Source organism: Paraburkholderia sp. Cpub6, from assembly GCF_014201065.1.
GTDB lineage: Bacteria > Pseudomonadota > Gammaproteobacteria > Burkholderiales > Burkholderiaceae > Paraburkholderia > Paraburkholderia tuberum.
Genome location: NZ_JACHDM010000021.1, coordinates 57,672 through 115,342, shown reverse-complemented (window position 1 = coordinate 115,342; position 57,671 = coordinate 57,672). Strand labels below are relative to the sequence as shown.

Annotated in this window: 51 protein-coding genes and 1 pseudogene (1 of these 52 only partly in view); 18 read left to right on the top strand and 34 right to left on the bottom strand. The window is 60.5% G+C overall.

Features of this window, described 5'->3' with window-relative positions; all coding sequences use genetic code 11:
- On the top strand, positions 1–284 hold the end of the coding sequence (nadE, locus tag HDG33_RS27770; RefSeq protein WP_184036687.1) for an ammonia-dependent NAD(+) synthetase. 577 nt of this gene lie to the left of the window's left edge; the window shows 284 of its 861 coding nt (coding positions 578–861); its start codon lies beyond the left edge, outside the window; it ends in the stop codon at positions 282–284.
- A gap of 111 nt (positions 285–395) precedes the next feature.
- Here nadE and HDG33_RS27765 read toward each other — a convergent pair whose 3' ends face one another.
- From HDG33_RS27765 to HDG33_RS27745, 5 genes are all read right to left on the bottom strand, one after another.
- Positions 396–662, bottom strand: coding sequence for an RNA-binding protein (locus HDG33_RS27765; protein ID WP_184036671.1), 267 nt, complete (start codon positions 660–662; stop codon positions 396–398).
- Positions 663–1,094: 432 nt separating this feature from the next.
- Positions 1,095–1,445, bottom strand: a complete 351-nt coding sequence (locus HDG33_RS27760; RefSeq protein WP_184036667.1) for a hypothetical protein — start codon at positions 1,443–1,445, stop codon at positions 1,095–1,097.
- Between the two features lie 79 nt (positions 1,446–1,524).
- Positions 1,525–2,199, bottom strand: coding sequence for a hypothetical protein (locus HDG33_RS27755; RefSeq protein ID WP_184036664.1), 675 nt, complete (start codon positions 2,197–2,199; stop codon positions 1,525–1,527).
- 183 nt (positions 2,200–2,382) lie between these two features.
- Positions 2,383–4,047 (bottom strand): S10 family peptidase, encoded by a 1,665-nt coding sequence (locus HDG33_RS27750; RefSeq protein WP_184036661.1) that lies wholly within the window; start codon positions 4,045–4,047, stop codon positions 2,383–2,385.
- Positions 4,048–4,127: 80 nt separating this feature from the next.
- On the bottom strand, positions 4,128–5,687 hold the full coding sequence (locus tag HDG33_RS27745) for a protease pro-enzyme activation domain-containing protein (RefSeq protein ID WP_184036658.1): 1,560 nt from the start codon (positions 5,685–5,687) through the stop codon (positions 4,128–4,130).
- Positions 5,688–5,995: 308 nt separating this feature from the next.
- Here HDG33_RS27745 and HDG33_RS27740 point away from each other — a divergent pair, with 308 nt between their 5' ends.
- A complete protein-coding gene (locus HDG33_RS27740; RefSeq protein ID WP_184036655.1) occupies positions 5,996–6,508 on the top strand; it encodes a DUF1993 family protein in 513 nt (170 codons plus the stop codon).
- 296 nt (positions 6,509–6,804) lie between these two features.
- Here HDG33_RS27740 and HDG33_RS27730 read toward each other — a convergent pair whose 3' ends face one another.
- The gene (locus tag HDG33_RS27730; protein WP_184036652.1) at positions 6,805–7,485 is read right to left on the bottom strand and encodes a LysE family translocator; all 681 of its coding nucleotides are present in this window, start codon (positions 7,483–7,485) and stop codon (positions 6,805–6,807) included.
- A gap of 154 nt (positions 7,486–7,639) precedes the next feature.
- Between HDG33_RS27730 and HDG33_RS27725 the strand changes: the two genes are divergently transcribed.
- Together HDG33_RS27725 and HDG33_RS27720 are read left to right on the top strand one after the other, a co-directional pair.
- Positions 7,640–8,110 carry an Lrp/AsnC family transcriptional regulator gene (locus tag HDG33_RS27725; protein WP_018425024.1) on the top strand — a complete coding sequence of 157 codons (471 nt, stop codon included), beginning with the start codon at positions 7,640–7,642 and terminating at the stop codon, positions 8,108–8,110.
- Between the two features lie 86 nt (positions 8,111–8,196).
- Positions 8,197–8,430 carry a hypothetical protein gene (locus tag HDG33_RS27720; RefSeq protein WP_013091435.1) on the top strand — a complete coding sequence of 78 codons (234 nt, stop codon included), beginning with the start codon at positions 8,197–8,199 and terminating at the stop codon, positions 8,428–8,430.
- A gap of 70 nt (positions 8,431–8,500) precedes the next feature.
- Here the strand turns inward: HDG33_RS27720 and HDG33_RS27715 are convergent, their stop codons facing one another.
- Both HDG33_RS27715 and HDG33_RS27710 read right to left on the bottom strand, forming a co-directional pair.
- A complete protein-coding gene (locus tag HDG33_RS27715; RefSeq protein WP_184036649.1) occupies positions 8,501–8,977 on the bottom strand; it encodes an OsmC family protein in 477 nt (158 codons plus the stop codon).
- A 47-nt stretch (positions 8,978–9,024) separates the two neighbouring features.
- Positions 9,025–9,396: a hypothetical protein gene (locus tag HDG33_RS27710; RefSeq protein WP_184036646.1), complete on the bottom strand. Its 372-nt coding sequence runs from the start codon at positions 9,394–9,396 to the stop codon at positions 9,025–9,027.
- 151 nt (positions 9,397–9,547) lie between these two features.
- Here HDG33_RS27710 and HDG33_RS27705 point away from each other — a divergent pair, with 151 nt between their 5' ends.
- The 4 genes from HDG33_RS27705 (at position 9,548) to HDG33_RS27690 (ending at position 17,717) form a co-directional block, all read left to right on the top strand.
- On the top strand, positions 9,548–11,551 hold the full coding sequence (locus tag HDG33_RS27705; protein ID WP_184036643.1) for a bifunctional DedA family/phosphatase PAP2 family protein: 2,004 nt from the start codon (positions 9,548–9,550) through the stop codon (positions 11,549–11,551).
- Positions 11,552–12,331: 780 nt separating this feature from the next.
- Positions 12,332–13,573, top strand: a complete 1,242-nt coding sequence (locus HDG33_RS27700) for a phospholipase A (RefSeq protein WP_184036641.1) — start codon at positions 12,332–12,334, stop codon at positions 13,571–13,573.
- A 297-nt stretch (positions 13,574–13,870) separates the two neighbouring features.
- Entirely contained in the window at positions 13,871–15,103 is a 1,233-nt protein-coding gene (locus HDG33_RS27695) for a hypothetical protein (RefSeq protein WP_184036638.1), read from the top strand.
- A gap of 16 nt (positions 15,104–15,119) precedes the next feature.
- A complete protein-coding gene (locus HDG33_RS27690) occupies positions 15,120–17,717 on the top strand; it encodes a hybrid sensor histidine kinase/response regulator (RefSeq protein WP_184036635.1) in 2,598 nt (865 codons plus the stop codon).
- A 36-nt stretch (positions 17,718–17,753) separates the two neighbouring features.
- Here the strand turns inward: HDG33_RS27690 and HDG33_RS27685 are convergent, their stop codons facing one another.
- The 5 genes from HDG33_RS27685 to HDG33_RS27665 form a co-directional block, all read right to left on the bottom strand.
- Positions 17,754–18,860, bottom strand: coding sequence for a porin (locus tag HDG33_RS27685; RefSeq protein ID WP_184036632.1), 1,107 nt, complete (start codon positions 18,858–18,860; stop codon positions 17,754–17,756).
- Positions 18,861–18,967: 107 nt separating this feature from the next.
- On the bottom strand, positions 18,968–20,227 hold the full coding sequence (locus HDG33_RS27680) for a nitrate/nitrite transporter (RefSeq protein WP_184036630.1): 1,260 nt from the start codon (positions 20,225–20,227) through the stop codon (positions 18,968–18,970).
- A gap of 92 nt (positions 20,228–20,319) precedes the next feature.
- The gene (locus HDG33_RS27675; protein ID WP_184036626.1) at positions 20,320–21,282 is read right to left on the bottom strand and encodes a PDR/VanB family oxidoreductase; all 963 of its coding nucleotides are present in this window, start codon (positions 21,280–21,282) and stop codon (positions 20,320–20,322) included.
- 14 nt (positions 21,283–21,296) lie between these two features.
- Positions 21,297–22,079 (bottom strand): SDR family NAD(P)-dependent oxidoreductase, encoded by a 783-nt coding sequence (locus tag HDG33_RS27670; RefSeq protein ID WP_184036623.1) that lies wholly within the window; start codon positions 22,077–22,079, stop codon positions 21,297–21,299.
- Between the two features lie 105 nt (positions 22,080–22,184).
- A complete protein-coding gene (locus HDG33_RS27665) occupies positions 22,185–23,459 on the bottom strand; it encodes an aromatic ring-hydroxylating dioxygenase subunit alpha (RefSeq protein WP_090810100.1) in 1,275 nt (424 codons plus the stop codon).
- Between the two features lie 141 nt (positions 23,460–23,600).
- Here HDG33_RS27665 and HDG33_RS27660 point away from each other — a divergent pair, with 141 nt between their 5' ends.
- A complete protein-coding gene (locus HDG33_RS27660) occupies positions 23,601–24,389 on the top strand; it encodes an IclR family transcriptional regulator (RefSeq protein WP_184036620.1) in 789 nt (262 codons plus the stop codon).
- Between the two features lie 452 nt (positions 24,390–24,841).
- On the opposite strand, the gene HDG33_RS27655 is transcribed toward HDG33_RS27660, so the two are convergent.
- Positions 24,842–26,326 carry a mannose-1-phosphate guanylyltransferase/mannose-6-phosphate isomerase gene (locus HDG33_RS27655; protein ID WP_184036729.1) on the bottom strand — a complete coding sequence of 495 codons (1,485 nt, stop codon included), beginning with the start codon at positions 26,324–26,326 and terminating at the stop codon, positions 24,842–24,844.
- Positions 26,327–26,419: 93 nt separating this feature from the next.
- Positions 26,420–26,608: a hypothetical protein gene (locus HDG33_RS27650; protein WP_260330602.1), complete on the bottom strand. Its 189-nt coding sequence runs from the start codon at positions 26,606–26,608 to the stop codon at positions 26,420–26,422.
- A gap of 428 nt (positions 26,609–27,036) precedes the next feature.
- Here HDG33_RS27650 and HDG33_RS27645 point away from each other — a divergent pair.
- Together HDG33_RS27645 and HDG33_RS27640 are read left to right on the top strand one after the other, a co-directional pair.
- A pseudogene (locus HDG33_RS27645) lies at positions 27,037–27,219 on the top strand (NAD-dependent epimerase/dehydratase family protein); the annotation flags it as partial.
- A gap of 384 nt (positions 27,220–27,603) precedes the next feature.
- On the top strand, positions 27,604–28,824 hold the full coding sequence (locus HDG33_RS27640; protein ID WP_184036617.1) for a glycosyltransferase: 1,221 nt from the start codon (positions 27,604–27,606) through the stop codon (positions 28,822–28,824).
- On the opposite strand, the gene HDG33_RS27635 is transcribed toward HDG33_RS27640, so the two are convergent.
- The 3 genes from HDG33_RS27635 to HDG33_RS27625 form a co-directional block, all read right to left on the bottom strand.
- A complete protein-coding gene (locus HDG33_RS27635; RefSeq protein ID WP_260330601.1) occupies positions 28,814–29,164 on the bottom strand; it encodes a hypothetical protein in 351 nt (116 codons plus the stop codon). The two genes, HDG33_RS27640 and HDG33_RS27635, sit on opposite strands and share 11 nt — an antisense overlap.
- A gap of 424 nt (positions 29,165–29,588) precedes the next feature.
- Positions 29,589–30,353 carry a glycosyltransferase family 1 protein gene (locus HDG33_RS27630; protein WP_260330600.1) on the bottom strand — a complete coding sequence of 255 codons (765 nt, stop codon included), beginning with the start codon at positions 30,351–30,353 and terminating at the stop codon, positions 29,589–29,591.
- A gap of 152 nt (positions 30,354–30,505) precedes the next feature.
- Positions 30,506–31,516: a GlxA family transcriptional regulator gene (locus HDG33_RS27625; RefSeq protein ID WP_184036615.1), complete on the bottom strand. Its 1,011-nt coding sequence runs from the start codon at positions 31,514–31,516 to the stop codon at positions 30,506–30,508.
- 473 nt (positions 31,517–31,989) lie between these two features.
- Here HDG33_RS27625 and HDG33_RS27620 point away from each other — a divergent pair, with 473 nt between their 5' ends.
- Positions 31,990–32,757, top strand: a complete 768-nt coding sequence (locus HDG33_RS27620) for a class I SAM-dependent methyltransferase (protein WP_184036612.1) — start codon at positions 31,990–31,992, stop codon at positions 32,755–32,757.
- Between the two features lie 223 nt (positions 32,758–32,980).
- Here the strand turns inward: HDG33_RS27620 and HDG33_RS27615 are convergent, their stop codons facing one another.
- Entirely contained in the window at positions 32,981–34,141 is a 1,161-nt protein-coding gene (locus HDG33_RS27615) for a DegT/DnrJ/EryC1/StrS aminotransferase family protein (RefSeq protein ID WP_184036609.1), read from the bottom strand.
- A complete protein-coding gene (locus HDG33_RS27610) occupies positions 34,138–34,659 on the bottom strand; it encodes a hypothetical protein (protein ID WP_184036606.1) in 522 nt (173 codons plus the stop codon). The genes HDG33_RS27615 and HDG33_RS27610 overlap by 4 nt, the downstream gene beginning before the upstream one ends.
- Positions 34,660–35,056: 397 nt before the next feature.
- Here HDG33_RS27610 and HDG33_RS27605 point away from each other — a divergent pair, with 397 nt between their 5' ends.
- Positions 35,057–36,007, top strand: a complete 951-nt coding sequence (locus HDG33_RS27605) for a GDP-L-fucose synthase (protein WP_184036603.1) — start codon at positions 35,057–35,059, stop codon at positions 36,005–36,007.
- Positions 36,008–36,177: 170 nt separating this feature from the next.
- Here HDG33_RS27605 and HDG33_RS27600 read toward each other — a convergent pair whose 3' ends face one another.
- From HDG33_RS27600 to HDG33_RS27540, 13 genes are all read right to left on the bottom strand, one after another.
- Positions 36,178–37,227, bottom strand: coding sequence for an IS630 family transposase (locus HDG33_RS27600; RefSeq protein ID WP_184036601.1), 1,050 nt, complete (start codon positions 37,225–37,227; stop codon positions 36,178–36,180).
- A 47-nt stretch (positions 37,228–37,274) separates the two neighbouring features.
- Entirely contained in the window at positions 37,275–38,441 is a 1,167-nt protein-coding gene (locus tag HDG33_RS27595) for a glycosyltransferase (protein WP_184036598.1), read from the bottom strand.
- Positions 38,426–39,808, bottom strand: a complete 1,383-nt coding sequence (locus tag HDG33_RS27590) for a hypothetical protein (protein WP_184036595.1) — start codon at positions 39,806–39,808, stop codon at positions 38,426–38,428. The genes HDG33_RS27595 and HDG33_RS27590 overlap by 16 nt, the downstream gene beginning before the upstream one ends.
- A gap of 45 nt (positions 39,809–39,853) precedes the next feature.
- Complete coding sequence (gene gmd, locus HDG33_RS27585) at positions 39,854–40,972, bottom strand: GDP-mannose 4,6-dehydratase (RefSeq protein WP_184036592.1); 1,119 nt, start codon at positions 40,970–40,972, stop codon at positions 39,854–39,856.
- A gap of 55 nt (positions 40,973–41,027) precedes the next feature.
- Positions 41,028–43,274, bottom strand: a complete 2,247-nt coding sequence (locus HDG33_RS27580; RefSeq protein WP_184036589.1) for a polysaccharide biosynthesis tyrosine autokinase — start codon at positions 43,272–43,274, stop codon at positions 41,028–41,030.
- Positions 43,275–43,585: 311 nt separating this feature from the next.
- Positions 43,586–43,828: a DUF6429 family protein gene (locus HDG33_RS27575; RefSeq protein ID WP_184036723.1), complete on the bottom strand. Its 243-nt coding sequence runs from the start codon at positions 43,826–43,828 to the stop codon at positions 43,586–43,588.
- 144 nt (positions 43,829–43,972) lie between these two features.
- Positions 43,973–45,970: a hypothetical protein gene (locus HDG33_RS27570; RefSeq protein WP_184036586.1), complete on the bottom strand. Its 1,998-nt coding sequence runs from the start codon at positions 45,968–45,970 to the stop codon at positions 43,973–43,975.
- 99 nt (positions 45,971–46,069) lie between these two features.
- Positions 46,070–47,497 carry a lipopolysaccharide biosynthesis protein gene (locus HDG33_RS27565; RefSeq protein ID WP_184036583.1) on the bottom strand — a complete coding sequence of 476 codons (1,428 nt, stop codon included), beginning with the start codon at positions 47,495–47,497 and terminating at the stop codon, positions 46,070–46,072.
- Positions 47,498–47,638: 141 nt separating this feature from the next.
- A complete protein-coding gene (locus HDG33_RS27560; protein WP_221311561.1) occupies positions 47,639–48,790 on the bottom strand; it encodes a glycosyltransferase in 1,152 nt (383 codons plus the stop codon).
- Between the two features lie 50 nt (positions 48,791–48,840).
- Entirely contained in the window at positions 48,841–49,710 is an 870-nt protein-coding gene (locus HDG33_RS27555; RefSeq protein ID WP_184036578.1) for a glycosyltransferase family 2 protein, read from the bottom strand.
- Entirely contained in the window at positions 49,673–50,311 is a 639-nt protein-coding gene (locus HDG33_RS27550) for a putative colanic acid biosynthesis acetyltransferase (RefSeq protein WP_221311560.1), read from the bottom strand. The genes HDG33_RS27555 and HDG33_RS27550 overlap by 38 nt, the downstream gene beginning before the upstream one ends.
- A gap of 66 nt (positions 50,312–50,377) precedes the next feature.
- The gene (locus HDG33_RS27545) at positions 50,378–51,928 is read right to left on the bottom strand and encodes a GMC oxidoreductase (protein WP_184036575.1); all 1,551 of its coding nucleotides are present in this window, start codon (positions 51,926–51,928) and stop codon (positions 50,378–50,380) included.
- Entirely contained in the window at positions 51,918–52,733 is an 816-nt protein-coding gene (locus HDG33_RS27540) for an aldo/keto reductase (RefSeq protein WP_184036572.1), read from the bottom strand. The genes HDG33_RS27545 and HDG33_RS27540 overlap by 11 nt, the downstream gene beginning before the upstream one ends.
- Positions 52,734–53,369: 636 nt before the next feature.
- Here HDG33_RS27540 and HDG33_RS27535 point away from each other — a divergent pair.
- The 5 genes from HDG33_RS27535 to HDG33_RS27515 all read left to right on the top strand — a co-directional run bounded on the left by HDG33_RS27535 (position 53,370) and on the right by HDG33_RS27515 (position 56,612).
- Positions 53,370–54,623 (top strand): glycosyltransferase WbuB, encoded by a 1,254-nt coding sequence (locus HDG33_RS27535; RefSeq protein WP_184036569.1) that lies wholly within the window; start codon positions 53,370–53,372, stop codon positions 54,621–54,623.
- 93 nt (positions 54,624–54,716) lie between these two features.
- Positions 54,717–54,923 (top strand): hypothetical protein, encoded by a 207-nt coding sequence (locus HDG33_RS27530; RefSeq protein ID WP_184036567.1) that lies wholly within the window; start codon positions 54,717–54,719, stop codon positions 54,921–54,923.
- 267 nt (positions 54,924–55,190) lie between these two features.
- On the top strand, positions 55,191–55,364 hold the full coding sequence (locus HDG33_RS27525; protein WP_184036564.1) for a hypothetical protein: 174 nt from the start codon (positions 55,191–55,193) through the stop codon (positions 55,362–55,364).
- Positions 55,365–55,374: 10 nt separating this feature from the next.
- The gene (locus HDG33_RS27520) at positions 55,375–55,563 is read left to right on the top strand and encodes a hypothetical protein (RefSeq protein WP_184036561.1); all 189 of its coding nucleotides are present in this window, start codon (positions 55,375–55,377) and stop codon (positions 55,561–55,563) included.
- 143 nt (positions 55,564–55,706) lie between these two features.
- On the top strand, positions 55,707–56,612 hold the full coding sequence (locus HDG33_RS27515) for a helix-turn-helix domain-containing protein (RefSeq protein ID WP_311548386.1): 906 nt from the start codon (positions 55,707–55,709) through the stop codon (positions 56,610–56,612).
- Positions 56,613–57,010: 398 nt separating this feature from the next.
- Here the strand turns inward: HDG33_RS27515 and HDG33_RS27510 are convergent, their stop codons facing one another.
- The gene (locus tag HDG33_RS27510; RefSeq protein WP_184036717.1) at positions 57,011–57,511 is read right to left on the bottom strand and encodes a transposase; all 501 of its coding nucleotides are present in this window, start codon (positions 57,509–57,511) and stop codon (positions 57,011–57,013) included.
- Positions 57,512–57,671: the final 160 nt, after the last annotated feature.

Genomic DNA, 57,671 nt, shown 5'->3' with positions numbered 1-57,671 from the left:
CCGGGCTCAGCAAACGCCGCGTGCGTGCGGTCGCGAATACGCTCGGCGCGCCCGACGCGTTGGCGCACAAGGTGCCGACCGCCGACCTCGAGATGCTGCGGCCGCTTCGTCCCGACGAAGACGCGTATGGCATCCCATACGACGCGATCGACGATTTTCTCGAAGGCAAGCCGGTCAGCGATACCGTGCGTGACGTGGTCCTGCAGTTTTACAACGCGACGCGTCACAAGCGGGCGCTGCCGTATACGCCGTTCGATTGGCCGGCGTCGCCGGATGGGCAATGATGCGCCCGCGAACGGCGCTCTCAAGCGAATAAAGGCGGTGGACACGCGCGCGTCGTCGCGCCTGTCCACCGCCTTCGAAAACAATAGAGCTTACTGCACCACCCGCGGCGCTTACTGCTCGGGCGGCGGTTCGTCGCTGAACAGATCGGCGCTCGCTTCGAGCGGCTGGCCACCCAGTTGCTTGCCGTGAATCTGCCGCGCGATCACGTCGCCGACATACGGCACGCTCGCGTCGAGTTCGACCGTCGCGTAGGCGCCGGGCTTGCCGGCGTCCACCACCTCGACGTGTTTCGCGTAACGGCCGAGTTCGCGCTTCAGAAATTCCCGCACGTCCTGCTCGCTGCACGATTCGGCGATATTGCGCACGGTCAGGTTCATGCGGCCTACCCTCGCCGCGCCTGGCGGTCGGTCCGTTGGTCAGCGCTTGCGATACGCACCGGTCGCAGCGCGGCACGCTGCTTCGTCTGAGTCGCGCCGAGTGCGCGAAGTGCGACGACGCCGGTCGCGCCGGCTAACCCCATAGCGAGCCATGACAAGTAGAAGGCCATCGTTCAAATCTCCTGTGCGAATTGCATCCTGTTGTCAGGATAGCCCGCTTCGACAGCGAACACACTGTGACGCAGTGTCGTAGGCAACGGCGAAACGTCCCCGTCGATGCACTCTACCTGAATCGGTCGCGCCAATCCTGGGAAGACATCGGCTGCCTCGGCACCTTGCATGCCTGGCCAGCCCCGGCCCGGCCCGGCACGCAGACCTATCGTCGAAAGCATCGTGCGGGGGACATGGGCAAAGGCGGACTGATCGCGCCGATCAGTCCGCCGCTTGCACGTTCGCCGCGCTCACCCACCACGCATTCTTACCATGCGGCAGACGGACCAGCACCGCGGAAGGATCCTCGACGCCGTCATCAGCGATCTGGCATACCGGCAGGCCGTCGGGCAGACGCTTCACTTCGCCAGCGGCCTCGAACAGCGCGATTCGCTGCGCATCCAGCGGGCGCAGTTGCCGATACACGTCGAAGCTGAGCGCCGCGGGCACGTCGCCGCGAATCTCGAGCTCATTGGCGCGCGCGCAATGCGCGGGCGCGACGGCAACCGCGGCGGCGCTGCCGCTCAGGCAGCCGATCGTCAGCGCGACGGCGGCGAGACGGGAATGGGTCATCGTGTTTCTCCGAAAAAAGTGAGGGGCAGCGAACCGTGGTTCCGCGAGGAATGCGCAAGCGTGCGGACGCGCGGCGCGCTCAACGCTGGCGGGCATGCGCGTCGCCGCGTCGGCTGTCTTCGCTGTCGACGCCATCGTCGTCGCGAGTCGCGAACTCGAGCCGGCTCACGTCGCAGGACGCCTGGCCAAAGCCCGCATACACCGCCGACCAGTTGCCGACGATCACCGCTTGCGCCTGCGCGAGACTCAGCTTGCCTTCGCAGACGCAACGCTTGAGCGTCGCCGCCGCGCGTGCCTTGCGGCGCTCGCCCTGCGGGCCGGACCACGGCAATAGATCGAGATTGGCCGGCGCATCAGGCGATCCGCCGAGCATGACCGGCACACGCCGGTCGAGCGCGAACGCGGCGACGTCATCCGCATCGATGCCGCGTGCGGCAAGCATGCGATCCTTGTGCGCCATCAGTTCGTCGAACGGTGGCGCGACGGTTTCCGCATAACCGGGGCGGCAAATCGTCTGGCCGATCGACTGCTGGGTCACTCGTTCGTCGAGCACGGCGCTCGCTTGCGCGGCGGCATCTCCGATGCGCAGCGCGAGCAGTGCGCCAACGGTGACGAGCAGCGCACGGTGCGTGATGCGCACGCGGGGGCGAAGGACGCGCGTGCGTCCGAGCCGCGGCGCGTTGGCCGCGTCATTGCTGCTGGTCGTGTCGCGGGAAAGACCGCGCCGATGGGTGTCTGCGATGCCTGCGTTCATTCGTCGGCGCGCCGGCGGCGGCACGCGGTAGTTCAATTCGCAAGGCAATTAAAACACATTCAATAGGGATGAGTACAAAAGCCGGACATGAGGGCGCGGCGTTTGCCGGCTCGCGGCAGCCGCCGCGAGCCGGCGCAGACCAACCCAGCGCGACGTCGCGATGAGTGGGGCGCCCCGCCGCCTCTACTTCGCCACCCGCGCCTGCAACGCGCGGATCCGCCCGAGCGCCTGCGCGTTCGACACCGTCTCTTCGTACATCTTTGCGAGGTCGGCTTTCAGCGCGGTGCGCGAACCGCCATCGAGATACACCATATGCCCCGATGGATAGAACCGTGCCGACAGGTTCTGCCGCACCTGCTGACTGACCAGCGGCATCTGCTGCAGATCGAGCACGGTCTGATAGAACGGCGTGACGAAATCGAAAAAGCCATTCGCCGACAGCACCTTGAGGTCGGGATTGAGCGCCATCACGGCGGCAAGGTCGCCGGCCGTGTACAGAATGATGTTGCCTGTCGAGTCGAGACCCTTCTGCGCGCCGGTTGGATCGATATGGCCGAAATCCCAGTACTTGAACGCCTGATCGTTGAGGTCGGTGAACGACGAGTTCGACGTGTACTTCAACTGCTCGTTCAGATAGACGTTCCACATCGTCGTGTAGACGCCGGTGACCGCGGTCATCGTCGGATCGTTGCCGCCGGAGTTCGGGTCGATCTTGCCGGCGATGCCGGTGTCGATCGCCGTTACGCGGCCGTCGTAGGCGCCGAGCGCGAGGCCTTGCGACTTCAGCAACGTGGTCAGGAACAGCGAATTGCCGCGGCTGTCGTAGCCCGCGATGTCGAGGCTCCACGCGAGCAGCGTCGTTTTGTCGATGCCGGTGTATTCGCTGAGTTTTTCGGTGGTCGCGGAATCTGTGGTCGGGAACTTGCGCAGCGCGGCCAGGTAGTCGGTGCGCGCGAACTGCGCGACCTCCTCGGCGAACGCGCCGAGATCGGTTGGCCGCGGCGCAACGCCGAGCTTCTTGTGATACCACGCGTCAGCGGCCGCCGTGGGTAGCGCGCCGACCGGATTGCCCGATTGCGTGTAATCGAGAATCGACGATTGCAGCGTAATGCCGTTGAGATCGACCCCATCCTCGTGCAGTCGGTACGCGAGCACGCAGCTACGCGCCGTGCCGTAGGACTCGCCGAATAGATACTTCGGCGAATTCCAGCGGTTGTTCTTCGTCAGGAAGCGCTTGATGAACTGCTTGATCGAATCCGCGTCCTGATCGACGCCCCAGAAGTCGCGATTCTTCTTCGGCGCGATCGCCGCCGAATAGCCGGTGCCGACCGGATTGATGAACACCAGGTCGCTCTTGTCGAGCAGACTGTCCGGATTGTCTTCGAGTGAATAAGGCGCAGGCGGCGTGAACCCCGGCATCGACGTCTTGATGCGGCGCGGCGCGAACGAGCCGAGCAGCACGAATACCGACGACGACCCCGGCCCGCCGTTATAGAAAAACGTGACCGGCCGCGTTTCTTCCTTCTGATTGTCCTGCGTGAACGCGACGTAGAACATCCTCGCCGACGGTTGCGAGCTGCTCGGATCGACGATCACCAGATGGCCCGCGGTCGCCGTGTAGTCGATCTTGTGGCCGCCAATCGTCACCGAATGATGCGTGATCGCGGCCGTCTCGACTGTATCGGTAACCGAATCGTCCGGGCCGTTGCCATAGGCGACCGGGTCGAAGAGCGGCTGGTCGCCGGCCTTGTGCGGCGCGCTCGTGGCGGTGGACGCGCCTGCCGAGGCCGTGGCATGCGTGTTGTGCGGCGAATGCCGGCTACCGGAAGCTGATTCTGTATTCGTCATGATCGCTCCAAGGGTTCGTTTTACTTGCCATGCGTCCTCGTTCTTACGTCTCGTTGTTGTGTTATGCGCTGTGTTGCAGACTATAGTGCGCCCGCCACCTTCCCGCCATTGGGGCTGCCCAGTCCCGTGCAGGCATCCCACCCCTTCGACGCCGCGAAGCTGCCGTTGTTGCCCTGCGTGATGTCGTTGCAGACGCCCCTCGCCTTGTACAGCTTAGCGTTGACGAAGCCGGCCGGCTGTCCCTTCGCCGCGTTGATGCGCGCGATCAGCGCCGCCCACAGCGGCGCGACCGCGCTGGTGCCCCCCACCACCGTTTGCATTCCGTCGACCAGCACGTCGTAGCCGGTCAACGGCGAGGCATCGCCCGCGACATCCGGCACGCCGCGCCCGCCGAGCGGCTGGCCGCCGCCGCCCGTCGCCGTGGCCGACAAACCCTGCTGCCACGCCGGCACCGGAAACGCGCTGCTCACGCCGCCGCCGCTGGCCCCGCCCTGCTCGCCGTCGTTCCACACGACCTCGCGCGTGATCGCCGAACCGGACGAGCTCAGGTGCGTGCCGCCGCAGGCGAGCACGTACGGGCTCGACGCCGGGAAGTCGACCGCGTCGCCGCCGGCCGAGCCGTCGCTCGACCCGCTGTCGCCCGAGGCCGCGCAGATGGTCACGCCGAGCGCCGCCGCCGATTGCAGTACGCTGTTGAGCGCCTGCATCGACTGGCTGGTCCACACTGATTCCGGCGCCCCCCAACTGATCGAGATCACCGACGGCTTGTTAGTTGTGTCGTGCACCGCGCGGCTCACCGCGTCGATGAAGCCGGCGTCGCTGTTCTTCGTGAAGTACACGGCGATGGCCGCGCCCGGCACGATTGCGCCGACGATCTCGATGTCGAGCGTGACCTCGCCGTCCGGCCCGTTCGGATCGCCGCTCGGCTCGTTGCCAGCCTGATCGACGCCGACCGGGGTCACGGTCGGCTCGCTTACACCGAGGCTCGAGAAATAGGTCTTGAGGTCCGACGTGTTGTAGCCGCCGCCGAGCTCGATGATGCCGACGCACTGACCGCCGCCGTCGCCTTGCGGAAACTGGTAGAGCGAGGCGAGCTGCGGCGGCGAGTACGACGTCTGCCCGGCGCGCGCCGGCACGAACGGCGGCCGGATGCGAAAGTGCGGACGCGCCTGCGGCCGGTTGTCGAGTCCGAGCACCGCCTCCACGACGCCATGCAGATCGTCCGGCACGCTGAGCGTGCCGGTGCGGCCACGGAACTGGCCGGCCGTGTGATGCTGGTAGAGCTCGAGCTTGACCTCGAACGCGCTCTGGAATTGCGCGATCGTGCCGCTCAGCAGCACCGAGCGCGCCGCCGGATCCTCGCGCGCGACGGTGAGCCCATGCGCGGCCGCGAACGCGCGGACCTTCGCGATGTCATCGGGCGCGGCGCCGTAGTCCTGGGCGAGCGCCTCGCGCGACAGCGGCTTCACGCTCGCGTCGCCGGCTTCGATGCGTTTCATCAAGGCGTCGAACTGCGCCTGCTGCTGGCGGCGCAGCATCACGAAGACCTCGATCCGCTCGGCGGGATCGCATTGCCCGATGACCGTCGTGCCCTGCGCGACCTTTCGCTCGCTGCCCGGCAATGGATGCTTGGTAACCATGGTATCGACTCTCCTGTTAGCGTGGCTTCGCACGCGGTCATGGACGACCGCGCGGCCCGGCGGCGGCCAGGCACGCCACGCGCCTGCATGAAGCGCATCGTGGCGATACGCGGCAGGGGTTGTTCAAGAACTTCGTCCCAGCGTCCGACCAAAGCATTCGAACACAGTTCCGGCCAGCGCGACAGTCGTCCGCATGGCCAGGTCTAATGCGCGGCGTGGATGCCACACGCTATGATGCTGAAGCGGCATTCCCGCCGTTTCATTGCCGCGCGCCGCCTGCGCGCACGATCGAGAAATCAGAGGAACCCATGTCAATTTCGATGTATCAAGCATCTCTGCCTGTGCTGATTCGCGGCCTCACGAACCTGCAGGCCATCCTGGGCAAGGCCGAAGCGCACGCGGCCGCAAAGCAGATCGAACCGTCTGTGTTCACGAATGCCCGGCTCGCGCCGGACATGCTGCCGTTCGTGCGCCAGGTGTATATCGCGAGCGATACCGCGAAGGGTTGCGCGGCGCGCCTCGCCGGCGTCGAGCCGCCGAAGTTCGACGACGTCGAGCAGACTTTCGATGAACTGCAGGCCCGTATCCAGAAAACGATCGATTACCTGAAGGAATTCAACGCGGCGCAGATCGACGGTTCGGAAAGCCGCACCATCACGATGAAACTGCGGACGGGTCCGATCGAGTTCACCGGAGCGTCATATCTGTTCGGTTTCGTGCTGCCGAACTTCTATTTCCACGTGACGACCGCGTATGACATCCTGCGTCATAACGGTGTCGAGCTCGGTAAGCTCGACTATCTGGGCGGGATGCAGCAGTAAACGGAGCAGGCGGGTCGTCGATCGCGCGGCCGCCCTCACGCGTGCAGGCGCGGCTGGAATGCGATCACCGCCATGCCGGCCAGCGCCACGGCAGGTAACAGCCGGGAATCTCGGCGACAGCGGTCACGACATACAGCAGGAAGGTTTGCATCGATGAGCGTGAGAAGGTGGTTGTGTCGCCGCGCGTGCGCGCGGCCGGCTGCGCTATCAGCTTTATTAACACAATCACCTGGCACCGCGGCCTTTGCATCGGCTGTATGCGCACGCGCGACGAATGCAAATGCCAGCTCCGAGTTTCAATCCAGCGAAAGCCGCAGCGCGAAGCCGATCAACGCAGCCGAGAAGGTCCACCGTTGTACGGTCTGCGCCAAAGGATGGACGCGCATCCAGTTGGCGATGCGCGCAGCGCCGATCGCATACAACGCGTCGAAGCATGCGCCGATCACGAGCAGCACGACACCAAGCTCGATCATCTGCCACGCTACCGGCCCCGCTTCCGGCCGCACGAATTGCGGCAACAGCACCGAGCAGAACAGTAGCGCCTTCGGGTTGAGCAGGTTCGTCAGCAGACCTTTGACGAACGCGGTCCGCAACGGCCGCACCGCATTGCCCGCATCGCTCGACGCAGTGGATTCCACTCGCGGGGCGCCGGCCGCTTGCCTGTCGCGCGACCCGGCCGGCAATGCGAACCCGGGCGAGCGGAAGATTTGAATCCCCACCCACGCGAGATAGACGGCGCCGGCATAGCGCACCGCGTCGTACAGCCACGGCGCGTTGCGCAGCAGCGCCGCCATGCCGCACGCCGACAGCGTCACGTGCGTCGCGCGCGATACGCCGAGCCCCGCCGCGGCCGCGAAGCCGCTGCGCACGCCGCGCGCGATGCTGGTTTGCAGGATCAGCGCCATGTCCGGCCCAGGCACCGCATAAACGACAATCAATGCCGCCACGTAGACGGCCAGCAGGTGAGCGGAAATCATCGGAGCCTCCTTGTTGTTCGAGGCTCCATGTTGCTATCGGATGCGGAGCGTTTGCTGGCGATTTTCATTCCTCTGCATTCAAAAAATAGCGGAATGCGCTAATATTTCGACATCTGGCGACGCCTTCCACCACCCTGCAGCCCCCCTCCCGACCATGTCCACGGACGATCTCGACAAAACCGATCGCGCGATTCTCGCCGCGCTGCAAAACGACGGCCGCATGTCGAATGCGCGTCTCGCCGAGATGGTCGGCCTCAGCGAGACGCCTTGCGCGCGGCGTCTGAAACGTCTGGAGAACGATGGTTACATCGACCGCTACCGCGCGGTGCTGTCGCGCGCCGGGCTCGGTCTGGGCGTGATCGCGTTCGTGCTCGTGCGCTTCGCGGTGCACGACCGCGTGGTGGCCACGCGCTTCGAGCGCGAGGTGCAGGCGATCCCGCGGATCCTGTCGTGCCACAACGTGTCGGGCAGCGCCGACTACATCCTGCAGATCGTCGCGCGCGACCTCGACGACTACGGCACGTTCATGCGCGACGAACTGCGCGGCCTGCCGGGCGTGACGTCGGTGGAATCGGCCTTATCGTTGCGCGAAGTGAAAGCGTTTGGCGGTCTGCCGCTGTCCTGAGCGCGAACGTGGCATAGTCCCCCCTTTGGTCCCCTTTTGAAGCGGCACGAGCCGTTCCGACGCAACCCGACGACCCCGGAGTTCTCATGGATCACGACAAGGCGCGAGCCGAAGAAACCGCCGCAATGGAACGCGTGTTGACCGCCACCAAGCGGGTGCAGACCGCGTTCGCGTCGCTGCAATCGCAATTCCCGCCGGCAGGCAGCGGCAAGCCCTCGCAATTTGCATTGCAGACTTTCGACGCCGCGCTGCAGGAACTCGAAGACGCGCAAGCCGCGTTCGACGAACTGCTCGGCGATCTGCTCGACGGCAATCGTTGAGCGCTAGCGAGCGTCTGGCCGGCGCCCCGCTCGCCAGCCGGCTCGCACGCTTCGCGCCGCCGCATACGCGCTAACGCGCGTCCGTCTCCACCACCGGCTCGCAGAGAATCGGAAAATTGACGGAGTTCGCGACGTAGCACTTCTGATGCGCGACGTGATGCAGACGCGTGGCCAGCTCGACATCGCCGCTCGCGCGGATCGTCACGCGCGGGCGCAGCACGATCTGCGAAAAGCGGCCTTCCTGCGCGGTATCGAGCATCGTGCCTTCGGCGTCGTCGCGATAGTCGAGCACGACGATGCCCGCCTCCGAGCACAGATGCAGATACCACAGCTTGTGACACGCGCTCGCCGACGCGACCAGCAGGTCCTCGGGATTCCAGCGCGTCGCGTCGCCGAGAAACGCCGGATCCGACGAGCCCGCAATGTCGGGCTTGCCGCCGGAAGAAATCACGTGATCGCGGTCGTAGTCGCGGTAGCCGGAGGTGCCGCTGCCGCGGTTGCCGGTCCATTTCACCGATACGTGGTACTTGTGCTCGCCGTGCGCCATTCGCTTCTCCTTTGGTCGGATCGGACCTGCATTCTATCCGCGCCACACTAGCGCGGCGGCGCCGCGCGGCCGGTCACGTTCGGCGCGCGTGGGTCGGGATTCATATAGAGCGCCGTGCCGTTCGCGCGCATGTTGTTGAGCGCGGCGCCCGAGCCGGTCGCGCCACCCGAGCCGAGCCCATACGAGCCGCCCGCCGACATGCCGGGCCCCGGTATGGCACTCGGACTGACGCCGGTACCGATGCCCATCGCGCCGCCGACAGCCGCATTGCCGCTGCCCCCGCTGGTGCCCGCATGAGTGCCGTTCTGGCTGCCGCCAGGATTGCCCGGTTGCTGGGCCTCTACCGTTGCAGCGGCCCCCACCGTCAACAGCGCCGCAAGCAACGCCGACCACGCGATCCCACCTGTTGCTGTCTTCATAGCTACCCTCCAACCGCATCGATCCGCCGAGCACGATATCTATTCTGAGCCGATCGCGCGACCGATGCAGCGGCGCCGCTCCCGCCCGCGCCCACGGCGTGTCCGTGCGCGTTATGATCGATCGTTACGCCCGAACGGCCGATCGCGCACGATGGAGCACGCCTACATCCACCTTTTGCATCTGCTCGCCGGCCACTCGACGTGGATGCTCGCGGTCGTTTTCCTCGCCGCTTTTTTCGAAGCGATCGCGGTCATCGGTACCTTCGTCCCCGGCAGCACCGCGATGTTCCTCGCCGGCGCGCTGACGGGCACCGGCTCGCTGAGCCTTGCCTGGGTCCTCGTGTGGGCGATCGTCGGCGCGGTCGCCGGCGACGGCGCCAGCTTCTGGCTCGGCGATCGCTACAAGGAGCGCATCGTCACGCTGTGGCCGTTCCGCGCACACCCCGGCGTACTCGACGCGGGCCAGCGCTTCTTTCTGAAGCATGGCGCGAAGAGCGTCGTGCTCGCCCGCTTCATCGGCCCACTGCGGGCGATCGTGCCGGTCGTCGCGGGCATGATGGGCATGCGGCCGCTGCGCTTCCTCTCGATCAACGTGCTCTCCGCGCTGCTGTGGGCGCCCGCGCACGTCCTGCCCGGCGCCGTGTTCGGCGCGTCGGTGCTGCTCGCGGGGGCGGTGTCGTTCCGGCTCGTCGTGATCATCGCGATGCTGGCGTGCATCGTGTGGCTCAGCTTTCGCGGCGCGGGGTTTCTGGTGTCGCACGCGAACGCGTGGTCGAGCGCGGCAGGCCGTCATCTCGGCAGCTGGGCATGCCGCCATCCGGGTCCGCTCGGCCGCATCGCGCGCCGCATGCTCGACCCCGACACGCCCGATGCGACCCACCTGCTCGCGACGTCGCTGATCGTGCTGGTGGCCGGCGCGCTTTTCTTCGGGGTCCTTGAAGACGTCGTCAGCGGCGATCCGCTGACGACCATCGACCTGTCCGTTTATCACTTTCTGCAATCGATACGCACGCCGTGGGGCGACACGGTGCTCGCGGCGCTCGCCACGCTCGGCAGCGGCATCACACTGTTCGCGCTGGTCGTCACGGTTGCCCTGTGGATGGTGTGGGAGCGGCGCTGGCGCACGATCGTCTACTGGCTCGCGGCGGTCGTGTTTTCGCAGTTGCTGATTCTCGGCCTGCAACTCGCGATGCGCCGCGCCCCGCCCAACGAACTCATGAGTGGCCACTTCGCGTTTCCGAGCAATCACGTCGCCGCGACGGTGATCATCTACGGCTTTCTCGCGTTTCTGCTCGCGCGCCGGATCGGCAAGCTCGGAGGCGTGCTGGTTGCCGCCGCCAGCATCATCGTCGTGATCGTGGTCGCGCTCGCGGGCGTCTACTTCGGCCGCTACTGGGTGTCCGACGCGATCGGCGGCGCGGCGCTCGCGTCTGTGTGGGTCGCGCTGATTGCGCTGACGGCGATCTGGCGGCATCCGCGGCCGCCGCCGCCGCGCCGTTTCATGCCGCTCGTGGTGCTCGCGGTCGTAGCGCTCAGTGTCGGCCTGCAGCTCGGCGTCGCAATGCCGACGCCGCCGGACGGCGCGCCGCAACCACCCCCCGTGCAGTTCACGCAGACGCAGTGGAAGCTCTCCGGGTGGAAGCGGCTGCCGTGCTTTCGCTCCGACATGGGCGGCGATCGCAAGGAGCCGCTGACGCTGCAATGGGTCGCCGAGCCCGCTTCGATACGCGAGCAGTTGCGCGCGCAGGGCTGGGTCGAGGGCACCGACGTGTCCGCGCACAGCCTGCTGTCGCTCGCTTCGCCCGACGTCGCGGCGGTGTCGCTGCCGGTGCTGCCGAAGCTGAACAATGGCGTGCCGTCGTCGCTGGTCTTCATGCGACCGGGCAATTCGCGCGAGGAACGCTACGTGCTTCGCTTCTGGCCGAGCGGCTACGCGGTCGACAACGGCACCTCCGCGGCGCCGCTTTGGGTCGGCGCGTTCGCGCACGAGCGGCTGACGCGGCCCTCCTGGCCGCTGAACATTCTGCACATCGATCACGACGCGAGCCCGTTCGACTCGCCCACCAGGTCGGGCGCCGAGTTCGGCGCGACGGTTCTCGCGGAGGTCGATTGTCACGGCGTGCCGGTGTCGCTGCTGGTCTCGCCGAGGCAATGAGCTGCACATCCAGGCAACTTCAGGTATCTCAGGCATCCCCAACTCGACGATTCGATAAAGGAGACAACCGTGGGCCGCTTCGGAAGTCCACATCGACGTACCCGGCGCCGTCTATCAGCAATTGGCGCCACGGGCGAAACGCCTGCTGCGCCATATGCCGCGCGTGAGCGAACTCGACAATGCAAGCGCGCCGGAGCAATACCGGAAATTCGCCTATTGAAGAAAGCATTCAGTCGCCGCATTGGCCGCGCAACGAATTGTCACGAAAGCGAATCGCCAATTGACGCGCAATTGCCATAATGGAAATGACTGAGGCGAACGCGCGGATACACCCGGTCGCGAATGACAATCGATTTGACATTTAAGCCTTCGTTGCGCAAATGCAACGACACAGCGGCATTATCCCCACTTCCCTCCGCTATTTGCACCGATAGCGCTCCTAATTCATTTTTCCACTCACGCAATCCGTAATCGCACTGGCAGAATGAGCAGAATGCCAGATAGCGGGAACCGGCACGCGTCGCCATTTCCGCAATGAAACACGGCGGCCGCGATTTTCTACCCAATTGCACGCATTAACGCTATCGTCTCTTTGCGACCTGAACTCTCGTAGACCACCAGGAGCTTCGTGTGCGGAATCGATCGATGTCTCGCGTGAAGAAAGACCGCCAGTCCGCCGTTCGCAGCCACCGCTCGCGTGTTTCCCGATTATCTTCAAGTCCGCTTTCCGGCTCGGTTTCCAGCTCGCTTTCCAGGCTTCTCCCCCGGTTATCGCTTTGCATGACTGCGCTGGTGCTCGGCAGTTACTCCGCGTATAGCGTCGCCGGCGTTTCCGTATTGCGTCCGCCGCGCGAAGCGCTATCGAGCAGTCCACTCGAAGTGACGATCGTCTATGCCGGCGATCAACCCGGTGGCACCGAAGTCGACGTGCCGGCGCAATTGAATATCGCGATCAGCAATACCGACGTGGTACCGCATCGGCTCGCGCTCACGCGCGAAAGCGGCGCACCCGAGCATCTGAAGCTCGCCGCCGGCGAACTGAAGGCAGTGCGCTATACCGGCACGTGGCCCGAATGGGCGCGCGGCGCGATGCAGATCGACGTGCCGGATCTCGACGTGTCGCCATCGTACGTGCTGCTGACGCGTCCGCCGCGCTCCGGCAAGGACGCGGCGCTCGCGTCGGCCGGGAGCGCCAATGGAGCAACGGAGGCGGGCACCGCGAGCGGCGCACCGTCGTCGACGAGCCTGATCGCGTCGTCGCCCGCGCCATCACGACCGGATGCGCCCGTGCCGCAAATCAACACTTTCCTGAGCCGCTTCTCCGCCTTCGAACCGATGTATTTCGCCGATGGCGGCGGTAGCGAGTCCCTCGCGAAATTCCAGCTCAGCTTCAAGTTCCGCCTCGTCGTTCCGGACGACCCGCGCTCGCGTGGTTTCGCGGACAACCTGTACTTCGCCTATACGCAAACCTCGCTGTGGGATCTCAAGAAGTACTCGGCGCCGTTCCGCGACACCAGCTATATGCCGGCACTCTTTTATTACCTCGAAGACACCGGCTGGAAGAGCACGTGGTGGAGCAGAATGGGCGTGATGGCCGGCTACGAACACGAATCGAATGGACGCGACGGTCCGGAATCGCGCGGCATCGACTATGTCTTCGTCAAGCCGATCTGGGATTTCGGCGACATCAACGGCTACCATCTGACCATCCAGCCGAAGATTTATTACTATACGCACATCGCCGGCGAGAACCACGACATCGCCGACTACCGCGGCTATGTGGATCTGCGGTTCATCTACGGCAGCCCCGACGGCGCGCAATTGGACACGACGCTGCGCAAAGGAACGCAAGGCGGCAAAGGCAGCGTCGATACGCAGTTCACCTATCCATTGGCGAAGCTGATCAGTAGCCGCTGGGGCGGTTACCTGTGGCTCGGCTTCTTCAGCGGTTATGGCGAGGACATTCTCGACTACAACCAGCATCGCTGGATCGCGCGAATCGGCTATAGCATCACACGCTAATCCGGAATTCGCCTGGCATGCAAGCAAAGGGCCGCCGAGCGGCCCTTTTCCATTCGATGACGGCCCACGACGCGCCGTAATACATCGAAACTTCTGCCGTAATCCTTTCAAAAGTTTGCCCAAAGCCGACCCCCACCCGGCGGGCAACCCGTCATGGACCGCTCGTGAATGCTGTGTGCACGAACAGACGGGCATATCGGTGTGGATTTCTCTAGAGTTGAAGGGTCGCCGGTCCAACCGGCTGGCCACGCCGCGCGCTGACTTTTCCAGCGTCTAATCAAAACCACGGAAAAACCAATGAAAACCGCTCTCCTTAAAGACGTGTCGCCTGTTTCAAACGAGCCAACCGGACTTCTTTTGCATCGGAATAGTGCGCCGCTTGCGCTCAAGCACGAAATTCACCCGGAACAGATCCGGGATAGCCTGCCGGCCCGTCAGGGGGGAGTCGGCTTTCTGTTCCACGCGACCGATTGGGAAACCCTTTCATTTTCTTTTCACAACGTTCGCGAACGAAGCGAATCGTTCGAAGAGGAGTTGTGGAAAACCAGGCCTTTCATCGCATCGCCGATCTATTCGGGCGCGCAGGTGATCGGCGCGAATATCGCCTGCCCGGTGCCGCTCGAAATGTGGCTCGGCAGCCCGCGCGGCATCAAGCGCTTTCGCGAGACGCAATTCTTTCCGGCGCTCGAGCTCGCCCGAAAGGCGGGCTTGAACATGGTCGCGATGGGCGCGTCGACGCCCTACGCGTGCAACTACGGCGCGCTGCCCCGGCCGGTCAAGCCGCCTCACATCACGACGGGCCACGCGGCGACCGCGGCGATGCTGAAGGACTGGGCGATCCATTGCTGCGAACAGCTCGACCTCGAACTCGGCAACACAAAGCTCGCGCTGTTCGGCGCGGCCGGCCGGCTCGGCACGACGGTCGCGAAGTATCTGCTCTACAAGGATGCGCCGAAGGAGCTGGTGCTGATCGATCTGCCCGACAAGATCAACCTGCTGATCGATCAGGCGAACGAGCTGCTCGCGTCGGACCTGCTCGGAAAATCGAAAGTATCGGTGCATACGTTCAGTCCGGACACGCCGCTGCCGGACTTCGACGGCGCGATTCTCGCGAGCAGCACGAGCGTGCCTTACCTGAGCGCGGCCGATCTCAAACGCGCGCAATTCTGGATCGACGACTCGCATCCGCGCGCGGCAAGCGTCGAAGCGGAACTCGCTTCTCGCGGTCATACGCTCTATATTGAATGCTTCGCGCGCGGGCCCGCCGGACTCGACACCGCGTTCCCGTTCAGGCTGCCATCCACCCGCGACTGCTATACCTGCTTCGCCGAAGGCTATTCGGCATGGCAGGAAGGTATCGCCTCCGATTTCATCATTGGCAGCCCGCCCGTGTGGTCGGTCTCTTATACTCATGGTCTCCTGAAGAAGTATGGCTTTTCGGTCGGACCGTTTCACGGCAAGAACGGCGATTCGCTCGCCGAAGGCGTCGAATCACAGCAATTCAATACGCATGAAATGATGGGTTCCTGACGAACTTGGAGGCCTGATGGCGATACCGCGCGAAAGCATGCGGGATATGCTGGAACGAAGCAGGTTCGCAATTCGATGGGGAGGCGCACTCGGCCTCCTGTGTCACCCCATCTATTACGTCGTCTGGACCTACATCCTTCCGCAGCCTTACGACAACCTGCTGCTACGGCTCAGCGCCGCGGCCGTCTGCGTTCCCCTGCTGTTCCAGGCGCGCTGGCCGAGGCGCTACAACCCCGCGCTGCTGATCTACTGGCATTGCTGTCTGATTTACGTGCTGCCGTTCGTCTGCACGTTCCTGACCGTCAGAAACGGTTTCTCCACGATGTGGATGATGACCGAGGTCATGATGATCTTCATTCTGGCGCTGTGTATCGACAACCCCCTGCTGCTGATAACCTGCATCGGTATTGGCGTGTTTTCCGGCGGGCTCGCCGCCGTATTGAGCGCGCCGACGCCGGTCGTTCTGAGCGCGCAGGACAAGTCCAATCTCGCGTTGCTGCCGGTGGTCGTGCTGTGCAGCATGGCGTTCAGTCATGCGATCAGCAAGGGACGCATCTTCGTCGAAAAGAACCGCGCGTTGCAGGCGCTCGCGGGTTCAATCGCGCACGAGATGCGCAATCCGCTGAGCCAGTTGCGGCACGTGCTCGACCGCGTCGAGGAAGCGCTGCCCGCGGCGACCGAAGCGGGCGCGGCGCCGACGCTGACCGACGGCACGGCCTCGCTGATGTACAACCACCTCGCGCAGGGGCAATTGTCGATCGAGCGCGGCCTGCGCATCATCGCGATGACGCTTGACGAAGTCGCCGCGAAATCGATCCGCCCGGATAGTCTCAGCTACCTCCATGCTGGCGCGACCACGCGCAAGGCGCTCGCCGAATACGGCTTCGACAACGACAAGGAACGCGCGAAGGTGAGCGTCGTCGTCAGGCGCGACTTCGTGTTCAAGGTCGACGAGACGGTCTATCTGTTCACGTTGTTCAACCTGATCAAGAACGCGCTGCATCACATCGTCGCGTATCCGCAGGCGACGCTCACATTGACCGTCGACCGCGACTCGGTGATCGTACGCGACACCGGCCCCGGCATCGCGCCGGAGATCCTGCAGCATCTGTTCGAGCCGTTTCGCACGGCCGGCAACTCGGGCGGCACCGGGCTCGGGCTCGCGTACTGCCAGCGCGCGATGCGCGCGTTCGGCGGCAGCATCGACTGCGAATCGGGACTCGGCAAGTTCACCGCGTTCACGCTGCGCTTTCCACCGGTAGCGGCCGACGAGGTCGAGGAGCACGAGCGGCGCCTGTTCGAACGGGCGATGCCGGCGTTCAAGGGCAAGCGCGTGCTCGTCGTCGACGACGACGACACGCTGCGCGCGCGCACCCGCCGCGTGCTGACGAAGGCCGGCGCCTATGTCAGCGAGGCGTCGGGCGGCGAGCTTGCGCTCGCCACGTTGCGGCGCGCGCCGCTCTACGACCTCGTGTTGATGGACATCAGCATGCCCGCGATGGACGGCTACACGACGACCGAGCGCCTCCGCGCCGACAGAGACTGCCCGAACCGCAACGTGCTGATCGCCGCCTATACCGCCGAACCGGGCATCGCGGTGCGGCTGCGCGCGCGGCGCGCCGGCATGGACGAGATCATCAGCAAGACGTCGAGTGTGCAGGAGCTGCTCACCGCGTTGCAGACCCTCTTCGACAACGGTGCGCATCGTCAGCCGGGCGAACTGCCCGATGTCTTCGCCGGCAGAACCTTTGTGATCGCCGACGACGACACCTACAGCCGGCTTGTCGCGAAGGCGTATCTGGAGCGCTGCGGCGCGAGCGTCGTCGAGGCCGACCACGGTCAGGCGGTGCTGACCAAACTGCACGAAGACGGCTTCATCGACGCGATCCTGATGGACGTGAACATGCCGGGCATGAACGGCATCGAGACGACGAAGTCGATTCGCGCGCGCACCGATGCCTACGCGACGCTGCCTATCATTGCGCTGACCAGTCACACCGATGCCGACGCGGTGCAGGCCTGCGTTGCCGCCGGGATCAACGAGGTGTTGATCAAGCCGGTGCAGGCCGGCTCGCTGTACGCATGTCTCGCGCGGCAGTTCGGCACACGCGGCGCGCTGGTTGCGGACGCTCCACAACGAATCACGGAAACCGCGGGCGGAGCCGCGCAAACGGATTTTGCGGCGACGCCGGTGGCATTGCCCCCCACTGCGAACGCGCCCGCGGCCGCCACCATCGCTGAAGAAAGCCTGCTCGACGAAGCGCACCTCAAGGAACTGGTCTCGCTCGATCTGCTTGACGAATCGTTCCTGAACGGCATCGAACAGATTCGCTCGCTCGTCGTGCGCCTCGCAGGCAACAGCGCGGCCGTCGATATCAAGGCGATGCACGCGAGCTTGCATGCGTTGCTTGGCGTCAGCGGCAACATCGGCGCGAAGGCACTGCATCGCTACGCGCGGCAGATCTATCCACGCGTGATCGCCGGTGAGTGGCCAGTGGAAACCGACTGGCACGCCCAGATCCGCGCGTTGAGCGCGCGCTCGACCGACGCCTTGCAGCGGTATTACGCGTCGGCGAAAGGCCGGCGCGATCATCGCGACGCACTGAGCGATTGAGAGCGCGGCCTCGGTCGCCCTCTTTGCAGCGTGAAGTCAGAACTTGTGCAGCACGCCGACCGCAACAGCGAGCTGGTTCGCGCCGGTCTTCACGGTCGTCGTCGCGACCGAAGTCGCCCACCCCGTCGCACTCAGCGCGGCCTTCGAGCTGTTGATCACATACGTGATGTCGGTGTACAGCGCCGTGCGCTTCGACAGCCAGTAGTCCGCGTTGACACCGGTGCTCAATGCGTGCGCGTCGACCTGGCGATACGCGTGGTAGTAAGTCGCGGCTGCAAGGTCCAGCGCCGGCGCCACCCTGTAGCGCACGCCCGCGAACGCCATCGACTGCGGCGGCGATGCGGCGAGCGTCGACCGGACGTCGTTCAGCAGCAATTCGTAGCCGCCGTACAGCGTCGCCTTGCCGATCGCATACGAGCCGCCGGCCACGTAGCGGCGCTCGCTGTCGCCCGATGACGCGATGGCCGAGCCTTGCCGCTGCTCGTACACGAACGTCAGATTCAGCGGCCCCTGCACATAGCGTCCGCCGATGTCGTACTGCTTGCCGACGCGGAACGAGCCCGCCACCGGCACGTTGTAGGTGACTGCGTCGTAGCCGAGGCTGTAGAGCGCATTCAGCTCGAATGGTCCCACATGGCCGAGATACGACACCGCGTTATCCGCGCGACCGACGAACTGCGCGTCCTGCGCGGAAAGGCCGTAACTCGAATAACCGAGCGGGTCGAGCGCGAGGAAGTAGCGATACATCGGCGTCATCTGCCGGCCGAGCATCATCGCGCCGTAGCGGTCCGATTCGAGTCCGACGAACGCCTGCCGGCCGAACAGCCGCCCTCCTTGCTGCAGGGCTCCGGTGTTCATCGACATGCCCGATTCGAGCGTGAAAATCGCCCGCAGTCCGCCGCCGAGATCTTCCTTGCCCGTGAAACCCCAACGCGAATTCAGCCGGTTGCCGGTGCCGAGAGCGACCTGCGTGCCCGACGATCCCTGCGGCGCGACAGCGTGAGTCACGTAGGTCACCCCCGAGTCGACGATGCCATAGAGCGTGACCGACGACTGCGCATGCGCCGCGCCGCTGATGCCGATACCAATACCACATGCAAAAAGGACCTTCGACGGCCTGGCGAGAGGCTTGTGCTTCACCATGTGTCTCCTGCTGGAAAGTGAGTTGTTTTGTGATGCGGATTAGTTATCGTCCGACCTCTGTCGTCGCGGTAGCCGGCGCGGGGCCGCGTCGGCTAGCGGAGAATCGGTCATTCGCGTGCGATGTGCGGGTTGACGAAGAACATCGCGATGACCGCGATAGCGGGTCCGATCGCGAGTGTGAGGAGCGCGAGCATGAACGAATGGCTCGCGCCATACAGCGAGCCGACCACCATCGGCGACACCGCGCTGCCGGACTGCCAGATAGCATTGGTCCAGCCGGCGCTCGCGCCCGCGAGACGCTTGCCCGATGCGTCGCTGACCTGAGCCATCAGCACCGGCAGATAGCCGAACGAGAACGCACCGAGAATCGGCGCGACCAGATAGAACTGATGCACCGTCGAGCAGTAGCCGAACACCAGCAGCGCGATCGCGAAGGCGATCAGGCAGCCGATCGACATCATCCGCCGCGACACACCAGGCAGGTCGGAGATCCAGCCGAGCGTCGGCTTCGCGATCACCGCGCCAATGCCGAACGAGGCGACGATCGATCCGGCGACGATCGGCGCAATGCCGTATTGGCGCGTCATCAGTGCGTTGCCCCATGCACCGAAGCCGACGGTCGCCCACAACCCGCCGCATCCCGCGATCGACAGCGCGATCAGGTTACGGTTGCGCAACAGGCCGAGCATTTCCTGGAGGCTGTTGCGCGCGGGCTTCGCTTCGTTCGAAGGCCGGTTCTTCAGCAGCAGCAACGTGACGATGCCCCACGCGAACGTGACGATGCCGAGCATATGGAATGCGTTCGACCAGCCGTGCCGCGCGGAGAACGACGGCACGACCGCATTCGCGATCACGACGGCGAGCGACGTCGCGGTCGTGTAGAGGCCCATTGCGCGGCCACGGTCGCGCGTGAACCATGCGGGAATGATCTTCATGCCGGCCGAGTAGTCGGCGCCCGCCGCGAAACCCATCGCGGCCTGAATCACGATGCCGAATGCGAGCGAATGCGTATAGCCGAAGGTGAACGTGAGCACGCCGAGCGGCAGCAGCGCAAGTGTGAGCATCGCGCGACCGCCGAGCAGATCGGTCAGCATGCCGCCAACCACGTTCGCGATCACATAGCCCGCGTAAAACGCGGTCACGAACGCACCGAGCATCGACACGCCAATGCCGAGCGACGCGCCGACCGGCGCGGCCACCGTACTCCACGCGACGCGGACCACATAGCTGAGCAGAAACGCGGCCCAGACGATGAACAGCGCGACCCAGCGATACGGGCTCGTGTCGGCGCTACTCGCCGCCCTCGCATCGTTCCCGGTCCAGACGCTCGCGGGCATACCCTCCGACGACGCCAGATTCTTCTCCATGACTCCTCCGATGCCGGGCGTGCCAGCGGCCGCCCGTTTTCTTTCTGATGGATGGCGCCGACCGCGCCTGGCGGCCGGGCCGGCGATTACGGTTACAGATCGAGCACGAGCACCCTCGACTTCGCGCGTGAACAGCACGGCAGGAACTGATCGTTGCGGGCCTGCTCTTCTGGCGACAGGAACAGGTCGCGGTGGTCAGGTTCGCCTTCGAGCACCCGCGTGACGCAGGTGCCGCAAATGCCCTGCTCGCACGACACCGGCACGTCGACGCCCGCCGCCGCGAGCGCCTGGGTGACCGTGCAATCGGCCGCAATCGATACGACGCGGTCCGAGCGCGCGAGCCGCACGTCGAACGACGCGCCATCACCCGACGGCTGCGCCGCCGCGAAGTATTCGTAATGCAGACGATCGTCACTCCAGCCGAGCGAGCGGGCCGTGTCGAGCACCGCGTTCATGAAGCCCTGCGGACCGCACACATATAGATGCCGGTCCGCGCCGGCGTCCGTCAGCAGTGCATTCAGATCGAGCATGCCGTGCGCGTCGTCGAAGTGGTATTGCACGTTGTCCGCCCACGACGACGCGGCGATTCGCTCGACGAACGCCGCACGGCTCTTCGAGCGCGCGCAGTAATGCATTTCGAACGCCGCGCCCAGTGCCGCCAGCTGCTCCGCCATGCAGAGAATCGGCGTCACGCCAATGCCGCCCGCGAGCAATAGCGGCTTCGCGTCATGCCGGGCGAGCGGAAAGTGATTGCGTGGCACGCCGATGCGAATCGCGTCGCCTTCGTTCACCGCGTCGTGCATGCGCTGCGATCCGCCGCGCGAATCGGCGGCGCGCAACACCGCGATCTGATACCGGTGAAGCTCGCGAGACGCGTTGCACAGCGAGTACTGCCGCACCGGCCCACCGGGCACGTAGACGTCGATGTGCGCGCCCGCCTCGAACGGCGGCAGGTCGCGGCCGTCGATGTCGACGAACTCGAAGCCCGCAATCCCGTCGGCTTCGTCGCGCCGTGCGGCGACACGCACCATCAGCGTGGAATCGGTCATGTTCATGCCACCTCCTCCGCTCACATCGCCGACAGGCCGCCGTCGACCATCAGCGTCGTGCCGGTTATGTACGAAGCCTCGTCGCTCGCGAACCACAGGATCGGCCATGCGATCTCTTCGGGCGACGCCCAACGGCCGATCAACGACGTGTCCTGGCGTTGCGTCCTCAGCACTTCGACGCTTTTGCCCGATGCAATGGCCCGGTTCATGTGGAATTCGGTCAGCGTCGAACCCGGGCACACCGCGTTCGCGCGCACGCCGTTCGCGGTCTCCTCGAACGCGAGTGTGCGGGTCATCGCGAGCATGCCGGCCTTGGTCGCGTCGTACAGGCCCATGCCCTTGCGGCCGGTCACCGCGTAGCACGACGACACGTTGACGATGCTCGCGCGGCCCGCGCGACGCAGGAACGGCAGCGCTGCCCTGCAATAGTTGGATGTGCCGACCAGATTGACCGACACCATCGCCTGCCACTCGGCCGGCGTCGCGTCGGCGAGCGCGCTGTAGTTGCGCATCGCCGCGTTGTTCACCAGCACGTCGAGCCGGCCGAACGAATCGGCGGCGAGTTGCGCCGCGCGCACCGCATCGGCGTCGTGCGACACGTCGGCCGCGAACGTCTCGACACGCGCGGACGGATCAGCCGCCTTCAGTTCGTCGGCGACGCGCGTGAGCGCCTGCGGGTTCGCATCGACCAGCACCACCGCGGCGCCCTCCGCGCAGAACACGCGCGCGGTCGCGGCACCGATGCCGCCTCCGCCGCCGGTGATCAGCGCGACCTTGTCCTCGAGTCTTTTACGTTGCTGCATTGCATGCCGGCGCGCAGCCGGCCTCCTTTTGCGGAATGGGCAGAAGGTCCAGTCGGACCAGACGACGACACGCGCAGCCGGACCGAAGTCCGGCTCCGCGGTGCATCAGATCGAGTAGATCGGCTGGTCCTTGCCGTCGTGCAGATGGATCACCGCCCATTCCTGCGGCTTCTGATCGCGCGGCAGCAGCACGCCGGCAGCACGTACGCGCTGCTGGTCGGCGTCGATCGCGGGCGGATCGGTGTCGGGCACCAGCGCCGTTGCCGCCTCGTACATCATGCGGCGCGCCATCACGATCGCGCGATCGGTCGGCAGCAGCTTTTCCTTGCTGTGATCCTGGATCGGACCCATGCTTTCCTGCAGCGACGCGTCCTGCATCGCAAAGCCGAACACGCCCGAGTACGCGCGCTTTTCCTTCTGAGCCTGGCGGTCGATCAGGTAGTCGTTGTCCTTGTTCGCTTTCGGCCGGAACGTGCCACCCTCCTCGTACTCACAATGAATGCCCTTGCCGGCGTTCAGGTCGGCCAGTTCCTGCTCGTCGAGCGGACGGTCCGGGCGGAAGTTGATGCTCCACGCCCAGCAGGTGTGATCGTCGATCGGCACCCATACGTGGCCCGCGAGCGAGTGATCGCCGAACGGCGGGATCAGCGTGTACCACGGGAACAGCCACTGCGTGACGCGCCAGTAGTACGAATCCGGCTCGCCGTTGCGGCGGCCGAACAGCGTGAGGCCGAACGGCTGCTTCTCGATCTCGAAGATCACGTTGCCGTCCGCCTTGATGTAGTCGAGTGCCTTCGTGCCCTGGTGCATCGGGTCCTCGTCGACTTCGTAGCGGTGTACATACGACACGTGACTCGTGTCGATGCCGCCTTCCATCGCCTGCAGGTAGTTCGATTCCTGCAGCCGCTTCGAGACGAACACGTGGCTCTCCGGCAGATTGCACCACTCGAGATCCGGCGGCGCCGGCTGGCGGTCCTTCGGCCCCATGTACGCCCACACGATGCCCGCGCGTTCGATGCACGGATACGCGGTGATGCCCATGTGCTTGCACGCCTGCGGCGCGGACGGCACTTCCACGCAGTTGCCGTTGCGGTCGAATTTCAGACCGTGATACGAGCAGCGGATGCCGTTCTCTTCATTGCGGCCGAAGTACAGCGACACGCCGCGGTGCGAGCAGAACTCGTCGATCAGCGCCGGCTGGCCGTCGGAATCGCGAAAAGCGAGCAGCTTTTCGCCGAGGATCTGCACGCGCACCGGCGGGCAATCAGGCTCTGCGATTTCGCTGGCGAGCAGCACCGGCACCCAGTAGCGGCGCATCAGATTGCCCATCGCCGTGCCTGGGCCAGTGCGAACCAGAGTTTCCGACATGTTCTTGTCCATCATTCCTCCGAATCCCGTTGTCCGTTGTGTGAGAATGTAGTCTCATTGTACGGACAGATTGATCGACGTCAAGTTCTTGCGGCTAGGGACTTTCACTACAATGTGCAATCGACGCGGACCGCCGCAAAAAGGAAATTTCAAATGGAAGAAAAAAAGCCGCACGAAAATGTGCGGGCAGTCGAACGGGCGCTAGAAATTCTTCTGGCGTACCGACCCGGGGACAAAGAATTGACCGTCGCGGAGCTGCTGACCCGCGTGGACCTGAGCCGACCGACGCTGTACCGCCTGCTGAATACGCTCGAACAGAACGGCTTTCTCGCCTCGTCGGGCGAGCCGCAACGCTTCAGGCTCGGCAGTTCGGTCGCGCAACTCGCGCACGCGTGGATGGCGAACAATACGATCGCGCAGCTCGCGCAGCCGATGCTGCGTGAGCTTTGGGAAGCGACATCGGAGACGGTCGCGTTGTTCGTGCCGGAGGGGACGTACCGGATCTGCGTGGCCGAACTGGAAAGTCCGCAGCCGCTGAGTTTCCGGCGCGGGGTCGGCTATCGCGAGAAGCTCGTGCTCGGCGCGAGCGGCCGCACGATTCTTTCGCAGATGCCGCTGTCGAAGGACGATCTGCGGCGCTATCTGACCGACCCGGATCAGGACGTCGCGGCGCTAGCCGCCGATCTCGACGCGGTCCGCGCACGAGGCTTCGGCACCAGCCATCACGAGCTGATCGCCGGCGCAGTCGCGGTAGCCGCACCGTTCTTCAACGGCGCGAACCAGGTGGCAGGTTCGGTGTGCATCTTCGGGCCGAGCGTGCGCGTGACCGACGAGCGCGTCGCGCAGTTCGCGGAGTTGCTCAAGCGCGAGGTGGGCAATCTGTCGCGTGCGCTTGGGCATCAAGGGGAAACTGGACGGCCACCGGGTACGGCACGTCGGTAAAATCGGCCTCAATGGCGCTGGCCAACGCCGGGAGCGTCGTCAGAAAGGTCGACGCTTTGCTCGGGCTCTCGCTGATTCAGGGCTGAAGCCGAAACCTCACGCCTCTGGCTGCGCGTTTATCACGCGCCCCGCGAGCGCCGTGCGCCAGGGACCGGACGGCATTATGTTCGGCATAGCCATTGCCGCTGCGATGCCGGCATAAGCGTTATTGGCGACATCGTTGATAAGCTGGTTTGCCTGGGTTAAACAGCTGGTCGCTAGCGTTGTTGACCGGCTGTACGCCCTGTGCGCCATCGGACACGCGCACGATACCGGCAACCGCGCCCGTCGTGATCCGTCCGAATGGCGAGACACAGCAGAATCATCTCCAATGAGCAGTGAGACGCTGCCATCATGTGGCAATCCTCAAGTCGATAGGATTGGGTTCCGATGCACTATGCAATGCGATAGGGTCAAATTCGGCCGTAGCAGTCGTCCAGGCGCACAATATCGTCCTCGCCGAGATAACTGCCCGATTGAACCTCGATGATTTCGAGCTGCACTTTGCCCGGATTCTCCAACCGATGCTGCACGCCGAGCGGAATGAAGGTCGATTGGTTTTCTGAAAGAAGAAACTGGTCTTCGCCCCGTGTCACGAGCGCGGTGCCGCGCACGACGACCCAGTGCTCGGCGCGATGGTGGTGCATCTGCAATGACAGGCGAGCGCCTGGCGCAACCACGATGCGCTTCACCTGAAACCGCTCGCCGCGCTCGATCGCATCGTAGAAGCCCCACGGACGGCGCACCTTCCGGTGCGTCTCGGCTTCAGGCGCGCGCTGCTCGCGAAAGCGCGCCACCAGCGTCTTGATGTCCTGCGCGTGTGAGCGGTCGGCGACGAGCACGGCGTCGTCCGTGTCGACGACGACTACGTTGGAGGTGCCAACGCATGCAACCAGCCGCCCGCCCTCGGCGCGCACATAGCTCGAGGTCGCGCCTTCGAAAACGACACGCCCGCTCGCGACGTTGCCGAGCCCGTCCTTCTCCATCGCTTCCCACACGGCATCCCAGGATCCGAGGTCCGACCATCCCGCCGCCAATGGCACGACCACGCCTTTGCAAGGCGAGCCGGCCGCGCCGATGTGCTCCATTACCGCATAGTCGATGGAATCCGCCGGCACACGGCCGAACTGAAACGGGCAAGGACGAATGAAGTTGTCGTCCGCCTTGCCTTCCACGAACGCCGCGGTGCAGGCCGCATGCATGTCGCCGTTGAGCTTGGCTAGCGCTTCGAGCCACACGCCCGCTCGCACGATGAAGATGCCGCTGTTCCACCAGTACGTGCCTGCAGCGACGTACTGCGCGGCGAGTTCGGTCGTGGGCTTTTCGACGAAGCGGTCGATCAGATGTGCGCCGTTTTCGAGGGCGTCGCCGATTCGGATGTAGCCAAAGCCGGTATCCGGCCGTGTGGGCGCAACGCCGAGCGTCACGATCATGGAGCGTTCGGCATATTCAGCGGCAATTGCGATCGCACGATGCAGCGCCGGAATGTCTGAGATGGAATGGTCAGACGGCATCACCACCATGATCGCGTCGTCATCCTGATTAACGGCTGCGAGCGCCGCGAGCGTGAGCGCCGGCGCCGTATCGCGCCGCGCAGGCTCGACGATAATCTTCGCGGAGACGCCGCACGCCCGCACCTGCTCTTCTGTCTGGAACCGGTGTTCCTCCCCACACACGATAATCGGCTGAGTGTCGACGTCGAAGCCGCCGACGAAACCCTCCATCCGTGTGACGGTAGCCTGTAGCAATGAATCCCGTCCGACCACATCGATCAACTGCTTTGGAAACTGCTCACGCGACATCGGCCAGAGGCGCGTGCCCGATCCGCCTGCGAGAATGACCGGGACGATGCGCCGACAGGAGTGCCCGAGCGACGCTTCTGCCTTCGCCGCTGCCATTGCGTCTTCAGAACTCACCGCGTCTTCCATCATCCACCCCTCTGGTCTTGCGTCGAACACGTACTTCCCGGCATCGCCAATTCGATTCATCGGTTATGGGTTCGCCGTGAAGCGCACTTTCTCCTGCTCTCCCACATAGGGGCCCTGCTTGACTTCGATGAAAGATACGTCGTCGATGACCTCGAACCCGTGCCCACCTGACGCCAGCAAGATGACATCACCCGCGCACAGCACGCGGCTCGTCAGGAATTTTCGATCGGCCGTATAGAGCTTGACCATCATGCGGCCCCGCTTGCTGAAGAGAGAACGACCTCACGCGTCTGCAAGCATAGGAGCAGTTCCAGGGTCACTAGACGGGTTGACCGAATATGCCATGACGTTGGCTGAAGCGAGTTTCGCGGTACAAGGTGGTCTCACACGCATTCATTTCGCCGATGTCATCGATGAGAGGAAGCGCGGGCCGCGACAAGATCCTGGCACCGGCCGCAACAGGCTGAGACCTGTCTACACCCGTCACTAACCTGAGAATCGCACGTCGGGCCTTTCAGGATCCACGCTCCACTTGAAATCACCTTCGGATCAATGCGCCTCAATGGACGATTGGGCACCAACATGAATAAAGACTTCCCGGATCTATGTCGCTGGACACAAGGGTATGGTTGGTTCGGCCTTCTCCGGCGCATTGCCAGTCACGGCTATCACCACCCGATCTGCTCTTCTTTGGTTCATCATGCACTTATCCAAAGTGTTGCCCGCAGCCCATAAAGGAAGAGTACCTGCACACGAGCAGCTTCGAGCATACCAACGAAGCCTACGCTATCGCGAACGTCGCCGGGCTCAAGCTTTGCGAGGGGTATAACCGACAGCACGGAACGCGGTACATATCGGTGATGTCCGAACGACAACGACGGCTCACAGTTCGGGCCATGGCCGAACACTCGAACCCTGCTGCTTCATGCTTGCAATGGTCATGCGCTCTTCAGGCTGAAGCTGCTGATACGTTCTTCTTTTTTGCATGTGCGCACCTTACACGAGGAAGGTGTTGCAGTTCAGATTTGATCGCGCCGTCTGTTTCACATTGCTATTGCAAACGCGCCGCGTCGTCGGCCAACTACTTGCCATTATCCGCCAGTACCGGCGGCTGAACCTGAAGTTACATTAAGATTTCGCTACCAAGATATCGCTAACGAAGCCGATTTTTCTGCATAGCCCGGCCTATAGCAGAAGACGCCCTACGGAAAGTCGATTCGAGGCGACAAACGAATGCGGAGACCACCATGCCGAACCCGCCCGCCCCGCGAGCGCTGATCTGTTTTTGGGAAGAGTACATCGGGGCGGCCCCGAGCATCATCAATGCGATCCGTCGGTTGGCTGAAAATGGCTATCGAGTCGACGTAGTCGTGCGAGATCTTGGTGCGGATTATCCGGACGCGCCCGGGTTCCCAGCGGGTGTGACGATCATAGCTCTGCAGAAAAAGAACCGGGGCCTAGAAAGCCAACGATGGTGCCCGACGTGGATACGAAGCGCATTGAATTGTGCAGCATTGGCGGTTAGCGTACATGATTTCGCGTTCGGAGCGGTAGACGAGCTGCGGGGACGAGCCTACGACGTCGCATTCGGTGTTGACCTATTTGGTTTGATAGCGGCAAACGCGGTGGCTCGTAAATTAAAGGTTCGTCGCCTGGCTTACTGGTCACTCGAAATATATCTACTCAGCACTATCCGAAACCCAGTCATACGCTGGGCGAAGAAGCGCGAGATCTCGCTGAGTCGTGGAGCAGACCTCGTCATAGCTCAAGACGAAGAGCGGGGGCGTTCGCTAGCTCTCGAGAACGGATTCACTGAGCAGCGCATAGCATATGTGCCTAATTCCCCTATGGGTCGTGCAGGCGGTGTCGACACTGCTTTTCTTCATCGCCGATTTTCACTGCCACCCAATATCAGGATCGTCTTACATGCAGGCATGATTTCTCGAGAAATGCAATCCATTGAACTGGCTCGCGCCGCAGCTTCGTGGCCAGACCCCTATCGATTGCTATTTCATGAACGGCGCCGCCGTACCATCGATGATCCGTACATCCGCGAAGTTTCGAACGCGAGCCAGAATCGGGCTATCTTGTCACTTGATCCAGTTCCTTATGACCAGCTCGATAGCATCTACGCATCCGCATGGGCAGGGGTGGTTTATTACGCGGACGATATAGGGCCAAACTTTCACCAGATGGCAGCGGCATCTGGGAAGTTGGCATTTTGCCTGCGAAACGGGATCCCGGTCGTAGTGCGAAATCTGCCTTCGCTACAGCGGATGATGGATGTCAGCGGATGCGGAATCGCTGTCAGTCAGCCCTCCGAGATACTGGATGCGCTCTCTCGCATCGCAGGAGATTACGAAGGTTACCGAAGGCGCGCACTTAGTTGCTTTGACAAATTTCTTGACTTTCGGCCGTTGTTTGACGAGGCACTGGAGCGCCTCGTATCCAACCAGGCTATAGCTTGATCTGCTGTTTATGGAAGAACGAGCAAGAATCGTGAAATCGTGGCAAAGTCGCCGCGAACGAATCGACGCAACCCAGCCGCACCGGCATCTTGCCCGTATGCGAGGCATCGCCGATGCGGGCTCTGACCATCTGCGCATGCTCGATCAATGGCCCCGCCAACTCCACCAACGCGCGCCCCGTTACATTCGGGCCGCGCTCTGGCTCAGGCCGAGCTGCTTCGCGGCACGTCATCGAGCCGCTTTCGCACACGGCGACGAATGCCTGTAGCGCGCGCAGATCGATCGGGGTCAGGGTTCGTCTCTTGAAATGCTCCGCTCGCATGGGTGACTTGCCGGTCATCCTGTGCGGCACGACAGCATGGTGCCGGGGTTCACAGGGTTGGTGTGCAGGATGAGTAATTGCATTGGCTCGGCATAAGTTTGCCTAATACAAAATTGGTGCAGCCAACGTTTTCCTAGAATTCGCCTCATTGCCCACACAGAGGTCCACATGAGCCACTACGATTTCATCGTGATTGGCGCTGGTGTCATCGGTGCGTCGGTCGCCCATCATCTCGCCGTCCTGGGCGCACAAAGCGTTCAGTCGATTTCCGTCTGGGGCTCCGACTCTCCGAACCGGGAGTTCCTGCACGTCAACGACCCCGGGTCGGCCGCACTGGCCTTGCTCGACGCCGACGGGGGCCGAAGGCGTCTTCAATATCGGATAGGGACGGGGACACTGCAATCGCGGATCTCGCCTGTCTCGTCTGTGACCTCACCGTACTCTAATTCATCCAGGCTTCCTCTCCCCAACACACCGCACGGGTGCGATATCGTTCGAGCACCCGCTCTAGCGTCGACAAGCGGGCTGCGTCATCGTTGCTCGCAAGACGCCGCGTGCCGCGCTCGATCATCAACTGGCGCAATGCAGGCTGGTCGATCAGACTGAAAAGCGCATCCGCCATGCTGTCGGACCGAGCCAGATCGACCAGCAGTCCCGCGTCGCCGACTTGCTCGCGCAGCGCCTCGAGGTCCGGGTAAAGGACCGGTACGCCCAGACTGAACGCCTCGAGTGGCGGCAGATTGGTCGGGCCGAAATATGTGGGCATCACTAACGCGATCGACTCGCGATACAAGTAAGGCACGTCGCCGTCCGGAACGAAACCGAGAAAGAACACACGGTCGCCCAGACCGAGATCGGCGGCGACCGAACGCACGTATCTCATGTTGCCAAAATCGCTTCCTGTGAAGACCGCACCTACACGGATGCCATAGCGGGACTCCAGCGCGTGCAGTCCCTTCAACAGAAACACATGGTTCTTGTGCGACCAGAACTGCGCGGGATGGTAGACGTATTTCAGATCGCGCGGAATTTTGTACTTCGTCTTGACATCGACGAAGTGCTCCACGTACGCCTCCTCGGAAAGCACTGTCGCGCGGGCGGGCGAGAATGGCATCAAATGCACGCGTTCGCTGTCTACTCCATATCGCCTGACAACCTTCTCGCGGCCGGCCTGCGAATCGACGAAGATGCCGCAGGCCTTCTTCAAGGCAGATCCGTACAGAAATTCGCGACGCTCGAATTCGTGCTTGATCCGGACTTCGGGAAACTCGACGTCGTCGCGATGGGACAGATTCCAAACGGTGAACAGGTAGTTGAATCGATCAATCGTCTCGCGGCGAAACTTTCCCTGGCCAGCTCCTAAGCGGACCTCTCCACAGGATCGGCCGTGGCGCCGCCTTTCTTTCGACAGCGGTATTCCGTCGCCGACATCGAGAATTGCCTCCTGAACACTTTCGAAAGCCGCTCGCCATTCGTCAGTCCAACCCTGCGAGCGATCTTGTCTATCGGCAAGTCGCTTCTGACCAACAGTTCACAACTGAGATCGAGGCGCGCTCGCAAAAGATATTCCGAAGGTGTCACTCCCATCTCGCGCTTGAACAGACGCAGGAAGTTCCGCTCGCTCATCGCCACCGTACGAGCCGCGTCGCCTATTGAAACCGGGCGTCCGCAATTTCGCTCGAGCCAGCGCGCGGATTCCTGTGCCTTTTCCGCCTGCGTGTTCGTTCCCATGGTGCTCAGCATGGTCGTCAAATTCTGATCTTTGGAGACGGTGAAGTGATCGGCAACCGCTGTCGCGATGTCGTATCCGAGGTCCCGCTTCACGAGCGCGAGCGAGTTGATCAGCGCATCGCCGCCTTCGGTCGACGCCGCGACGTTAGACGTCTCCGGACTCCAGATTCCCGGATCGACAGAAGTCCAATCGCGACGAGAAATGCCCGCTGCCGCCAGCAGCAAGTCGCCGTTGCCGAGAGGGTTGACGACGCCGGTCTGCGAACATGCTATGGTCAATAACCCAATGAGCACCTCGTCGGCGGCTGCACGCTTTGCGCCGGGTCCGCCCGCAATATACAGTGCGTCGAAGCCTTGGAACCGCTGGCCGCCCAGGCGCTCGGTCCAAACGCAAACGGATGACGAACAGGCTATCATCCCACCGCAGGCAGAGACTAGACGGACGCTGTAAGTTGCGTTTCTTCTCAGACTGCGAGACTGAATCTCGTTGGCGATATGAAGCACCTCGGCAAGGGTGCCCGCTTCCAGCAGCGAAAAACCGTCGTACAACAAAATTCCTATGAGCTTGACTGCGCGTTCTTTAAATCGGTGGAAAATACCGTTATTTCCTGCATCGCCTAAGCTAGTAGCGTGGGACATGCCGTTACCTCCATTTTGCTTCGGTTCTGGATCGCTGCTCTGGCTTGCGTTGGAACGCTGTGGAAAGCGTATGACCTCGTGAGCTTACTGCCATATTCGATCCACCATTGCCGCGGTGTCCGCCAAAAGCATGTTTCTGGCCGAGAACGTCGCTCCCAGAATCAACAAGACCAAAAACATCGTCTGATTTCTTCAGCGCTGAAACTGAAAACCATAAAGCCGCTCATCAGGGTTTCCCGACCCACTGGACTTGCTGAGCGATAGACCGATCAGACGGCGAATGCTTCAGCAAGGATACGACCCGTCAACACCTTGCTGAAAACGGTCATGCATGTAGTCTGAAAATCCCCGCTAGATACCCTTTCTCATGAGCACCCTGAGCTTTGGCTTTGGTTTCCTTCGAATGAACAAGAGTGCGTTCGCGTCACGCGTGGACTTCGCCACCGCCATACGACCAGACATGGAGTCGCTTCATGAGCTTCAGCACGAGATATTCGCAATACTATGATCTTTTCTATGATGACAAGAACTACAAGGCGGAAGCGTCGTTTGTCACCGGATTGCTCGGGCGGTACGGAATAGTTGGAGGTCACGTGATGGATCTAGGTTGCGGCACCGGACGCCACGCGGCGGAATTCGCAGCCGCGGGATTTTGTGTTTCTGGCGTTGACATGAGCGCCGATATGCTTGCCCGAGCCGCTGCCAGGTGTACCGCTCTGCCAGGCGCAGTAGCGAAGCGACTGACGTTTCAGCAAGGCGACGCGCGGATCGTCCGCACGAATGAACTCTACGACGCAGTCGTCTCGCTCTTCCATGTTGCGAGCTATCAAACGACCAACTCCGATTTCATGGCAATGTGTCACACCGCTGCGACGCACCTGCGGCCATCAGGACTGTTCGTGTTCGATTGCTGGTACGGTCCCGCGGTCCTCGCCGCTCCGCCGGACGTACGCATCAAACGCGCCTCCAGCGAAGAAACCGCGGTGATACAAATCGCCGAGCCCACGATGCGTCCTCATGACAATACTGTCGCGTTCAACTACACCGTCCTGCTAACGGATTTGAAAACGCTGTCGGTCGAGACCGTCCTCGAGACGCATGTGATGCGCTACATGTTCAAGCCTGAGATCGAACTGATGCTGGACCTCAGCGGATTCGAGGTCCTGGACAGTTTGAAGTGCATGGGCGGCGAGTTGGGTGCTACCGATCTCTCAGCGACATTCGTCGCGAGAAAACGGTGATGCTCGGAAACAGCCCGAGCGAGAAAACGTCGGAAAGAACAACGAATGGCATATCATAGCCAGCCTCGTCAATGAGTCGAGGCTGAACCGCCAGGCAGTCCTGCGCTGGCTAAGCGCATCGCGTCAAAGCGGCTCGCCGAAAGCCGCGTGCCACCACCTGCCACCCGGATCAAGTGTTTGTTCCGTTGCGTGACGGGCCATATTTGCTGCGGCGAGCAGTCGGTCAGCACCGCGCTGAACTTGACCTGCTGTTGCGGAAACTTCGCGAAAAGGCGGTGGCCAGCATGTCGCGCACCACGCCCACCGTGTAGTCCTGCTGTGCTTCGGTAAGCGCGAGACCACTCGGCAGATACAATCCCCTGCGACTCATGCGTTCGGCAATCGGGAAATTCTCTCCCTGGAACATCCCTTGCTTGAGAAAAACCGGCTGTTCGTGCATCGGCCAGAAGAACGGCCGCGCGCTGACACCTGCCTCCGCCAGCATGGACCGGAGCTCGTCGGCATCAAAGGGCAAGCTGTCGTCCAATACCATACCGAAGACCCAATAGATATTCTCGGCATATGGCAATGCCACCGGCGCGAGCCCGATTCCCGGCACTCCCCGCAATAGGCTTTCGTAGCGGCGGCCCAACTCGCGCTTTCGCGCGACATGCGCATCTAGCTTCTCGAATTGCGCTAGCCCGACAGCCGCCTGGAGGTTGCTCATCCGATAATTCCAGCCAAGCTCTTCGTGGACGAATCGCCTCTCAGGCTTGAAACACAGGTTTCGCAAACTTCTCGCGCGCGTAGCCAGCTCGTCGTCGTCGCAGACGATCATGCCCCCTTCCCCCGTCGTGATGTGCTTGTTGGCGTAGAAGCTGAAGCACGATATATCGCCGAAACTGCCGCACTTCGCTTCGGCATAGGTTTGTCCGATTGCCTGCGCAGCATCTTCGATCACAACGAGGCCGTATTTCCTTGCGATATCCAGCAACGGAGCCATGTCCACCGGCAGACCGAAAGTGTGCACGGCCATGATCGCCCGTGTCCGGCTCGTGATAGCGCTTTCGATCTTCGTCACGTCCATGTTCCACGTATCCGGACTTGAGTCGACCAGTCTCAAGCGGGCACCGGTGCGAACAATGGCCGATGCGCACGATATGATCGTGTGCGTGGGGATGATAACTTCGTCGTCGGGACCGAGCCGCAGAGCCACCGCCGCCACGTCCAACGCAGCGCTGCCGTTCGCGACGGCAATCGCGTGTCTGCGGCCGACGTAACCCGCCATCGCACGTTCGAAACGCTCGACGAACGCCCCGTCCGAAGAAATCCACCCGCTTTCAATGCATTCGTTCAGATAGACGCGCTCTTTTCCGTCGAGCAGGGGTTCGTTGACCGGAATCATCGCGCGCCGTCCTTAACTTCAAGCTCGACGCCTGGGCCGTTGCTCGCTTCACTGCATCGGCTCAGGTGTGCGGACGCGAAGCGCAATTTTTCCTGCTCCCCCATATAGGGACCCTGTTTGACTTCGAAGAAAGACGCGTCCTCAAGCATCTCGAAGCCGTGACCGCCCGACGCCAGCAAGATGACATCGCCCGCGTACAGTACACGGCTCGACAGGTAGTCCTTATCGGGCGTATAGAACTTCACCAGGACACGGCCACGCTTGACGAAGAGCACCTCTTGCGTCCATTCGATCTGCCGCACCAACTTGCAGTGAAGATGCGCGTCGATCACTTTTCCGGCGGGATGTTCCATGTACGCGAGTTGCTGAGGAAACTCCTTCGGAGTAAAGAAACTCACACCACTTCTCGAGAACGAATCCCGGATGATCATGGCGAGCGTTTCACCTTCGAACGAGACTACTTCGAAATTCGAGTCATGAACGACCTCTGCGTTTCCCGTTATCGATAGAGCTTCCATTTTTGTTCCTCGAAGAAAGCCGGTAGTATCCCGACACACCGAACCTTCCGGGAGCAAGGCCGCTTACGACATAAATTGGCCCACGGAGGTCCTTCATGCGTCCCCCCCGAAGCTTAGGATCGGTTCGGCGGCCACACGGTCAAATGGCCGAATACGGAATGAAGTTGGCTGACCGGGGTATTACGTTGCAGCGTCACCTCGCGCATCTTTATATCCTCGGCAGCGACCGCGGAGAGGTACACGGACCGCGCCAATATATTGGCACCGTCCGCCATGACCTTGAATGGTCCATATGCGTTGCTAAGCTGATGAAACCGCACGTCGTAGCCCTTTGAATCAAGTGGCGGGGCAACTCACGTTCCGACCGACGTGTCTCTCTCGACTATTGGCCATTCACATGAACAGAAACTCTCGCATCTATGTCGCCGGACATAAGGGAATGGTCGGCTCGGCTCTCCTTCGGCGCCTTGCCAGTTCCGGATATGATCACGTGATCACGGCCTCGAGACAGTCGCTCGACTTGCTGGATCAGCGCGCCGTGATGGATTTTTTCGCTCGGGAGCATATAGACGTCGTCCTCCTGGCCGCAGCCAAAGTCGGCGGAATTCATGCCAATTCGACTCAGCCGGCTTCGTTTCTCTACGAGAACCTCGTCATCGAAACCAATGTGATTCATGCAGCATTCAAGAGTCACACGCAGAAGCTCGTCTTCTTCGGCTCATCGTGCATCTATCCAAAGCTTTGCCCTCAGCCCATAAAAGAGGATTACCTGCTCACGAGCGCTCTCGAACAAACCAACGAAGCCTATGCCATCTCAAAGATCGCGGGTCACAAGCTTTGTGAAGCGTATAACAAGCAATACGGAACGCGCTTCATATCGGTGATGCCCACGAATCTCTATGGCCCCAACGACAACTATGATCTTCAAGGCAGCCATGTGCTGGCCGCGCTCATCCGCAAGGCGCACGAGGCAAAGCTGAACGGACTCGAATCGCTCCCGGTATGGGGCTCCGGATTGCCGAGACGGGAATTCCTTCATGTAGACGATCTGGCGGCCGCGGTTCTCGTCCTGCTGAGCAACGACCTGGTCGAGGGCATGTTTAATGTCGGATATGGAAAGGACATAGCGATTGCGGACCTCGCACGACTGATCTGCGATGTCGTCGGTTTTTCTGGATCGCTGAGATTCGACTCGTCGAAGCCCGATGGGACGCCGCGAAAGTTGCTCGACGTATCGAAGCTCGCCGCTCTGGGTTGGGCGCCCACGATTACGCTCAGAGAGGGCATCGCCTCAACCTACGCCGACTTCGAGAATGACGTGCAGCGTACCGGGCTCGCCAGCGCCTGACGAATTCACGCGGCGTCCGCGATCCTGCGCCACGGATTGAAGTTCCGCCCCTGGTATCCAGGGTACCCGTCTGCCGACTGCGGTTCCTGTACCTCAATGCCAGCAAATCATGTCACTTTCAAGGCCACGACAGGTCATTCCGGTTAGAGCGGCTTGATCAAAGCGTCGGCCTAGTCCGTTGAACCGGATGAATTGCACCGGATTCGCCGCGATAAATCGGAGTACTTCCACTTCAATGGGCGCGCCTGCCTGTTGTATTGACAGATATAACGCATGAGCTTTTTGTTGAGATCCTTGGTGCTGGTGACTACGCCACGCGCAATGTCGTCGCGCTGGATGCGTGCAAACCAGTTCTCGACCTGATTCAGCCATGACGAATACGTCGGGGTGTAATGTATCGACACTTTCGGATGGTCAACCAGAAATGTTTGAACGGCGTTGGTTTTGTGGCTGCTCACGTTGTCGCAGATCACGTGAATCTCCTTTCCGCGCGGCTGTGCCCATACCACCTCCGTGAGGAACGCAACAAACTGGGCACTGGTATGGCGTGGCGCGGTTTTGCCCAGCACTTCACCGGTGGCAACATTCAATGCGGCGAACAGGCTCAGGGTACCGTTGCGTTTGTATTTAAAGCCATGGCTCTCGGCGCGTCCAGGCGAGAGCGGCAACATCAGGTCCTTGCGATCCAGCGCCTGGATGGCTGTCTTCCCGTCCACGCAGAACACCACCGCATGCAACGGCGGATTGAGGTACAGCCCGATCACGTCGGCTACCTTCGCCTCAAAGTCGGGATCGTTGGGCACCATGTGGGTATCGAGGCGATGTGGCCGAATGTCGTGCTTGCGCCAGATACGCTGCACCGTCATGAAGGCCATGCCCAACTGTGCCGCCAGTTTGCGGCTGCTCCAGTGTGTCGAGCCGTCGGCCGGCTTACGTCGCAGTGTGTAGTCGACCACTCTCGCTTCAAGAACCGCCAGGTCAGGTCGCGGTGCCCGGCCTGGATGTCTGCCGTACAACCCAGCCAAACGCTCACTGGTGAAACGCATTTGCCACGTTGTAATGAAACGCGAATCGCAACGCAATTCCGCCATGATCGCCGCACGCGAGGCTCCTTCGTCGAGCAGCAAGATCAACCGCGCACGCCTCACCTGGCCAACGGCCATCGTGCGGCTGCGCTGCATCGACATCAGCTCTTCGCGCTCGGTTTCACTCAGATTCATTTTTCCCACGCACTATTAGCTCAGTGCAATTTCATTGGTTCAATGGACTAGTCCTTGATTCGACTGCTCAAAGCCCTGGATATCGACCTTTCTAGCGCGTCTCGCGTCAGAAGTTGAGCGGCTGCTTTCATTGCCCGCTCGATGCTCATGCGTTTTCGGCGATACGTCTGCTCTGCGTTTGCCAACGCATCGGCGATGGACCTTGCATCCGCGGAAACAAAGCATATGGCGTCGTGGATCTCCTTCATGCTCATCGGGGGAAGTTCGGTGGAAATGACCAATCTTCCCGACGCGACATATTCGACAACCTTGAAAGGAAAGACCCCGTTACCCATTTTCTCTATCGAAACATGCGGGTTCACCAGCACGTCACAGTCGGAAATCAATTTGAACAAGACTTTTTCGTCCACCCGACCGTGGAAGTGCACCGGGTAATCCTCGGCGGACAGCCTTACGAACTCGCGTGCCAGCGGACCCGTTCCGCAGACGTGAAACATGAGGCGTCCGCCGGACTTCCGGATCAGGTCGAGAACCACGTCAGCACCCTTCTCGACGCTCAGCCCACCGAAATAGCCAACCATCGTTCTAGCATCTGCCGTTCGCGAGAATGGACGCCGCTGTCCACAAGCTTCAATGAGATCGTCCGACACCACGCCCGGACACAGCACCACGGGACAACCGCTGCGTTGATGTTCGCGTGTCGATAAGTGATCGTTAACCGCAAGACATAACGATGGAGCGGGTAACACGTATCGCCATGCGATGAAGTCGAGCAACGGCTTCGGATGCCAGCGGCGACGAGAAAGCAGCCAATCTTCGAACTGGAGGATCAGACGCGCACCGAACCGGTGCGTCAGCACGCGAGCGAGCATGGACTCGAACGCGTAAGCGTTATAGATCCATACGGCTTCGGGCTTGCCGACCTTCGCTATCTCATCGCTCAGCGCCAAGACTTCGAAGAGGTTCAGCAGCTTGCCGATGGGCCTTACAGGGTAGCAGCGAAGCGAAATCTCCCGAATGCGTTGCGTGCCGATGACGGAATCCCGACATTTTCTACGTGACCATCCTGCCTCTATGTGGCCCGTATTGATCAAAAGAACATCCTTGGAAAGTTGCGATGCCAACGCCAGAAAAAACTCCACCTTGCGTGCGGCGCCCAGATTCACATTCGCCCCACGATTAGAGGCGCTGTAAGGCGCTATGAAAACAAGCATTTCTGCTGCTCCACGTCAGCGACTCCTGCTTCAGTGCCACGCAAGTCAACGCCACGTGATCGACGCGTGGACAAATACGCGCCGAGAGAGCACCCGTAGATGTCCCCAAAGCAGAGCATCAGAGTCGTCACCAGTGGATACTGCTCGAATAGGTTGATGTCCATGCAGGCTGCAATCGTGATCCCAACGAACACCACATATCGAACTGACTGACGCCTCGAATGACGCGGACGGATGCGCCAGAAAAACGCCGTCGCACCCGTCGCGAAAATTAGCATACCCACAATTCCGATTTGAAACTGCATCGTCACGAAGGCGTTATCGATGAGCAGATTGAACCGGTATTGCTCAGGGTCGACGCCCGCACGCTGGAGGAGCATGACGGCTGTGTTCGTGCCTACGCCGAGGCCCCGCCCCAAAAAGAGTTCTCCCGGAGTTGCCTCTGACAACTGCTCCGCTATCTTCCCCAGGTTGGATAAACGACCGCCTTCCTCGAGTTGATCAGTCAGCACATCACCGCGGCCGACCGCTTCCACCATGTGAGAATAGCCAACGATTGCGAGCCAAAAAGCAATCGGTAGCGCAGTCACCACCAGCAGCATCCGATCATTACGGCTCAGCCGTCCCCCAAGCGTTTCCCAAACCACTACGCCGACGATGGACGCGATACTGAGCATAGCGAATCGCGTTCCCGAAGAGACGGCAATCGCGACGGCGAGGGAGAGCAATATAAGCCGATACAACAGCCGGGCGCGGTCCAGAACGAGCACCATGCTTGCAAGCGAAATCGCATACATGCCTGCTAGCGCCGCGTTACTGAACAGGCCCGTGTACCGATCCTGCATAAATAGAACTTGCTGTATTTGTCCGAGTTGTATCCATTGTCGCAGGACAACGTAAAAGTCCAATGCGGCAAGCGCGAGCAATGCGAGGACGAGGGCCGTTTGTCCCTGCTTCTCGGCCGGCAGCAAACTCGCGAACAAAAACAGGCCGAATGACGCATGAACCAGCAGAACCCAGCGCAATCCCGCGGGTAGGAAGAACAATGGCGTCCAACCTGCGATGAACGGCACGAGTCCCACCGATACGATGCAAAGAATCCACGTGAAGAACATCAGAATAAACGTACGCATTCCCCCCCGAAAGCGATTCAAACCGAGCGCAAGAGGCCACCCGACTCCGATCAAGGCGATGCTCGCGTCCTTCACGTACTTGACAGCACCTGCGTCATCCATGGCGGCCGAATTTAAGTTCCAGACGTTGATTGCTCCGGTGCCGAGCGCGCCAAGCGCCTGATCCGCGTATTGCGCCACGCCTGCCGCGAAGAGCGTAAAGACAGTGAGTGAAAATACGAAACGCGGCGACATTCCACACGCTCCTGAGTTACATGCCGACTCGGCCAAACTTCGTCCTTACTCGTGATGCTCCAACGCCCTGTAGCCAGCCAGCGTGATCAGCGCATCCCGCTTGGCGATCTGATAGTCGGACAACACCATTTCCCTGACAAGAGCGCCGAACGTCACGGTCGGTGCCCATCCGAGCTTCGCGTGGGCTTTCGACGGATCGCCGAGCAAGGTCTCGACCTCTGTCGGTCGAAAATAGCGAGGATCCACTCGCACGATGACCGTCCCGGGCGCGACCCGGCATTCCCGGCCGCTCACACTTTCGACGATCCCGACTTCATCGACTCCGCTTCCGTCAAACCGAAGCTTGATGCCGAGTTCGCACGCCGCCTGCTGAACGAATTCGCGCACGCTGTATTGCACGCCAGATGCAATGACAAAGTCTTCCGGCTCGTCCTGTTGCAACATGAGCCATTGCATCTGGACGTAATCGCGCGCGTGTCCCCAATCGCGTTTCGCCGACAAATTGCCAAGGTAAAGGCAATTCTGCGAACCGATTGCAATACGTGCGATGGCGCGCGTAATTTTGCGCGTAACGAACGTCTCGCCCCGAACGGGTGATTCGTGATTGAACAGAATGCCGTTGCAAGCGTATATGCCATACGCCTCGCGATAGTTGACCGTGATCCAGTACGCGTACATCTTCGCTACCGCATACGGACTGCGCGGATAAAAGGGCGTGCCCTCCCGTTGCGGCACTTCCTGCACGAGCCCGAACAACTCCGATGTCGACGCCTGATAGAACCGGGCCGTCTTCTCGAAGCCCAGAATTCGCACGGCTTCTAGCATGCGCAGCGCACCCAGGCCGTCCGCGTTCGCCGTGTACTCAGGCTCTTCAAACGAAACCGCAACATGGCTTTGCGCGGCGAGGTTATAGATCTCATCCGGTTGCACCCGCTGAATAATTCGCAAGATGCTCGACGAGTCGGTCAGGTCGCCATGGTGAAGATGAAAGCGGCGCTGCGATGCGTGGTCGTCCTCGTATAAATGGTCGATGCGATCCGTGTTGAAGAGCGAGGTGCGCCGCTTGACACCATGCACTTCATATCCTTTGTCGAGCAGGAATTGAGCAAGATAAGAGCCATCCTGGCCTGTGATGCCGGTGACCAGTGCAACCTTGTTCGACATGGTTCCTTCTCCTTGTTTTGATACTGCGCTGTGCGTGATACTTCTTGTGATTCGTTCAGGCTGTCCTGACATTGGACTCGCCGTCGCTTTTGCCGTACCCGTCGTACCTGCCGTAGCCTGAACCGTATCGCGCCTTGTCGAGCGGAACATCGGTAAAGAGAGTTCCTGCCACGTTCACGCCACTACTGCGCAACCGGTTGAGCGCCTCATACAGTTCGTCCACCGGATGCCGACCGTGCCGAACGACCAGCAGCGTTGTACCGGCCTGCCGGCCGATCAGCGTTGCATCGGTGACAGCAAGCACAGGCGGCGTATCGACGACGACAGCGTCATACCGCCGCGATGCAACTTCGAGTATCTCGCTCAGTCTCCGAGTCGTGAGCAAGTCCGCGGCGTTTGGCGTCTCGCCCCCGCGCGGGATCAGGTCGACGCCATTCATGACATCGCGGACGACCACGTCGTCAAACGCCGCACCCTTTAGCAACTCGGTCAAGCCGGGGCCGCCAGCCGGGTTGAAGGATCTGTGTATGTCGCCCATGCGCATGTCGGCATCGATCAGGAGCACCTTTTTCCCGCCTGTCGCCAACACGATTGCAAGATTGGCCGCGACAAACGACTTTCCTACCCCGGCACGGGAACTTGTGATCATCACGACATTGTTCCTGACTTCCGATCCGATCGATTGCAACGCTGTTCGCAAGCTTCGCACGCCTTCGACCGCGACATCCCCTGGCCATACCGCGGCAAGCACATGTATGCCCGGAGCCTTGCGGCGCATTGCCTCCTGCAAACGAATTTGCCGTTCGCTGTGCGGCACGACAGCGCAAACGGGTATTCCAAGGGCTGCCTCGATCTCGGCGCTTCGCTCGATTCCACCAGACAACGCCTTGCGAAGGAACGCGGTGACGATTCCCAGTACAAGCCCAAGCACGGCAGACAACGACAATAGTACCTGCCAGTTAGGCTTGCTCGACTTCTCGGGGGGCACCGCGAGATCGACAATGCGCACGTTGCCTACGTTGCCCGCCTTGACGACACGAAGCTGTTGCGCACTGTTCAGGAGATTCGTATAGAGGTCTGTGTCGACCTGAACGTTGCGCATCAGACGCACTGCGTTTTGCTCCTTATCCGGCAAACTGGCAACACGCTGGCTCAGCGCTTCGCGGTCTTGTTGCAATCGGGCGATCTTCGAGTCCACCGCCGTAAGTAGCGGGTAACCCTCCTTGTAATGCTGCGAGATGTCGTCGCGCTGCTGCAAGAGTCCGCGCAAGGCGGTATCGAGATCGACAACCTGTTGCAGCAACAACCGGCTTTCCACACTCAGATCGACGGTTCCATTGCTATTACGAAAAGCGTTGTACTTATCCTCTGCTTGCTGTAATTCGTCCCGCAGCTTCGGCAATTGATCCTCGAGGAAGAGAAGCGAGTGTTCGGCCTCGGACGTACGCCTTGCAAGATCCTGGGCGAGATACTGCTGAGCAACCGCATTGACGATGTCCGCAGTGCGCACCGGGTCGGGTCCCTCCAGGGCAACACCGATCATGCCGGTTTGCGACTTTCTTTCTGAAATGACCAAAGCATCTTTCAGCGCGAGGATCGTGGCCTCTATCGAACTTGACTTCAGTGTAAATTCCCCGCCTGGAGAAGCGGATAACTTATTGACGAGAAGATGCACCTTGCCGTCGCCGAAAGGCACCACCAGCTCGTGGCCGACTTCTCCTATTCCGAGCGCTTTGCCGTCAGGCGCAATCAACTTGAAGTACGGGACCTGTCTCGCCTTTACGATGAATTCGTGGCCGATTGCAGCATGAGGAACATCGAATTTCGATACTTCGATCGACTCGTCGCTCCAGGCGAACTGCCGCAGTCCAAACAGGGGTTTCATGCTGGCGGATCCGCTGCGGAGTCGCGCGATCCAACGGCCAATAAGTGGGAAGTACCGAGGTTGCGCCGTAGTTTGGAGATTCAGTTGCTGCACCGCCTCGCCGACCACCAGGCGTGAGCGCATGAGTTCCATCTCGGCGTCTGCACTGGCTTTCACCCTCGAATCGAATATCGAGGCAAGCCGGCCCAACGCTTCGGCTTCGGGAGAGCTGGACGCGGGTGTGCCAATCTGTATGAGCGCATCGGCCCGGTACAAGGGCGGATGCATCAGGCCATACAACAATCCCAGCGCGAGAACGCCGAGCGCAATCATGCCGATTAGACGCCAGCTCTCGCCGATTGTGCGAAGGTAGTCCGAGATGGAGATCTCGTCGCCCTGCAGCGGATCATCGCGCGTGATCTGTTTCCTTGAGGCCATGGTTTCTCGGGTGGGGTGCTTTGCGCCCGCCAGCGGGATAACGCCAGGGGCAACCAGTTACGGGAGCGACGACGCGACGCATTGACCGTGCGTCCATTTAGACAGGTACTCTGCCACTACTTCAATGACTGAAATTCGAGAATGCGGAACATTCGCCGCCGCAGTCTATTTTAGATAAGCCTGCTGCTTGCGCCGTGTCGAGACCGAAATCGCCAAGATGTTGTCGGGCACGATAGGACGGTCGTTTAGAATGAAACGATCCACTGGCCAGTAGCGTGCCCCCTAGTGTCGTGAGTTGGAAATTCGTTTCATTAATTGGTTTTGCCGCCAGCGGTGACGAAGTGCTGCTTGAAGAGGCGTTCAGATTCTCGCAGGCCGTCCTCCGTCAGCACCACGGATTTTGCTTTGTTGACCGGATCGGCAATGAGCCCTCGTTCATGCAGTCGGTTGAGCGCATCCCAATCGAAGCTTTTCCAGGCCCGGCTATGGTCATGCAGGGTCAAATAGAGGAGCGCGAGGACAGCATCGTCAATCGCCGCAGTATTGATGTTCATGGCGTTCATCCTGATACCATCAACTGCCATCGCCAGCGTCTGCTGCTTCATCCTGTTCTGCCTTCCTTATTCACTCCGATCTACAACGCTCGGAGTAGCTCTGCGGTGGGCTTGATCAGCTTTGCCCTCGATGCGGGGTCAGTCCTAAGTCTCGAACGGCCGGTTGCCGATCATCACGACGTGGTGTGCGCCATGGACAGTAGCTCGTAGTTCCAGCATGTTCCGCGGACTTACAGCAAAACGCAGGACATCGCTTCCCGACACGAGCGTTCCAACCGGAGCGCTCGTACTATTGCGCGAAAGCTGCAGCAGATAGAGACCGGACGACGCGCTCTCTACGCGGTTCGCATCGCGTGACACCAGCACCATGACTGCATGCCCTTCTTCGTCCTTCGGGCAGGAAATCTCAGTGTCGAAACTGCCGCCATCGAAATGCACGGTGTAGAGGCCCAATCCACCGATCCGATGCCTGGCATCCTCCAATGCGCGAAGCGCTCCACTGCGTATCGTCACATCGTTGGTGAAAGTGGTGGCAGGCAGGGTGTAGCGAGGCTGCGGTTCTTTGAAAACACAGTCCGATGACTGGACGGATCCGACAGGGCCGTCAGATCGAACGACCGAAACGCCGAAAGACTGCTGGATGTTGACACCGGAAACGCAGGAGGAGACGTCGAGTTCTCCTATGAACGCCGGGACGAGGACGCCATGACCAAGGTAAGGATCGTCCCATCCGGCGCCAACGGCACCGGTTCGCTTGCGATGGTCGCGATAGCCGACGCGTTCCATATAAACGCCGTTGAAGACAGCCGATTGGCATGCATCAACCAGCACCGCTGGACGCGGCGAGTAAGCGTGCGTTATTTGCATGAAGACATTGCTATTCGAAGGGCGCGCATAGCGCGCCATGACGCGTATGCAGAATCCGCAAATGCCCCGATAGGGATACGCCCTCGCCGGTGACGCGGCATTAGTCCGCGCGCTGAGTCTGCGCTCGTTGTTGATTGACTTGAAGAACGTGGCATCGAACCATTGATCGATCTTGCGCTCATCGTCGCCATAGACGCGGTCATAGATGTTACGCACGTTGATGATGGTGCACTTGTCCGCGAAGCCGCCTCGTTCGTTGTAGTCGTCGTTGCGATCGACCCATTGCCCTCCGACAAGAACAGGGACGCCCGTGCGCAGCGCCTCGATATTGCTGAACGTGCACTGTTCCAGCACAGCCGCATAGATACCCACCCCGCAGCCGACAAAGTGAAGTCTGTCAAAGATGCAGCCTGCGAGCGTCGCGGACAGGGCGCCAAAAGCCATGAAGCAATCCACGCATGTCAGATTCTCGAGCCCTGCATCCATCGCCGTGTCGAATTGATCGAGCAAGCCGAAAGTGACTGGCTGCGACGCGTCCGCCATGCCGTAGCGATAGTTGCCCTTCACCACGGCGTTATGTCCATATAGTTTGACCCCCGGCCATACGCCTACGCAATAGGGCTGTCGCATGGGAGGCTCAGACGGGAGCCTCCCGCCTTTTCCCTGCTTAACCGTGCCATCGTCGTGACAAGGGATGGCCAGCGTTCCGCGCGCGGCTGCAAGGTAGAACGTGCCGTTATCAAGCACAACGCACTGAGTCCGGCCCGTCGATGCATAGAGCGATCCTGCGAATGCGACGGCGCGATTGATCGCGTCACCGTCATCCGTCGTGCCGTCACCGCATGCACCGAACCATCGGGCATGGATGTCGCCCTCGAATACGCGCTTCCAACGCTTTCCGCTCTTCGAAACCAGCACTGTGCCGCCGTTGTCCCGGCTCAAGACGTCGGTAGGATCGAGCCAATAATATGCAGCATCCAAATCGCGTTCGCCCGCAGCGTGCTGAAAAACGAGCAGTCTCGTAAGCGGTCCGCCGTAGTCACGCAAGCTGGCGTAGCCCTGAATCGGACCTTGCGCAAGCACAAATTCAGCGAGGTGTCGGATTTCGGTGTATGCGAGCGAAGACCTGGTGACTATCACCCTGTCGTCGGGCGACAAGTCGCTCACGGGCCGCATCGAGGTCGAACCGCTCTGCGTGTGCGACGGCTGCAGTCCCGACGCCTGCCGCTGCGCCGCTTGTGCAGATGCGCCAGACAGGCCGAAGCAGGCGGCCATGATTCTCCTCAAGGCTCCACGTCTGTTTTTGAGCGCGTCCCCCGCCAACCGCAACTTTTCCTGGAAGTCGGCCATACGTTCAGAAGGTGGGTGTGAGAGTCACGAAACCGGACCGAGCGACGCGTGCGCAAGAATCTGCTTCCTGAAGAGGCCGATATAGACGCCATAGTCGGCGATGATGCTCGCAATGATGGACGACCAGACCACCCATTCCACTGTGCCGAACTTCAAGAGCAGACACACCTTGAGCGGAATGGATACCGCGCTGAAGATCAATACGGCAAGCAACTGGGGGCGTAATTCGCTCATTCCATTCAGAAAGATGGTGAAAGCGTTTCCCATTGCTTCGACCACCGCCAGCATCCCCGCCGCGCACAGCAATGGGAAAGGTACAGCCAGGTGATTGCCCGTCCAAACCTTCAGAAGCCAGGGGGAAGCTGCCAGAATCAGCGCGCTTGTCAGCACCGCGATGGCGCCCGTGACGCCCATGGACACCTTCAGCGTGTGCCTGATGAACATCTTCTCACCGCGCGAGTGTGCGTCGGCATAGAGACCCCAGAGCGGCCCCGACAGCATGGCCATCCCGACGGTGATCGCCTGGAACAACCGCTGCGCAACGGCCAGTCTCGCCACTTCCTTCGCGCCGAGAATGTTTGAAACGATCAGCGGATCGCATGCGCTGCCGCATATCATGCCAAGTTGAAGAATCAGGAACATGCCGCTCGTCCGCAGTAGCAGCCTCGAGTCTTGCCACCCCGTTCCCAGCCATATGCCGCGATGAACGCGAAAAATCCGCTCCCGGCGAAGACGCCAAACGAGAATCAACGTCGTGCCGACCTGCATGCCATAGGTAGAAAGCACGAGATACGGCAACGGTGCGCGATAGCGGTTGCAGAGATAAAGAAGCGGTAGCGAGAAAAAGTATCCGATCGCAGCAGCGATATGTGGCTCCCATGCTCGCTGAAGACCATAAAAAACCTTTCTCACGCCGCTTAGTGGGATGTTCACGCAAAACAGTGTGATGAAAACCACCGTTGACTCCACCGCTTCTCTTGTGACGTCTGCCGATTCGATCTTGAGCAGCCTTTGGAAGTCCAGCAACCTCACGGCACCAACGAGCACAGCCCCAGCGGCTGCGCCGATCACCACGAGCAGCAGTACGCCGCGAGTCGCAATCGTCTGCAGTTTCTCTTGATCGCCGCTCGTTTTTGCGTCCGCAACCAGGTTGACGAGGCCATTCGCGACGCCAAGGTCAAGCACCGACAACATCACTGCGAGGCTTGATATTGTCATCCAGATGCCAAAGCGCTCTTGCCCGAGATACGGAAGCGTCAAAGAGACCGAGAGCAGCACTACCGCAAAGCCCATCGCGGCACTCACCGCATTGCATGCAGCGGAACGCGCGGCGCGCACATAGCGATCCCTGTCGCGCCCTTCCGAGGCTCCGATACCAAACGGCAAGCGACGAAAACAGAGCCGCAGGATGGAGACCGGTGCGCGCACGAAAAAATTATCTGCAAGCGGCATTGGAGCGTGTGATCCTCTGACGCTGCTCTTCCGCGAATGAGATGTCCTGGAAGGGGCAGCAACGGTTGAGCGTAAAATCGCGCTGACGAACTCAACTTCCTGCGACAGCCATTCTGCACGCGTGTGTTAAAGCAGAAATGCTTACGCTACCTGCCTGCTCATCAACGCGATATAGTTCTGCGCGACTCTGGAGATATGAAACCGATTGTTGAAACACTGCTTTGCCGAACATTGCATCGCAACCTTCTCGTCGTCCGGCAGCATTGCCCATTGCGTCAGAAGGCGGGTGATACCCTCTCGCGTATCGTCGTCCACGAACCCGGCTCCATCGGCAACGACCTCTTGCCAGATTCCGACCTTGTCGGTCAAGAGCACCGGCACGCCGCACGCTAGTGCTTCGGCCACCACCACGCCGAAGTTTTCCTGATGCGAGGGCAAAACCATGACGTCGGCAGCGCGCAGCAGGGACCACTTGTGCGCCCCCGTTACCATGCCAGGCCAGCTAACACGATCCGCGATGCCGAGCCGCACGGCCTCGCGACGCAATCTCGCCCCGAGTCCATGATCATCGGGGCCTGCGACGACGAGGCGATAGTCGGTGCTCAAGTTCTGGAGATCGTGAAACGACTGGATTAGCAAGTCGCAGCCCTTCTTCTCGTGAATTCGCCCGAGAAAAAGGATAATCTTGCCCGGCGTCTCTAGCGAATGCCGCTGCGCAACGTCCAACGTTTCCGTCGAAGGTGGGGGTGCCGTGCCAATCATCATCATCAGCTCCTTCGCCCTGTACAGCGGAAACGCCAAGCGGGCCAGTTCGCGCTCACTGTCGGTGGTGAAGAGAACCCCCTTCGCATTGCCGATGACATGACGCTCCACAAATATCCAATAGACTAGCTTCTTGGCATGTTTCAACGGGCGGCCGATGTTGAACCATGGATCGAGCATGCCGTGCGGCATCACGAAATATGGGATCTTTTTCGGAAGAAGCGAGAGAACGGCCGCCGCGCTGTGGAACTGCCATATGCCGTCTACGATAATTGCATCGTACTGGTTCGCATGCTGTGTCAGCCACCCAACAAGCCTGAAGTTGAGCGCGTATTTGCCAGCGTGGTGGCCTAGCCTCACAACCAGATCGAAAACATTGTCGTCCGATTTGTCAGCATCAATAGATGAGTCAAGACAGACAATGTCGATAGTGTGTCCGGAAAGCCGGAGCTCCATCGCGAGCCGTTTGAGCGCCTCAGCAGGACCACCATATCTTCGCTCGATTGACGAGATAATGTGAAGGGTTCTCAAGGCGGGATCTCCGGCTGACACTGACATTCATCATAACGCGCATGCGCGGTTCAACTCTTCAATTCTTCGCTTAACGTAGGGCGATCGACTTGCGTTCTCGCCGCCCTCATCTTCTCCCTGACTTTCAAAACGATGAAGTACTCATAGACCGACTGCAGCGTCGCATACACCAAGCCAGGGTGTCCGTCGAGGAAGCCGCGACGAACGAAGTAAAGAAGAACGAACTTGATCACCGGGCGGCATGGAAGCTGGTAGAACAGGCGCTTTTGATGATAGCGGCGAGTCTGGAAATCGGCCGCAAACAGCGCCTTGTAAAAGCTGAACTTGTTGCCGTTCGCCTTATTGCGAAGGAACTGATCTGCTTCCAGCGAACTGTAGGCGTTATGCCGTGAAAGCCAGTGCGATAGCCCCTTGCTGAAAGGGAAGTGATCGAGATAGCCGTCGAGCCGGCCAGTCTTGCCATCCACCACGGTGACGGGATTGACGAGCCGTTCATAGTGGATATGCTGGGGCCTGAAAAGCCGAACGAAGTACGGGGAAGCCTGCACGTGCCTGAGCCACCTGTCATTGAAGAAGTCGCGGCGTCTAATCTGAAACGCCACCGCATCGCCGGCGTTCGAGACCGCCGTTTCAATCTCCGGTACGAGCAATGGGGGAACGCGCTCGTCGGCATCCAGATACAGCACCCATTCGTGCTTGAATGGGATGTTTTTCAATCCCCAGTTCTGGTGAGTGGACCAGTCGTCGAATGGTCTGGAGATCACGTTCGCGCATACCGAGCGAGCGTACGCGACGGTCCCGTCTGTGCTGAGCGAATCAAATACGTGGATGTCGTCGGACCACCCGATGACGGTCTCAAGACAACCAGGCAAATCCTGTTCTTCATTCTTCGTCAGCACTAGTACAGACACTTTGCTCATTGGGCTCTCCGTGCTTGACTCTAAGAGAAATCTTCCTTGCTGGCATGCCGGCATACACAGTCCACTCATCCAGCAGACTCCGCGTTACCACTGATCGCGCGCCTACAACCGCTCCCGGCGCGATATGAATGCCAGGGCAAACGAAGACTTCAGCGCACACCCACGCGTCCGATCCCACAATAATCGGCTTTGCCGTTAGCTGAAACGTCGGATGGTTGTAGTCGTGACTTCCTGTACAGAGCTGCGCGCCCTGCGATATCGTGCAACGCTCACCTAACGTGATGCGTTCGATGGAATACAAGTTCACTCCATTGGCAACGCCTGTAAAGTCGCCGATCGAAAGATTCCATGGCGCCCAGATGCGCACACGCGGATAGACGTGAACACCTGCGCCTATAGTGGCCCCGAATAGTCGCAGAATCCAGCGACGCCACGCATGAAAGACACGCGGCGTCGGCACGAAGAAAACGATGTAGATGACGCCCCAAAGAACCCTCAGAAATCTGTTCGACAACGAAAATGAAGGTCCCTGTCTCGAATTCACGCCTTTCAGGATGATGCTGGGATGAACGCCTTCCCGGTTGATTGCATCTTTAGGCATAGACTCCTCTCTCAACGGACCATCGTAGCGTCCACACGGCTCAATACCCGCGGTTGGCGGAAAGCATCAAGCTTTTGGCGGCGTGCTGCCGGTAGCGTGCTGATTGACACATCGCATCCCCAGCAGCAGGAGCATCATAGTCGGATTCGCCCCACCTCCCGTCGGCAAGACTGACGTGGCAAGCAGTTGGACATTCGCGACACCGAAGAGGTTGAGGTTTTTGTCCACCACGCCATCGGCGGGGCAAGCACCCATGCGAGTCGAACCTGTCGGATGGAAGATGCCTTCTGCGTTATCGATGTTGGCCCAGATTTGCTGTGGCTCGATCGATTTCCATACGCCAAGCGAGGCGAATTTGCTCGTTCTCCAGGTTCTTTTAAATAGTTCCGATGTCTCGATTACGTTTTCTTTGTCTTCCGTGGACAACCTCCAGTTGATCTCAGCGAGTGGCAAGCCGAAGCGGTCGCAGCACGTATCGCTGAGAGTGATACGATTGTTGGGAGATGGAAGCTGCTCAACCACCGCATGGACAATCAGGCGCGAGTGGGCGGGAAACAGTAGACGTTTGTTCACGAGCCTCCACCACATGGCGCGCGCAAGCCAGGGGGTATTCGCAATCAAATCGAACATCACTCGTGGCGGCGGTGACTTACGACGCTGTACATTCCGGAATATCTCCCGTAGCACATCAAAGCCACCGGGTTTCTCAACCTCGAACCCGATGTGGCAGAAACCTGGCGGCAGATGCCGCCGCGCCTCCGCTTGTGGCGCTAGCTCGAAACGAATATTGCGCATTGAACCGGCGGCGCCGAATCGAAAGCCGACGATCTTGTTTAGCAAAGCGCTTTCGGAGGCGACGATTTCCGCTACTTCTGCGGAAATATGATCCGTGAAGTTATGACCGAGCGCAGACGTAAGGGCGGAGACGGCTCCATTGTTCTGACGGTCGATTAGCAATGCCAGACGGGTTGTTTCGATCGCGCCAGCGGCGACGATGAGCTTCCTCCCCGAAATAGCTAGCCTGTCACCATTTTGCGATACCGCTTCCAGTCGGACGCCTTCAGACTGAGTTTTGATTTTGACGACATGAGCATTCAACCAGACCTGAAGGTTGGCTGCCGCGGCGACGTCAGCGTCCAACAACGCCGCCACATTGCGCTTCCGGAATTCTGGCCACTTGGCGAGACGATTGACATGGGTCCCACCGAGTTCGAACGGAAAGGAGACGTCGGAATACGGGCCCGGTTCCAGGGAGAATAGCCGCTCGACGTCACCGATGAAAGGGGTTAGTTCATCGAGTGAGATCGGCCAGTGGGCATTGCAGAGATCAGAGTTTTGGAAGGGAATGAGGGCACCGCCCCATCGCATCGAGGTACCGCCCAGGCATCGGAAACGTCCGTGCGAGGCACCCTTGTAGAACATCCCCTGCTGGACGACTTCATTGAGCGGATGCGTGTCCTCTTCCTGGCGCAATCCGCCGGTTTCCAGGCAGATGACGGTTGCGCCTGTCTTCCGCGCCAGTAGTACGCTGATCGGTAGGCCGACGGTTCCCGCGCCGATGACTATGAAATCGGCTGCCCGCGAAATCGCGCCCTGCCCGCCCAGGTCATTTAGCATCGGCCGTTTCCTCCACGAGCCGGGCATATTGCTGCAGCCTGGCCAACTGCTTCGTGCTCACGATGATTGCGCCATTGGTATTGCGAAGTAGTGCCCGACGCAGAACCTCTGTCACGGACAGCGGCGACCCCTCCTTGCGGGACGCGGAGACATAACCATAAGTGATCTGGAAGGGCTTGCGGTAGCAGGTCAGTACGTCAGCCTCGCGACCGGTGAGACTGTCGTGGACCTGAATGAAACGGGTCAGTTCGGAGCCGGCAGCGAGGAACGGTTCGACCTTATCCGTAGTTAGCGCGAGGCCGAAAGTACGGACCGTTCCGTCGCGTAGGAGACTCTCGAGCCATTTCAACCATTCATCAGTATTGAGCAGGGAAAGTTCAGGCTCGTGCAGCGCGTAGATGTCGATAGAGTCACGCTTCAGACGACGCAAACTGCCCTCGAGTGTTCTCTTCGCTCGGGCGACTGAGAAATCCACCGTTGGACCGGAGATGGTCTTTATGAAGCGCCCTGTCGCCTTGCGAACAAAAACAGCGGCCCCGCTTTGCTCCTCGCCGCCGGGCGAATAGATACCGACTTTGGTGGTGACAGTGACCTCCGGTCGTGCTTTGAGAACGTGGCCAAGATCGCGCTCGGCCAAGCCAAATCCATAGTAGGGGGCCGTGTCGAAATGGGTGAACCCGGCGTCCACCGCAGAGAATAATAGTCGTCGCCTTGCTTTTTCGGAGCCACTGTTGAAAAGACTGGCGGTGCCGAATATGAATCGAGAAAGTACGATGGGAGTCCCGGTCAACTGAACGCTTTGCACGATTAGCTCCCGCTAAATGCTCGTCAAGACCGCGCCTTGAATTGAATGACGAGAATGTTCTACCGACGATCAGCGTTACCGCGGCGATAAGACGTCAGTTCCTTAGTAAGGTCTGTGCGTAGTCCGCCAGATTAACCGTGTCAGTATCCATGGCATGGTTGTACGAACTCTCCGTCAAGGCCGCTGTATACCGAGCACTGGATGGGTTAGCACAGCGTGCTCACGCGATCGCATGTGGCGAACTTGAATCTCGTCGACGTGAAAAGAATATAAGCGCCGCGCCCTGACGCCCCCGGTCAAGACGGAAATTGGCAAGAAGTTGTCGGCTTTCGCCCACCGCGAGTGGGAAGAGACCGGCACCAGGCCTCCTGCGCCCACACGACTAGCGATCATATGTCCTGGCTGGCGAAGCCCATCTAGGCGAGGCACGACAAGCATTTGTCCGACCGGGCAGTTGGATATCTGCGATCTTCGAATCAGGAAGGCGAACGCGCAGCTTTGACACAACGCGAATACGAATGCGACTGCGAGCAAGCCACGGAACGATAGCCTCCATCAGAGTCCGAACGCATGGGTCGTACATTCCCGTGCCCAACGCAGACTTGATCTTCTTATTCCCAAGATGTGGATTGCTCAATGAAAGTGCTGATAATCTCGCTCAACTATGCCCCAGAGGTGACAGGGGTGGGAAAATACTCCGCGGAGCTTGCGGAATGGCTCGCATTACAGGGGCACACGATACGCGTGATAACCGCGTCTCCATACTATCCTGAGTGGCGCATCAAGGCTGGCTATAACGCGTTGACGTACTCGACTGAGCAAATCAACAACGTTTCCGTCATACGCGTTCCCTTCTGGTGCCCCAAGCGCCCGTCGGGTCTGAAGCGCGTGCTACATCTGATGAGCTTCGCGGTTTTCGCGAGTCCGGCCGCCCTATGGCAGATCGCGTGGCGTCCACACGCCGTGTGGCTCGTAGAGCCACCTTTGTTCGCGTCTCCCGTCGCGTTGTTCGCCGCCCGCGTCGCCAGCGCCTCATGTTGGCTTCATGTACAGGACTACGAAGTCGACGCAGCGTTTCGACTGGGCATACTGAAAGGCCATGTCGCAAGAAAGCTGGCTTTGCGCGTGGAAAGATGGTTGATGTCACGCGCCGACGTCGTCTCGACACCCTCCGCAGCGATGACACGGCTCGCCGTGCAGAAGGGGGTCTCCTCGGAAAAAGCTTTCACCTTTCCCAACTGGGTCGATACTCAACACGCGCATCCAAACAGCACGGACAACCCCTATCGCGCACAGCTCACCATCGGCCACGGAGCGCTGGTCGTCCTCTACTCAGGCAATCTCGGACTCAAGCAAGGTCTGGAAATCATTGTCGACGCTGCAAAGCTTCTCACGTGGCGCGCGGACATCATGTTCCTGATTTGTGGCGCTGGACCAGCAAAAGATGTCCTGCTCGAAAAGGCCCGTGACGTACCGAACGTCAAGTTTCTCGGGCTGCAACCTAAAGAGCGGTTCAATGAATTGCTATCGCTTGCGGACATACACGTCCTTCCACAGCTTGCGGGCGCCGCGGATCTCGTCATGCCTTCGAAGCTTGGCCCAATGCTGTCGAGCAGCCGACCGGTAATTGCGACTGCAAATGAAGGTACCGAGTTATGGAGCGTCATCAACTCGGTCGGCGTCGCAGTCGAGCCCGGCTCTTTCACGGCATTGTCACACGCCATCCTTCGTCTCGCCGACGACCCGTCGCTTCGTGAGCGCCTTGGCACCCTCGGACGGCAATACGCCGCATCCAATTTCTCGAAAGAAACGATTCTTCTCCAGTTTGAGGCACGGCTTCGCAGCTCAGTTCTCGGCAAACGAGACCTCGGAGACCGCGCGACAACGTAGGCCCACTTAACAGTCTTCGGATCCGGTGCTAGCGAAAATGAGCGAGATCCAGCTTGCTTCGTAAGCCTCACAAGGTATCCTCAGGAGGCAGGGATGAATTCAGAAGGGCTTAGTGCTGACCTTCCCGTAGACTGGACGGATGAGGAGTCGGAGTTCTTTATGCGTGCAGTGGAGGCGATCGCAGTGGCCTACAAAGAACAGACCATCACGCTTGAAGAGGCCGGAGACCGGATTTGTATGGTTGCGGTCACGAGACTCGGTGAAGCCATGGGCATGAATGATTCAATTAGCCGGGACTAGATCTGAAGCGGCTTCGCCTTGCAGCGCTTTTCGTCCACCCAGACGTCAACACCTGGACTTTTGCCGGCCTTCCCTACTAATTCACCAAGGTATGCGGCCAGTTGAACGCGCCGTAGTTTCATTAAGTCAAAACTTAGCCCTGTCCGGCCGATAAAGGTCGAAAGTAATTGGTGGGATTTTTTTTCACGCGGTAAGTTATGGCGTGTAACGATATTTACATGGCACAACTTCTCATTATCTCGCCAGTTTATCTTCAAGGTCTACTATATGAAGAATACGCTTGAAGCAGGAATACCGATATATGGGAACCTCGCTGATTCTCATCAGGCGCAGACTCACGATATCGTTATACGAAACGGAAAGTCGATGCTTGTTATTACTATTTTCTTTCTGATTACCGGGGTTGCTGCCCATATTGCAGTGACGCCTCCGCTATTTTGAAGCGGACACCTTGCATCTCGACATTGAGGCAAGGCCGCTGCATTTTCCGCTGACAGTCGTTTTTATCGCGCGCCGCGACCTGGATGCCGGGCTTGCATCACCGCCCTTCGGCAACGTATTTTTCTCGCCTGAAACCTTGTCGATTAAAACGACAAGGATAAATCTGAAAACGCGAGAATCAAGTCCGACGACACATTGAAATCCTGTCTTCTTTCTGTGTGACGAATAGAAACCTGCCGAACTGGAGGCCGCATGACGCCAATCTTATCTGACGCGCTAGCACCACTTGATTGTCCGAGACAGGACATTCGGTCTGTTCAGTGTTCGACAATCGTGAAGCACGTGGCGATTATTTTGTATGACGGATTTTCGTTGCTGGACGCCGGTACGCTCGCCGAAGCTCTGCATGTCGCTAATGAATTACAATCTCAAAGTTCGAATCATTCCGTGACATATCGCGTGAACCTCATCTCGGCTGGCGGTGGAGGGGTTGCGTGCTCGTCATCGATGATGGTTTGGACAGAGCATTTTTCCACGCGCGATTTCGATCGTCTCGACAACCTCTTCATTCCCAGCGGAAGTGGTGTCGCGCACGCCTCCGTCGACGACAACCTCATTGATCTGTTGCGACTGGTTTGTGCAAGAGGCGTCCGTGTCACCGCGATCGGGAATGGGCACATGGTTTTGTCGGCTGCCGGCATGGCGCGGTGCGATTGGCCTTCGATGAAGCATGATATCCGTCTCCGATCGTTATCCGCGAGCGCTGCGGAGCATGATCGCGATCAGGCTTTGGTGACCTCGCTCGCACTGCTCAGGATGGATCTGGGAGCGGAGTTGGCGGCGCGCGTGGCGGACCGTCTCGGTTCGGATAGCGGGCGTACATTAGCCCCCGCGTTCGAAGAGATGGATGCAAAGACGCTCGCCGAGAAAGCACGTGCGTCGGCGCGTTGGATCGTCCAGAACTGCGCGAAGCCCATATCGGTGGGCGATGCGGCGCGCACGTCTTCGATGAGCGAGCGCAATTTCCTGCGTCTGTTCAAACGGGAGCTCGGTGTTACGCCTTCAAAGTACCTTCTTGGTGCGCGGCTCGATCTTACGTGCAAGCTGCTAGCCAACAGCGATCTTCCGGTGGACAAGATCGCTCGTAGAACCGGTCTTAGCAACGGAGAGAGACTGTCGAAGCTTTTCCGTAAAGAGCTCTCGATGTCGCCTACTGAGTTCCGGACGCAGAGTCGACGAAAGAGTTGACGTACGAACAGCAATCCAGGTGCGCAAGTGGGGAGTCACGTCAAGCGCACCGGTGAACCGCCCCGGGAATCGTGGAGGCTGGTTGGTTTAAGTTAATGCGAGTTCGGCGACCGTTGTTTCAAGTTGCCGATAGTAGTTCGTATATGAACGTCTCCCGTTTGAGCAAGCTCTCTTGTGCGTAGACGGACAGGATGGGTTACAGCTGTATATCAGCCTTGCTGCAGCTGGTTCTTCCGCTGCGGGCCACTATGGAATCCGCTGACCCGCACCTCATTTTTCTCACGAGCTCGGAGCTCCTGCAGCCATTCAGGTTTAGCGAATCACGGTCCGACCTGTGTTGCCATCACTCTCGATTCCCAACGCAACCTTCGACGCTCCACTTCAACAGGGTCAATTTCTTACGAGACGTTTCCCACTTCCGCTGGATGTATGCTCACGTATCCCTTCTCGAACGGACGATCATTGGCTAGTACCGCCCAGATCGTCCGCGCCATTCTGTTTGCCAGTGCGACAATCACCACGTTCGGATGCCGCCGCTTTTTCAGCTGCTCGACCCACGCGCCTGGTTCTTTCGCATTTATCAACACACTGCGTGCACCGTGGATTAGCAGCGTTCGCAAATATGTGTCGCCGCGCGTCTTGTTTCGGATGTTGAATGCCTTCACGAATTCTCCTGGCATCAACTTGACTTGATGGCCCATCTTCACCAGTGTCCGCGCCCAGTGGTGCGCACCACCGCACGCTTCCGTGCCGATAAGGCAAGGCAACCGGTTCGCAAAATGTTCGAGTAACGCCGCACGTTTGATTGGTTTGTTCACGATCTCGCCCGTGTCCTCGTCCACGTAGTGCACCTGAAAGACCGTCTTTGCAATATCGATTCCAACTGGCGTCAGCTTCATCTCGGCCTCTCCGGTTTGCCTTTGAACATCCACATAATCTTGCACCATGAGCATGCCCATGCCATAGGTCCGTGAAAGTCGACCTTGGTTACCTGCGAAATTCCTACCATTTCCTCAAGGGGGGGGCGCCCATACGATTTTTCTCAAAAGTGGGCGCCTC

What these genes read in the sequence shown, in the direction of transcription:
- HDG33_RS27765 (WP_184036671.1), bottom strand. Translation starts at nt 662, where the DNA reads ATGAACCTGACCGTGCGCAATATCGCCGAATCGTGCAGCGAGCAGGAC.
- HDG33_RS27760 (WP_184036667.1), bottom strand. Translation starts at nt 1,445, where the DNA reads ATGACCCATTCCCGTCTCGCCGCCGTCGCGCTGACGATCGGCTGCCTG.
- HDG33_RS27755 (WP_184036664.1), bottom strand. Translation starts at nt 2,199, where the DNA reads ATGAACGCAGGCATCGCAGACACCCATCGGCGCGGTCTTTCCCGCGAC.
- HDG33_RS27750 (WP_184036661.1), bottom strand. Translation starts at nt 4,047, where the DNA reads ATGACGAATACAGAATCAGCTTCCGGTAGCCGGCATTCGCCGCACAAC.
- HDG33_RS27745 (WP_184036658.1), bottom strand. Translation starts at nt 5,687, where the DNA reads ATGGTTACCAAGCATCCATTGCCGGGCAGCGAGCGAAAGGTCGCGCAG.
- HDG33_RS27740 (WP_184036655.1), top strand. Translation starts at nt 5,996, where the DNA reads ATGTCAATTTCGATGTATCAAGCATCTCTGCCTGTGCTGATTCGCGGC.
- HDG33_RS27730 (WP_184036652.1), bottom strand. Translation starts at nt 7,485, where the DNA reads ATGATTTCCGCTCACCTGCTGGCCGTCTACGTGGCGGCATTGATTGTC.
- HDG33_RS27725 (WP_018425024.1), top strand. Translation starts at nt 7,640, where the DNA reads ATGTCCACGGACGATCTCGACAAAACCGATCGCGCGATTCTCGCCGCG.
- HDG33_RS27720 (WP_013091435.1), top strand. Translation starts at nt 8,197, where the DNA reads ATGGATCACGACAAGGCGCGAGCCGAAGAAACCGCCGCAATGGAACGC.
- HDG33_RS27715 (WP_184036649.1), bottom strand. Translation starts at nt 8,977, where the DNA reads ATGGCGCACGGCGAGCACAAGTACCACGTATCGGTGAAATGGACCGGC.
- HDG33_RS27710 (WP_184036646.1), bottom strand. Translation starts at nt 9,396, where the DNA reads ATGAAGACAGCAACAGGTGGGATCGCGTGGTCGGCGTTGCTTGCGGCG.
- HDG33_RS27705 (WP_184036643.1), top strand. Translation starts at nt 9,548, where the DNA reads ATGGAGCACGCCTACATCCACCTTTTGCATCTGCTCGCCGGCCACTCG.
- HDG33_RS27700 (WP_184036641.1), top strand. Translation starts at nt 12,332, where the DNA reads ATGACTGCGCTGGTGCTCGGCAGTTACTCCGCGTATAGCGTCGCCGGC.
- HDG33_RS27695 (WP_184036638.1), top strand. Translation starts at nt 13,871, where the DNA reads ATGAAAACCGCTCTCCTTAAAGACGTGTCGCCTGTTTCAAACGAGCCA.
- HDG33_RS27690 (WP_184036635.1), top strand. Translation starts at nt 15,120, where the DNA reads ATGGCGATACCGCGCGAAAGCATGCGGGATATGCTGGAACGAAGCAGG.
- HDG33_RS27685 (WP_184036632.1), bottom strand. Translation starts at nt 18,860, where the DNA reads ATGGTGAAGCACAAGCCTCTCGCCAGGCCGTCGAAGGTCCTTTTTGCA.
- HDG33_RS27680 (WP_184036630.1), bottom strand. Translation starts at nt 20,227, where the DNA reads ATGGAGAAGAATCTGGCGTCGTCGGAGGGTATGCCCGCGAGCGTCTGG.
- HDG33_RS27675 (WP_184036626.1), bottom strand. Translation starts at nt 21,282, where the DNA reads ATGAACATGACCGATTCCACGCTGATGGTGCGTGTCGCCGCACGGCGC.
- HDG33_RS27670 (WP_184036623.1), bottom strand. Translation starts at nt 22,079, where the DNA reads ATGCAGCAACGTAAAAGACTCGAGGACAAGGTCGCGCTGATCACCGGC.
- HDG33_RS27665 (WP_090810100.1), bottom strand. Translation starts at nt 23,459, where the DNA reads ATGGACAAGAACATGTCGGAAACTCTGGTTCGCACTGGCCCAGGCACG.
- HDG33_RS27660 (WP_184036620.1), top strand. Translation starts at nt 23,601, where the DNA reads ATGGAAGAAAAAAAGCCGCACGAAAATGTGCGGGCAGTCGAACGGGCG.
- HDG33_RS27655 (WP_184036729.1), bottom strand. Translation starts at nt 26,326, where the DNA reads ATGGCAGCGGCGAAGGCAGAAGCGTCGCTCGGGCACTCCTGTCGGCGC.
- HDG33_RS27650 (WP_260330602.1), bottom strand. Translation starts at nt 26,608, where the DNA reads ATGATGGTCAAGCTCTATACGGCCGATCGAAAATTCCTGACGAGCCGC.
- HDG33_RS27640 (WP_184036617.1), top strand. Translation starts at nt 27,604, where the DNA reads ATGCCGAACCCGCCCGCCCCGCGAGCGCTGATCTGTTTTTGGGAAGAG.
- HDG33_RS27635 (WP_260330601.1), bottom strand. Translation starts at nt 29,164, where the DNA reads ATGACCGGCAAGTCACCCATGCGAGCGGAGCATTTCAAGAGACGAACC.
- HDG33_RS27625 (WP_184036615.1), bottom strand. Translation starts at nt 31,516, where the DNA reads ATGTCCCACGCTACTAGCTTAGGCGATGCAGGAAATAACGGTATTTTC.
- HDG33_RS27620 (WP_184036612.1), top strand. Translation starts at nt 31,990, where the DNA reads ATGAGCTTCAGCACGAGATATTCGCAATACTATGATCTTTTCTATGAT.
- HDG33_RS27615 (WP_184036609.1), bottom strand. Translation starts at nt 34,141, where the DNA reads ATGATTCCGGTCAACGAACCCCTGCTCGACGGAAAAGAGCGCGTCTAT.
- HDG33_RS27610 (WP_184036606.1), bottom strand. Translation starts at nt 34,659, where the DNA reads ATGGAAGCTCTATCGATAACGGGAAACGCAGAGGTCGTTCATGACTCG.
- HDG33_RS27605 (WP_184036603.1), top strand. Translation starts at nt 35,057, where the DNA reads ATGAACAGAAACTCTCGCATCTATGTCGCCGGACATAAGGGAATGGTC.
- HDG33_RS27600 (WP_184036601.1), bottom strand. Translation starts at nt 37,227, where the DNA reads ATGAATCTGAGTGAAACCGAGCGCGAAGAGCTGATGTCGATGCAGCGC.
- HDG33_RS27595 (WP_184036598.1), bottom strand. Translation starts at nt 38,441, where the DNA reads ATGCTTGTTTTCATAGCGCCTTACAGCGCCTCTAATCGTGGGGCGAAT.
- HDG33_RS27590 (WP_184036595.1), bottom strand. Translation starts at nt 39,808, where the DNA reads ATGTCGCCGCGTTTCGTATTTTCACTCACTGTCTTTACGCTCTTCGCG.
- gmd (WP_184036592.1), bottom strand. Translation starts at nt 40,972, where the DNA reads ATGTCGAACAAGGTTGCACTGGTCACCGGCATCACAGGCCAGGATGGC.
- HDG33_RS27580 (WP_184036589.1), bottom strand. Translation starts at nt 43,274, where the DNA reads ATGGCCTCAAGGAAACAGATCACGCGCGATGATCCGCTGCAGGGCGAC.
- HDG33_RS27575 (WP_184036723.1), bottom strand. Translation starts at nt 43,828, where the DNA reads ATGAACATCAATACTGCGGCGATTGACGATGCTGTCCTCGCGCTCCTC.
- HDG33_RS27570 (WP_184036586.1), bottom strand. Translation starts at nt 45,970, where the DNA reads ATGGCCGCCTGCTTCGGCCTGTCTGGCGCATCTGCACAAGCGGCGCAG.
- HDG33_RS27565 (WP_184036583.1), bottom strand. Translation starts at nt 47,497, where the DNA reads ATGCCGCTTGCAGATAATTTTTTCGTGCGCGCACCGGTCTCCATCCTG.
- HDG33_RS27555 (WP_184036578.1), bottom strand. Translation starts at nt 49,710, where the DNA reads ATGAGCAAAGTGTCTGTACTAGTGCTGACGAAGAATGAAGAACAGGAT.
- HDG33_RS27550 (WP_221311560.1), bottom strand. Translation starts at nt 50,311, where the DNA reads ATGCCTAAAGATGCAATCAACCGGGAAGGCGTTCATCCCAGCATCATC.
- HDG33_RS27545 (WP_184036575.1), bottom strand. Translation starts at nt 51,928, where the DNA reads ATGCTAAATGACCTGGGCGGGCAGGGCGCGATTTCGCGGGCAGCCGAT.
- HDG33_RS27535 (WP_184036569.1), top strand. Translation starts at nt 53,370, where the DNA reads ATGAAAGTGCTGATAATCTCGCTCAACTATGCCCCAGAGGTGACAGGG.
- HDG33_RS27530 (WP_184036567.1), top strand. Translation starts at nt 54,717, where the DNA reads ATGAATTCAGAAGGGCTTAGTGCTGACCTTCCCGTAGACTGGACGGAT.
- HDG33_RS27525 (WP_184036564.1), top strand. Translation starts at nt 55,191, where the DNA reads ATGAAGAATACGCTTGAAGCAGGAATACCGATATATGGGAACCTCGCT.
- HDG33_RS27510 (WP_184036717.1), bottom strand. Translation starts at nt 57,511, where the DNA reads ATGAAGCTGACGCCAGTTGGAATCGATATTGCAAAGACGGTCTTTCAG.